The following is a 57671-nucleotide window of genomic DNA, read 5'->3' as shown; positions in this document are numbered from 1 at the left end:
AAATTTTGTAGCACTTTTTCAACACTATCTTTAGCATCACCAAATAACATGTAGCTATTTTCTTTAAAGAATAGTGGGTTTTGCACGCCAGCATAGCCGGTATTCATAGAACGTTTTGAAATAATGACAGTTTTTGCTTTCCAAACTTCTAGAACAGGCATTCCTGCGATAGGGCTATTTGGATCTTCTTCTGCTGCAGGGTTAACTGTATCGTTAGCACCAATTACCCAAACAACATCAGTATCAGGGAAGTCATCATTAATTTCATCCATTTCCAATACAATATCATAAGGAACTTTTGCTTCAGCTAATAATACGTTCATATGGCCAGGTAAACGTCCTGCAACTGGATGAATACCAAAGCGAACTTCTATACCCATACCACGAAGTTTTTCAGTAATATTGCTTACTGCACCTTGTGCTTGAGCTACAGCCATACCATAACCTGGTACAATAATCACTGAACGAGCTTCTTTTAAGGTTTGAGCAACTTCGGCTGGTTGCATTTCACGGTATTCACCTTGTTCTTCTTCTGATGAGCTTGATGAACTGCCATCACTACCAAAACCACCGGCAATTACGCTGATAAATGAACGATTCATTGCTTTACACATAATGTAAGAAAGAATTGCCCCTGAAGAACCAACCAAAGCACCAGTAACAATAAGTAAGTCATTACCTAACATAAATCCTGCTGCTGCTGCGGCCCAACCAGAATATGAGTTAAGCATTGAAATAACCACTGGCATATCGGCGCCACCAATTGAAGCAACAAGATGGAAGCCAAACACTAATGCAATGATTGTCATAACTAGTAAACTAACAAGTGCGCCTGCGCCAGTTTTTACACCAATAAAAGTAAACATTAAAATTACTGATACAACAATGGCTGCTAAGTTCCAGTAGTGTTTATATGGAATAGATAGTGGTTTAGAACTAATACGACCATTTAGTTTACCAAATGCAACTACTGAACCAGAGAATGTAACCGCACCAATGAAGATACCAACAAAGATTTCAACTAAATGCACAGTTAATTCATTGCTGGTAATTATTGTATGTGCATCTAAGAAACTATTAAAACCAACAAGAACCGCCGCCATACCAACAAAACTATGGAGAAGCGCAACCAGTTCTGGCATTTGGGTCATTTCTACTTTCTTAGCAAGATATAGACCGATAGCTGCACCAATAACCATAGCAATAATGATCCAGTGCAGTCCACCTTTGATACTAGCAACAGCAGCAATAAGAGCAATTGCCATACCAATCATGCCATAAATGTTTCCAGATTTAGCTGATTCTTGATTTGATAGGCCTCGTAAACTAAAGATAAACAGTAATGCAGCAATAACATAAGCTGCTTGAATGATTCCATGACTTAACATTATCAATAATCTCCTTTACTTGCCACGTTGGAACATTTTTAGCATTCTTTGGGTAACAAAGAATCCACCAAAAATATTGATACTAGCAATCAAAATAGCAACGAAGGCAATCGCCGTAGTTAAGCCATTATCATCACCGACTTGCAATATTGCACCGACTAATATAATACCGGATATAGCATTAGTAACTGACATTAGTGGTGTATGTAATGAATGGGTTACATTCCATACTACGTAATAACCAACTACACATGATAAAGCAAATACAGTAAAGTGGCCTAAAAAGCTCTCAGGCACAGAGTTTGCTAACCAGAAATAGGCAATAATTAATAAAGCAAAAATACCATATTTTTTGGCTGGTGACATTGGTTTAGGTTCAGGTTTAGCCACAGGCTCAACCGCTTTTTTCTGTGGTTGTGCTGAAACTTGAATCGGTGGTGCAGGCCAAGTGATTTCTTTATCTTTAACTACAGTTACACCACGAATCACTACATCATCAAAGTTGATATCAATATTACCATCTTTTTCTTTGGCAAGTAATTTTAATAAATTAACAATGTTGGTGCCGTATAATTGTGATGCTTGTGCTGGCATACGGTTAGCTAAATCAGTATAACCAACAATTTTAACGTTATTATCAGTTTCGAATACTTGACCTGGTTTAGTTAATTCGCAGTTACCGCCAGTTAATGCTGCTAAATCAACAATAACACTGCCTGGTTTCATTGATTCAACCATCTCTTTTGAGATAAGTTTTGGCGCAGGTTTACCTGGAATTAATGCTGTAGTAATGATGATATCAACATCTTTAGCTTGTTCAGCAAATAATGCCATTTCGGCTTCGATAAATGCGGCAGACATTTGTTTAGCATAGCCGTCACCAGAGCCCGATTCTTCTTCGAAATCTAATTCTAAGAAGTCAGCTCCCATACTATTAATTTGTTCTGCAACTTCAGGTCGTGTATCGAATGCACGAACAATCGCACCTAAGCTAACCGCCGCACCAATTGCAGCAAGACCCGCTACACCCGCACCAATAACTAAAACTTTTGCTGGTGGCACTTTACCTGCAGCAGTAACTTGCCCTGTAAAGAAACGGCCGAACTGGTTTGCAGCTTCAATAACTGAACGGTAACCGGCAATATTAGACATTGAACTTAATGCATCAAGAGATTGAGCTCGTGAAATACGAGGTACACAATCCATTGCCATTACAGTAATATTTTTAGTTGCAAGTTTTTCTAAAAGATCTTTATGTTGAGCAGGATAAATATAACTGATAAGTGTTAATCCCTCTTTCATTAGAGCGATTTCTTCATCAGTTGGCGCATGAAATTTTAAAATAAGATCATTTTGCCAAATATCCTTTGTACTTTGAATAGTGGCTCCAGCATCAATAAAAGCTTGGTCTTCGAAATGAGCAGCATGTCCAGCACCTTGTTCTACTGAAACTGTAAATCCTAGTTTTAACAGTTGTCCAACGGTTTGAGGTGTTGCTGCAACTCTAGCTTCATTGGCTAACCGTTCTTTTGGTATACCGATATGCATTGCGTTACATCCTTATGTTAAGAAAGATTATTCATGTTTTGCGATTTTAGCATAAATTAGCGACAGTGCGAGTAAGGAATTAATTTTTTATTATCGAAATTAGATTATTATTTTTTATGATAACTTGATATAGGGTTATGAGTTATAGCAAAAGTATAATTGTTTTGCTGATAGTTATTACTAATAGACGTGACAATAATAAGATGGATAGTTTTCATTAAATTTTACTATTTTTAAAGCAGTCGAGTTTAACCTATGTTTGTTCCGTTTGCTTCTGTTTTATCTCATAAGTTATGATTATTATCACTCTTTTAATGATTTAATCCAGCTATACTTTGAATTAATCATCAAGAGGTTTACTTTATGTTCTTAGAAGAAAGACAAAAAGCTATCTTAGATTACTTAGATAAACATGAAAAAGGTAGTGTTCAATATTTTTCGGAAATATTTAAAGTATCTAAAGAGACTATTAGAAAAGATCTCTCTACGCTGGCGAAACAATTATTAGTTATTCGTTGTTATGGTGGAGCCATGATTAAAAGGCATAGATTAGTAAGCAATATTACTGATAAAGAGTGTATTACCTCATTAATGACAAGATATGATAAACAGAAATTTAAAAAACGAGGAGACAGAATGAACGGTAATGTTTGTATTTTAGGTTCATTTAATGTTGATATTGTTGCACAAGTGGCAAGATTTCCCAAAGGCGGTGAGTCAATTCTAGCGCAAAAAAGTATGATTGGTCCAGGTGGAAAAGGTGCTAATCAAGCACTTGCTGCAAGTCATGCCGATGCAAAAGTTCATTTTGTCGCAAAAGTTGGAACCGATCAATTTAGTCAATTTGCTCATGATCATCTATCTTCATCAAAAATTAACTCATTTACTTTGTATCAATCAGATAAAGAACCTACCGGCAATGCTGTCATTTATGTTTCTGAAGAGAATGGCGAGAATATGATTGCCATCTATCCTGGTGCAAATTTAACAATTACTGATAAAGAAATTGTAATGTTAGAAAGTTATCTCAAACAATCTGATATTCTATTAGTTCAACTTGAAAATAATATTGATGCCGTTTTAAATGCAATGAAATTAGCTAAAGCAATGGGGGTTAAAGTGGTGTTAAATCCCGCGCCTTATTCTAAAGATATTCAACAGTTATTATCTTATATCGATATTATTACTCCGAATGAAACTGAAGCAAGTTTAATGTCAGGAGTTGAAGTTAATGATTTCGATAGTGCCAAGCTTGCAGCAGAAAAAATTTATTCATTAGGTATTCAAACAGTCATTATTACTTTAGGTAGTAAAGGTTCTCTTATTTATGATGGTAAACATCATCAACATATTAAGCCTTTCTTAGCTGTTCCTGTTGATACAACTGGTGCTGGCGATGCTTTTAATGGAGCTTTTTGTGCTTCATTGGCTAAAGGAGAAACTCTTTATCAAGCAGCAGTTTATGCTTCAGCTTTTGCATCTTTAGCCGTTGAGCGTGAAGGTGCATCAAATATGCCATCGCATCAAAATGTGCTTAAACGAATGGCAAATATATAAATTTACTTGAGGAACCGATTTATGATGAATCAGCCAAAAAAAATTATCCTTGATTGCGATCCCGGTCATGATGATGCTATCGCACTTTTATTAGCTCATGGTAATCCAAATATTGAATTGCTAGCGGTAACTACGGTTGTTGGTAACCAAACATTAGAAAAAGTAACTCGTAATGCATTATCTGTTGCACGTATCGCTAATATTACTAATGTTCCCTTTGCTGCAGGAGCGGTAAGACCTCTAATTAGAAATGTAGAAGTGGCACCGGATATTCATGGTGACTCTGGACTTGATGGCCCCGTTTTACCTGAACCGGCAATTCAATTAGATAAAAGGCATGCTATTGATTTAATTATTGATACCATCATGTCACATCCCCCTAAAACAGTCACATTAGTTCCAACAGGCGGTTTAACTAATATTGCAATGGCGGTACGTAAAGAGCCGAAAATTGTTGAACGAGTAAAAGAAGTTGTTTTGATGGGCGGTGGGTATCATGTTGGCAACTGGAGTGCTGTTGCTGAGTTTAATATCAAGATAGATCCAGAAGCAGCTCACATAGTATTTAATGAAAAATGGCCAGTTACTATGGTTGGATTAGATCTAACCCATCAAGCATTAGCTACACCAGAAGTAATTGAAAAAATATCTGCAATAAAAACAAAACCAGCTAAATTTGTTTTGGAAATGTTGGAATTCTTCGGAAAAATGTATAAACAAGCTCAAGGTTTTACTTATCCGCCAGTTCATGACCCTTGCGCTGTTGCTTATGTTATTAATCCTGAGTTAATAAAAACTAAACGAGTACCAGTTGATATTGAATTGACAGGTACATTAACTTTAGGAATGACCGTGGCTGATTTTCGTTTCCCTCCTGATGATAGTTGTCATACTCAGGTTGCAACTGAACTTGATCATACTGGTTTTTGGGATTTAATTGTTGACTCCCTAGAACGAATAGGTGAGGTTAATCTATGATTGAAAAAAGTAAAGATAAATCCAGTGTATTTACACTGATGATGGCTTTGCTTGCTGCATGTGTTGCTTTCCAACTTAATGCTAGTATGTTAAGCCCTGTATTAGTAACCATAGCAAAAGAGTTAGGAACTAATGATGCTGCTGTTGGGCTATCGCAAACCTCGTTTTTCACAGCAGCAGCTTTATTTTCATTATTTTTACCACGATTAAGTGATATAAAAGGGCGAAAAAAAGTCTTAACTGCTATGTTATTAATCATGACATTAGGTACAGTTTTAGCTGCTGTTGCACCAAATATTGAAGTGTTATATGCCGCGAGGATTATTCAAGGTGTCTCAGGGCCAGTCGTACCTCTATGCTTGTTAATGTTAAGTTTTGAAGTAAAAGATGTTAAACAGTATGGTATGTTAATGGGAATAATAACAGCAGTAAATGGTGGTATTGCTGGTGTTGATGCGATAGCTGGCGGTCTACTTGCTACTCATTTCGGGTTTCGTTCTGTATTTTGGGTTATAGCTATAGTTGCCGCAATTTCCACTTTCTTTGTTCATCGTTTTGCCTCCGAATCTAAACCATCGGCAGGCACTAAAATGGATTGGTTAGGTGTTTTACTAATTGTTCTAACCATAGCTGCGCTATTACTCGCACTTAATGAAGCGGGTAAACTAGGTAACGCAAATTGGTTGATTGTCTTAGGATTAACTCTGTTTGCTATCTTATGTTTTATTCTGTTTTGGCATGTAGAAAAAAGAAATAAACAACCGCTTGTTACCACTAATCATTTGAAAAAACGTGCTACATGGGCTTTGTTATTAACAACAACTTTAACCATGACAGGTATTTTCGCTATTGTTAATGGTTTAGTTATGTCAATTGCTCAAAATCATGAGATTGGCTTTGGATTAGAAGCTGATTGGGCTTCACTCATTTTTCTAACTCCTTATGCTTTAATTGGTTGGTTTGTGGGACCATTTTCTGGAAGATTGGCACCAACAATGGGGTATAACAATGTGCTAAAATTAGGTCTTGTTGGCTGTGTTATTGGCATCTTAGTTATTATGTTTTATGGCATTCATTCTCTACCTATTTTATCAGTAGGGGTTATTGTGCTAGGTATTTTCTACGCAGGCATGGCCAATATTATTTTGAATGGCCTAGGTGTTGTTTTATCACCTAGCGAAAACCCAGGTTTTCTACCAGGTATGAATGCTGGGGCATTTAATTTAGGCGCTGGCTTAAGTTTTGCATTATTACCAGCAATTCAAATGATGAATGGTAACTCAATTGATGGTTATTTCAATGGCATGTTACTTGGATTAGTGATCACGGTATTAGCTCTACTTTGTAGTTTTCTTATACCTCGTCCAATCAATGCTGAAGTTTAATAATCGAATTAATAAAAACGGGATAATAATCCCGTTTTTATATGTAAATTAATCTTCTTCAGGAATTAGTGTAAAAACTAGAGTGGTAAAAAACTTATCTTGTGTCGCTAATTGATTATCTTTAAGCGGAAAACCAATTTCAACGCCAATAACGTTTAAACCTTGGTTTGGCACAATAATAGTAGTTTGACCTTTATCATCTGTTTTCACTGTTTTATCTAAGTTATTCACCACATCAACAATAACTGCTGTGTTAGCTAGTGGTTTTCCATCTTTATACACAGTAATTGGTAAACTATCACCACGTTTCAATTTTGTCGGATCAACAGAAGGAACGATTTGTAAAGGAATATCTTCAACCATTTTAGGGTTATTAACGGATGATAAATAATTAACGCTATATTTTATGGCGTGAGTGCCATTACTGGCTCCTTTAACTTTATTCATGGGTAAATTAACATACTTACCTTCTGAATTTTTGGTCCAATAGCCATAATCAAAATCAACCGTTACTACCGCTGTTTGATCTGACGGTTCAATAGTCACAAAATTATCATGTGACTTTTTAGATATCGGTAGCAGTGACCAATTACTATTATAAGCTTTAACATCTTTTACACTTTCAGTCTTATAACCATTGTCTAAAGGCCCTTCACCTAAAACAATTTGTTTTTGATCGACTCGATTAGTAATCCATATACCATGAGCAATTACTGATTGTGAAACCAAACCAATAAAAGTCCCCAATAAAATTGATAATAATACTTTTCGCATAAATACCTCTACATTTTAAATGAAAACGATAATCATTATCATTTTTATATTTACATAAGTCAATTCAAATCTAATGTTAATTAGATAATAAATTTGCGTTTTTTGTAATGGCAATTAGCGTATTTAAAAAAATTAATTATTGATTATTACTTCTAATAATAAATCCTAAACTTAGCTATTTTTAACTACTACAATTTGTTATATAATCGATAAAATTTTGTCCATAACACAATATATTGTGTTTCTCATATTATTTTAAGATGTCAGGCTTGCTGAACATCCTTAATTAAGGAATCACTATGATGGATTTTTCCCAATCAGTGCCAGAACTGGTCTCTTGGGCAAAAAAAAATGATTTTTCGATTGCTTTGCCTGTTGAGCGATTAGCCTTTTTGTTGGCAATAGCTGTATTAAACAGTGAACGCTTTGATGGTGAAATGACTGAATCTGAATTAATTGATGGTTTTCGACATGTTTCACACATTTTTGAGCAAAGTGAAGATACTATTACTGTCCGTGCTAATAATGCGATTAATGATTTAGTACGCCAGCGTTTAATCACACGTTTTGCTAGCGAAATGACCGATGGTTATTCTATTTATCGATTGACACCTTTGGGAATTGGTATATCTGATTACTATATTCGTCAACGAGAATTCTCGACTTTACGTTTATCAATTCAACTTTCAATTGTGGCACAAGAATTAAAACGTGCCGCAGATGCTGCTCTTGAAGGTGGTGATGATTTACATTGGCATCGTAATGTTTTCGCACCTTTAAAATATTCAGTAGCTGAGATCTTTGATAGCATTGATATCACTCAACGAGTGATGGATGAACAACAAGCTGATGTAAAACAAAATATTTCTGCATTATTAAGTCAAGATTGGCAGGCGGCAATTAGTAGCTGTGAGGGCTTACTGACAGAAACATCGCAAACCTTACGTGAATTACAAGATACATTAGCAGCGGCTGGAGATAAATTACAAGCTAGTTTGCTTTTAATACAAGATGCGACTTTGGATAATCCTGAGTTAGATAAAATTAATAATGTAGTTATTGATTTACAAGGTAAATTAGACCGAATCATCGGTTGGGGACAAAAAGCAATAGACCTATGGATAGGTTATGATAGGCACGTTCATAAATTTATTCGTACTGCAATTGATTTAGATAAGAATCGAGTTTTTTCTCAACGATTACGCAAATCGATCCAAAGCTATTTTGATTCACCATGGTCACTTACTTTTGCGAATGCTGAACGTTTACTGGATATGCGTGACGAAGAGTTGGCATTACATGAAGCTGAAGTGACTGGTGAGTTACCTTCTGAACTCGAATTTGAAATGATTGAAGAAATTCAAGAGCATATAGTTGCACATATTGAACAAAATCTATTGATCTTTAAACAAGAAAATAAACCACTTGATATGAGTATTGCTATTCATAGTTATTTAGCTCAGTTCCCACGAGAACAGCATTTTGATATTGCAAGATTGTTTATTGATCAGGCTATTCGATTAGGTATTGCCGAAAGTGATTTACTTGGTATTCCTGCCGAATGGAAACCTATTAACGATTATGGAGCTAAGGTACAAGCACATGTCATCAACAGATACTAAAGATATAGAAATGGAACAAACTGCTCATCATCTCGATGAAGTCATGGGACGTATTGCTGCAAGTTCTCAAGCGTCTATAGATAAATATATGCCAGTGAAATTGGCTCAAGCTATTGCCAATCCAATTTTTCCTGAACTAGATAGTTTATTACGCTCAGGCCGCCATATTGGTATTGATGAACTGGATAATCATGCATTTTTGATGGATTTTCAATTTGAACTTGAACAGTTTTATCAACGTTATAATGTTGAGCTTATTCGTGCACCAGAAGGCTTTTTTTATCTTCGTCCTCGTTCAACCACTTTAATTCCCCGTTCAGTTCTTTCTGAATTAGACATGTTAGTAGGTAAAGTATTGTGTTATCTCTATTTAAGCCCAGAACGATTAGCGCATGAAGGGATTTTCACTTTGCAAGAACTTTTTGATGAACTGGTTTCCTTAGCGGATGAAAGTAAATTGTTGAAATTAGTTAATCAACGTTCAACGGGATCTGACTTAGATCGGCAAAAACTATTTGATAAAGTAAAAACCGCATTAAATCGCTTACGTCGACTAGGCATGATCTTCTTTATTGTAGGTAATGATAGTAGTCGATTTCGTATAAATGAATCTATTTTCCGCTTTGGTGCTGATGTTCGCAGTAGTGATGATGCGCAAGAAGCGCAATTACGCTTAATTCGAGATGGTGAAGCGATTAAAATAGAATCATCACTTATTTTGGATGATGATAATAGTGAAGAACAAGATGAAGATGTTAATGAGGAGATTGAATAATGATGATGGGACACGGTAAATTTCACTCATTAACCTTAATTAACTGGAATGGTTTTTTTGCTCGAACCTTTGAGCTTGATCAGCTGGTTACCACGCTTTCAGGTGGTAATGGCGCGGGTAAATCAACGACTATGGCTGCATTTGTCACAGCGCTAATTCCTGATTTGACTTTATTACATTTTAGAAATACCACTGAAGCGGGTGCCACATCTGGTTCTAGAGATAAAGGTTTACATGGTAAGTTAAAGCCAGGTGTTTGTTACTCTATGCTAGACGTTATCAACTCTCGTAATCAACGAATTATCTGTGGTGTACGTTTACAGCAAGTAGCAGGGCGTGACAAAAAAGTAGATATTAAACCTTTTTTAATACAAGGTTTGCCAGTCAATATTAGTCCAACTGAATTGGTAACAGAACGTTTAAATGATAAACAGGCTCGAATTTTATCATTACCTGAATTAAAAGATAAAATTGAGTCAATGGAAGGAGTTATTTTTAAACAATTTAACTCTATTACTGATTATCATTCAGTCATGTTTGATTTTGGTGTATTACCTAAACGATTACGCTCTTCATCCGATCGCAGTAAATATTATCGTTTAATTGAAGCTTCACTTTATGGTGGGATTTCAAGTGCTATTACTCGTTCACTACGTGATTATTTATTACCAGAAAATAGTGGTGTTAGAAAAGCATTCCAAGATATGGAAGCCGCACTCCGTGAAAATCGAATGACACTCGAAGCCATCCGTGTTACACAATCCGATCGTGATTTATTCAAACACCTTATTACTGAGTCTACCAACTACGTTGCTGCTGACTATATGCGTCATGCTAATGAACGTAGAGTCCATATCGAATCGGTTTTAGGATTGCGTCGTGACATGTTTAAAACGCAAGATCTGCTGATTAGTAATCAATTCCGCCAAGTTGAAATGGCAAAAGAATTAAAAGAATATCAAGATGCTCAAAGTGATTTAGAAACGGATCTTCAGGCGGCCAATGATCATCTTAACCTTGCGCAAACAGCTTTACGTCAACAAGAAAAAATAGACCGTTATCAAGCGGACTTAGATGATCTGAATTTAAAACTTGAAGAGCAAAATGAAGTTGTCCTCGAAGCTAATGAACAGTATCAAACTTACCGTGATCAGGCCGAGCATACTGAGCAAGAAGTTGATGAAATAAAAACCCAATTAGCTGATTATCAACAAGCTTTAGATGTGCAGCAGACTCGGGCAATCCAATACCAACAAGCTATTCAAGCTTTAAAAAATGCTCAACAACTATGCCAATTACCAAAATTAGGTATAAGTAATGTTGAAAATCATTTTGAAATCTTTGAAGAAAAACAAAAAGAAGTTACTGAACAACTGTTAGAATTAGAGCAAAGACTAAGTGTTTCTGATGCCGCAATTAATCAATTTGATAGAGCTTATCAACTAGTTGTTAAATTAGTTGGGGACGTAGTGCGCAGTGATGCTTGGAGTGCCGCTAGAGAAGCATTAAAGCAGTGGCCTTCACAATGTTACCAAGCCGATCAAGCAGAACATTTACAACTGCAATTAGATGAATTAGAGCAACGCTTTTTTGAGCAAAAAGAAGCTGAATCATTATTAACTCAATTTTGTAAGCGTTTTGGTCATCAACTTAATTATGATGAGCTTGATGAATTTAAACAAGAGCTAGAAGTTCAATTAGACCAAAATGCTGAGCTTGCCAATGAATCAAGTGAAAAACGTATTGAATTTAATCAAGAGCTTGAGCAAATTCAAACGCAAATTGGTGCTTATCGACAAAAAGCACCAGTATGGTTAAAAGCCCAAGATGCACTTATCGCATTGCAAGAACAAACAGAGCAAACGTTTACTAACAGTCATGCTGTCACGCAACATATGCAACAATTGCTTGAACAGGAACGCACTTTAGTTACACAACGTGATCAAATAAACTTCAAACGCAATCAACTTGATGCACAAATTGAACAACTCAATCAACCAAGTGGTGTTGATGATGGTCGTTTATCGACATTAGCGGAAAGGTTTAATGGTGTATTACTTTCTGAAATTTATGAAGATGTAACCATTGATGATGCACCTTACTTTTCAGCATTATATGGTCCATCAAGACAAGCTATTGTGGTACCTGATTTATCACTGGTAAAAGCTCAACTAGAAAGCCTGACAAATAGTGAAGAAGATTATCCAGAAGATATCTATTTTATCGAAGGTGATCCATCTTCATTTGACGATAGTGTTTTTGATTGTGAAGAGATGACGAAATCCGTATTGGTTAAAACTGGTGATCGGCAATGGCGCTTTTCCAGCTTTCCTAAGGTACCTTTATTTGGCCGAGCAGCACGTGAAATTCATCTTGAAAAATTATCGGCAGAACGCGATGAACTACATGAACGTTATGCAACAATTTCATTTGATCTGCAAAAATTACAACGTATTGAGCAAAATGTTGGGCAGTTTATTGGTGAATATCTATCTGTAGCATTTGATATCGATCCAGAAGCCGAAGTGCAAAAGTTATCGACAAGACGTAATGAAATCGAACGTCAGCTCTTGGCACAAGAAAGTATTGATAAACAAAATCAACAACAAGTTGCAAATTGTAAAGAGCAGTTAATCACAGTAAATCGATTGGTAGCTCAAATGCATTTATTGGCTGATGATGATTTAGCAGATCGGGTTGATGATCTCCGTGAGCAAGTTGCTGAAGCGCAAGAGGCCGCGCAATATGTTAGTCGTCATCGCCATACTATTGCCGAACTTGAACCCATTGTTGCAGTATTGCAAAGTGATCCTGAGCAGAATGAATCATTACGTGAGCAGTACAATACTGTTAAAGCTCAGCAGCAAACCATTCGCCAACAAGTTTTTGCTTTAACGGAAGTGATGCAACGTCGTGCTCATTTTAGCTATGAAGATTCAGCTGGTATGTTGAATGAAAATAGTGATCTCAATGAAAAATTACGTACTCGATTAGAAGTTGTTGAAGGACAACGAGGTGAAGCTCGTCGTCAAATGCAACAGTATCAAGATAAATATAATCAATACAATCAAACATTAGCATCACTTAAAAGTGCATTTGAAACTAAGCGAGACATGCTTAATGAATTGCATAAAGAGATCGAACAAATTGGTGTTAAAGCGGATGCAATCACTGAAGAGCGAGCACGTATCCGTCGTGATGAAATTCATCAAAAACTCAATAGTAATCGCCAACAATGCACGTCTTTGGAAAAACAACTTATTATGTGTGAAAGCGAAATGACGCAAATGCAAAAACGCTTAACACAAACACTGCGTGATTATAAACAGTTACGTGAACAAGTTGTTGAAGCAAAAGCTGGTTGGTGTTTAGTGTTACGACTCGTTAAAGAAAACAGTGTAGAACGACGATTACATCGACGAGAATTGGCTTATCTCAGCGCTGATGAACTACGTTCTATGTCGGATAAAGCACTTGGTTCATTGCGTTTAGCGGTAAATGATAATGAACACTTACGTGATGTATTAAGATTATCCGAAGATCCGAAACGACCAGAACGTAAAATCCAGTTTTATATCGCAGTTTATAAACATCTACGTGAACGAATTCGCCAAGATATCGTCAAAACTGATGACCCAATTGAAGCCATTGAACAAATGGAAATTGAGTTGTCACGATTAACTGAAGAACTTACTTCACGAGAACAGCAATTGGCTATTAGTTCAAAAAGTGTGGCTAATATTATTCGTAAAACTATACAACGAGAACAAAACCGTATTCGTATGCTTAATCAAGGATTACAAGCAGTGGCATTTGGTCAGGTTAATGGTGTTCGTTTGAATGTTAGTATTCGTGAGGCACACTCTTCATTATTAGCTGCATTAGCTGATGATCAAAATGAACATCAGGATTTATTTAGTAATAATCGTATTACCTTCTCAGAAGCGTTAGCGAAACTTTATCAACGTTTGAATCCACATATAGATATGGGGCAACGAACTGCACAAAATATTGGTGAAGAGTTGCTAGATTATCGAAACTATTTAGAGATGGATGTGGAAGTTAATCGTGGTGCTGATGGTTGGTTACGTGCTGAAAGTGGTGCTTTATCAACGGGTGAAGCGATTGGTACAGGTATGTCTATTCTACTAATGGTTATTCAAAGTTGGGAAGAAGAGTCTAAACGTCTGCGCAATAAGGATATTTCACCATGTCGCTTATTATTCTTAGATGAAGCGGCACGTCTGGATGCTAAATCGATTGCAACGCTCTTTGAGCTTTGTGAACGATTAGAAATGCAACTTATTATCGCTGCTCCAGAAAATATCAGTCCGGAAAAAGGTACCACCTATAAATTAGTGCGTAAAGTGATCAACAACCAAGAACACGTACATGTTGTTGGATTGAAAGGCTTTGCTTAGTTATTACTGACTAAAAACAGTTTCGCCGGCAATTACCGGCGAAACTGTTATTTAATGTTGATTAATTATGTAAGCAATGGTTAATTTCAACTAGCCTACATCATTAATGAATATCCAACACAGCATGAAAGGCCTCTTGTGGAATATCAACACCACCAAATTTACGTTGTCTAATCTTATTCTCTTTAATATTTTTAGCGATTTTTTTCTTTTTCGATGCCGAACCCGAATAGCCACGACCGGTGACACTTTTACGTAAAGGTGGAATGTCTTCCCGAGCAATGACTTTATTTTCGACTACTGATTGAACCGGCATTGGGTAGAGTTTGCGAGGAATAACATGTTTCATCTTTTGAACAATTTGTTTACCTCTTTCAAAACTTTTATCTCGAGGTAAAATAAATGAAAATGCATCAACAATTTCATCATTCAACCAAATATCCATTTTTACCAAATCCGATGCAATATAGCTTCTATCACGATAATCTATAGATGCATAGCCATGAGTAATCGATTTAAGTGAATCATAAAAGTTGTAGGCAATTTCCGAAATAGGCAATTTAAAGGTTAACTCTGCCATTTTATTATTTAGATAAACCATATCCACATAAATGCCCCGTTTTTCCTGACAAAGTTCCATTATTTCGCCAATATTTTCCATTGGAATGATAATGGCAGCATCAATAAAAGGCTCTTCAATGTAGGCAATCTTTTCAAAACTTGGCAGTAACATAGGATTATTAACGCTAAGCATCTCACCATTTTTTAACGTTACCCGATACTCAACACTCGGGAAGGTTGAGAGAATTTCGATACCATATTCTCGTTCAAGCCTTTCTTGAATAATTTCCATATGTAAAATACCGAGAAAACCACACCTAAATCCAGCACCTAATGCCATGGAATTTTCTTGTTTATAAATGAAAGCCGAATCATTAAGCGATAATTTTTCCACCGCATCTTTCAATTTTTCTTGGTCTTCATTTTTTATTGGAAATAATCCAGCATAAACCATAGCTTTGACTTCTTTATAACCAGGTACTGCTTCGGTATTTGGGTGATTAGGATCAATTAGGGTATCACCGACTTTAACATTTGCGACGATTTTAATATTAGTCGAAATATATCCAACTTCACCTGCATCAAGTACATCAACAGTTTTCATTGCTGGTAAAAATACGCCCGTTTGTAATGCTTCGAACTCAATATCACTTTTGAGCATTTTAATTTTCATTCCGGTATGAATGGCACCATTAAAAACGCGTACGTGTAGCACTACACCGCGATACACATCATAATGAGAATCAAAGATTAACGCTTGCAGTGGCTTATCTTTATTACCTTCTGGCGCAGGAATGTTTTCAACGATCGATTCTAAAATATTATCAACTCCTACGCCGGTTTTAGCTGAAGCTAAAATAACTTTATCTAAGTTTATGCCATCTAACTCTTCGATTTCTTTAATCACGCTGTCAACATCCGCATTCGGCATATCGACTTTATTGATAACTGGAATAATAGTTAAATTCTGCTCTTGAGCCAGTTTTAAATTAGCGATTGTTTGTGCTTGTACGCCTTGGGTTGCATCAACAAGCAACAAAGCTCCTTCACAAGCAGCTAAACTGCGCGAAACTTCATAATTAAAATCAGTATGTCCTGGGGTATCGATGAGATTAAGCTCATATTCAATATTATTTGAAGCTTTATAGTACATGCGCACAGTTTGTAACTTAATTGTAATACCACGTTCTCTTTCAAGATCCATGTTATCTAATAATTGCTCTTTCATATCACGTTCAGAGACAGTATTGGTCATTTCTATTAATCTATCTGCTAGCGTTGATTTACCGTGATCGATATGGGCAATAATACAAAAATTTCTAATATTATTTGGGTTCATGTTAATTTCTCCCATACTTTTCTTAAATGTTGGCGTGAACTATAATGGTTAGAGTAACTCTAAGTCAAGTTTGGCCAAATTATCATACTTGCTAATCTATTTAATTGATTTTTATGAAAACATGGGTATAAATATGGTAAATATAAATGATTGTATTGCATCAATTGCACAAAATGGTGAATTAAACCAAACACCTAAATACTCGGTGACTAAAGCAGCAAAACTATTAGGCTTGTCAGCCCACACGCTTAGGTATTATGACTCACTTAATCTATTTCCATTTTTACAACGCGATCAAAATGAAAAACGGTTATTTTCTGATGCAGATTTACAGTGGGCAAAATTGATTGAATGTTTACGTAACGCCAATATGTCAATTAAAGATGTTCAACACTATGTCAAGCTGTGTCTTAGAGGTGATGAAACATTGGATGAGCGTCTAACTATCATTAATCAACAAGAAAATATATTAATCGATACTATAACTCAACTAAATGAGCAATTGGCCTTATTGAAATTTAAAAAACAATACTATAAAGCCACTCATCAAACAATAAATAACTAAGCTTTTTCCAATGAAAACCTTTCCAATGAAAAAATTTTGAGGAAAGGGGTTTTTTAACTAAAAATTAATTAAATAATTTTAATAGTCATATACCTAAAAACTCCATTTATAAAGTATGTCAGCCTTTATATATTAATGCGCTAATAATGAATTTCAACATTTTCTTTTTCTAATGCATTTTTTAAACTGTTAGGAAATGGTTGATCTGAAATAGCGATATTAATATCTTCTAATGTAAATGTTTGGTTGAAAAATTTTTTGTTAAATTTACTACTATCAACTAATAGAATTGTTTTTTCTGCATTACGACAAAATTGTTTTTTTACCATGGAATCCGCTTCGCTAACATCTGTCGCTCCCATATCAGGATCAAGTCCTCGACATGAAGCAAAAAATAAATCAGCATGATAATGTGAAATAAAGTCACAGGATTGTAAACCGCAGATGCTCAAATGTTTAGGTAGAAGTCGACCTCCAGTACAATACACCTCAGCATTGGTCTCTTCAACTAAGATGTTAGCTGTTGTAATACCATTTGTTAGTATAGTTAAGCCTTTTTTTTCATTTAATCTTTTTGCCAAATAGAGGCAAGAACTACTAGCTTCAATAAACAGTGTTTGACCGTCTTCAATAAATGCTAAAGCTAAATCAGCAATATACCTTTTTTGTTCAATATTTTCTTTATTTTTCAGTGTAATAGGTGTTTCAATCGAGCTTTTTTGAACATAAATCGCTCCCCCATGTGTTCTTCTTATTAAACCTTGTTGTTCGAGCTTAGTAAGGTCTCGTCGAATAGTTGCTTGACTGATAAATAATAACTTACAAAGTTTATTAACTGTCACAAAATTCTTTTCTTTTATGATATTTAGTAATTTATCTTCTCTGGTCATCTTTCCTCCAACATGACTGTGATCAAGATCACTAAGATTTGCTCGATATCAATCATATTTTAAAGTTTAACATGACCGAATTTGATTGTTAATCAATATATTCGCCAGCAATTTGCAATGAAATATTTGTCTTTATAATTACTTTAACTATCTAGTTTAAATATCGTTTTATTGGAGGTAAGGATGTTAGTCACATTACGTGAAGTTTTGTCAGATGCTCAAAAAAATCAGTATGGAGTAGGATTATTTAATACTATAAATTTAGAAATGGCCAAAGCAGTACTTGAAGCCGCTGAACAATCTAAATCGCCAGTGATAATAGGTACTGCAGAATGTTTTTTAGATATATCCACATTACAAGAATTAGCTTATTTTTTAATCCCTATGGCGAAAAAATCTAAAGTTCCTGTTGTTGTTCATTTAGATCATGGATTAACAGAAGACGCAATTAAAGAAGCGTTGAGATTAGGCTTTTCTTCAGTTATGTATGACTGTTCCACTGATAGTTATCAAAATAATATAAAACGCGTAGCCAATATTACTAAATTGGTTCATCAATATGGTGCTTCTATTGAAGCGGAATTAGGACATGTAGGAGCTAATGAGCATGCTTCAGAAGGTCATGGTGAGCAAGATAATAGTATCTATACCGATCCTTTAGAAGCTAAGCATTATATTGAACAAACTGGAGTAGATGCCTTAGCTGTAGCTATTGGTACTGCTCATGGTGCTTATAAATCAACACCTAAATTAGACATAAATCGTTTAGATCAAATTGCTCAAGTTGTTAAAGCTCCTTTAGTTTTGCATGGCGGTTCAGGATTAAGTGATACCGATTTTCAAAATTGTATAAAGCATGGTGTCAGTAAAATTAATATTTTTACTGATATTAACTGCGCTGGATTAGAAGCTATTCATCAACTTTATGTTAAAGGTAAAGGTATCTCGGATGTTGCTGTCGCAATGAAAGAAGCGATACGTGAAGCTACGTTAAAAAAGATGTTGATATTTGGTTCTAATAATCATGCATAGTTTTAGTTTGAATAACTTTATTTATAATTAAAAGGATCTAATTAATGATAAAAGTTCTCATTGTAACCCATGGCAAATTAGCAGAAGGTATTGTTAATACAATAAATATGTTAATTGGTGATAAACAAGATATTACCTATATTAATGCTTATATTGATTCGAGTGATTTTACGATTCAAGCGGAAGATTTTTTAAAAAAATACCAACATAATTCTCAAATCATCGTTTTTACTGACCTAAATGGCGGTAGTGTCAATCAAAAATTTGCACAATTAAAAAGTTGTTATTCTTTTCATTTAATAACAGGATTTAATTTACCACTTGTATTAGAAGTTATCCTCACTGATATGCAACTTTCTGACGAAAATCTAACAGAAATAATCGAACAATCGAGGCAAGAGATGCAACTGGTTAATATACAACCACAGAAACTTCTAGAAGATAACCAATTTTTTGATGATTAAATAAAAAAGAAGTTTTAGGAATAATTATAAAAATACGGAGCAATAATTATGATAGTAGAAATAAGAGTTGATGACAGATTGATTCATGGTCAGGTAGCCTTAGTATGGACCAAAAAACTCAATGCTAAAGCTATTGTTGTGGCAAATGATCATGCAAGTAAAGATCACATTCAACAAATGACATTGAAAATGGCAACCCCGGAAAATGTCAAACTCGCTATAAAATCCATGCAAGATGCTGTGCAATTGATAAATAATCCAAAAGCAAAAGATATGCGCATTTTTGTATTAGTTAATTCAATTTGTGATGCACTGTTTTTGTCTGAAAATATAGGTGACATAGAAAGAATCAACATTGCCAATGTTGGTCGTTTTGACGGTGTCGATGAAGCTGAAAAAAGTAAATTGAGTTCTACGATCTTACTTAGCAAATCAGAACAAGTTGCCTTAGAACAATTGCTTGCTAGTAATCGAAAAGTTGTTCATCAGATAGTCCCTGATAATGCAGAAAAGCTTTTTCATGATCTAATGAGTAATTAATTTGGAAAATTTTATTACATAAAAAGGGATAGTATTATGATAATGTCAGCTTTTTTACTTGCAGTTGTTATGTTTATAACTTTTGGTGGTAATTGGCTTATTGGTCAAAATATGGCTGATAGGCCTATTGTTGTTGGCTCATTAGTTGGATTAGTTCTCGGTGATCTGCAATCTGGAGTGTTAATGGGAGCGGCACTAGAAGCTGTTTTTATGGGGGCGGTTAATGTTGGCGGTGCTACACCATTAAATCCTTCCTTTGGTACAGTACTCGGTGCTGGTTTTGCTATGCTCTCAGGTGGTGGTGTAGAAATTGCTATCACATTAGCAATTCCTTTAGCATTGTTAGGTGGTTTATTGGAAACTACTATGAGTGTCGTTTTAAGTTTTTTTGCCGGTCACTTTGATAAATTAGCACTTGAAGGAAATGATAAAGCTATTGTTGCAATGCACTATGGATTATGGTTTTTACGCTATATTGTCTTTGCGATAGTTGTTTTTATCGCAATTATGTCAGGTGCGACTCCAGTTAAACTTTTTGTCGAAAATATTCCAGAAGTTATTATGCGAGGTCTGGCTGCTTGTGGTGGATTAATACCCGCAGTCGGCTTTGCGATGTTGCTAAAAATGTTATGGAATAATAAGCTCTCTATTTATTACATTTTGGGTTTTGTCATTGTTGCTTATATCAAAATTCCACTTATCGCATTAGCAATTATTGGTACAGTTATTGCTGTTGCAATCGCTTATCGAGATTATGAAATTCTTAATCTCAAGTCGGATAAATTTCACACTAATAATAATTCGAATTCTATAATGGATGATGATGAGGAGTTCTTCTCATGAGTAATTTAAAATCAATAATTAAACAAATCTCAACTACCGATAGAAAGTTATTAAGAAAAATGTTTTTTCGTTCTTTCACGATATTCGCTCCATTTAGTTTTGCTAAACATGGCGCTTCCGGTTTTTGTTATTCACTAATGCCGTTTATTAATCATTATTACACTAAATTACAAGATAAAAAAGATGCGTTAACGCGACACATAGTTTGGTTTAATACTACGCAAAATGTGTCAACATTTGTAATGGGATTGGCAGCTTCCATGGAAAAAGAAAATAGTGTTAAAGCGGATTTTGATGCTCAATCTATCAATGCGGTCAAGTCAAGTCTAATGGGGCCACTTGCAGGGATCGGTGATTCTCTATTTTGGGGTGTTTTAAGAGTTGTTGCCGCTGGAGTTGCGCTGAGTTTAGCGCAAGAAGGTAGCTTTCTTGCCCCGATTGTTTTTTTACTCGTTTATAATATTCCCTCTATCGCTTGCCGTTATTTTTTGGGATTAATTGGATTTTCATTAGGCTCTAAATATATTGAAGAATTATATGCTTCAGGCCTAATCAATATTTTGACCAAGGCTGCAAGTGTCCTTGGATTAATTATGGTAGGCGGAATGACAAGTAATATTGTTACTTTTAATTCTGTATTAACAATTAGTTCAGGTGAAAATTCTTCATTATCACTACAAAGCATACTTGATCAGATATTTGTTGGTATTATCCCATTAACTACAACATTACTTTGTTTTTATTTAATGAATAGTAAAAAGGTAAGTTTTAATTTCATCATCATTGGCATCGTTGGGATGAGTATCATATTAGCCACGTTAGGTATTGTTTGATTATCGTCGAATAAATTGTGATTAAGGACATAAAATGAATATTGAAAATCTACCAAAGCAAGCTAACGTAGCTATATTAACTGGTAACAAAAAAATTGAATTAAAATCATTAACATTACCAAATATTAATGATGATGAGATACTCGTTAAAGTTGAAGCTTGCGGTATATGTGGAACGGATGTGCATGAATATAAGGGTGATCCATTTGGTTATATACCAATTCAATTAGGGCATGAGGGAACAGGTACAATAGTAAAACTTGGTAAAAACATTACTCATGACTTTACTGGTAAGCCACTAGCTGTCGGCGATAAAATCGTTACAGGTTTACGTCCTTGCGGAAAGTGTGATATTTGTTTAAACCATCCAGAACAAATTCACTTATGTAATGGAGGTGAAATTTTTGGTTTAATGCCTGGTGAGAACCATTTTTTTAATGGTTGGTTTGGAGATTATATCAAAATAAATAAGGGAGGAATTGTTTTTAATGTTAGTGATATGAGCCTTGATTTACGTGTCTTAATTGAACCAGCGGCTGTTGTAATACATGCAATTGAAAAAGCGAAAGAAATCTTTAATTTCAAACATGATTCAACAGTTTTAATTCAAGGCTGTGGACCAATTGGATTGTTGTTATTGACCATTATTCGAACTATGGGCGTTCGCCATATAATTGCTGTTGATGGTGAGGATAGTCGTTTGCAACTTGCTCAAGAATTGGGTGCGCAACACACCATTAATTTTATTAAAAGTTATGACAGTATCAAGGATGTTATGAAATTGTCAAAACAAGGTGTTGATATGGCGTTTCAATGTACTGGTTCCACAAAAGCTGCTTCCACTATTTGGAAATATATTCGTCGAGGTGGAAGTTTATGTGAACTTGGTTTTTTTGTTAATAATGGTGAGGCGAATTATAACCCGCATTTTGATATTTGTAACAAAGAGATAAAAGTTGTTGGCTCCTGGACTTACAAAGCGGAAGATTGGGTACACGCCTGTGAATTCTTAAAAGAAGCACAAGCAAGAAAATTGCCTATTGAGAAGCTCATTTCTCATCGCTATCCATTAAAAGAAATCAATCAAGCTATGGAAATGAATATGAGCATGCAAGGTTACAAAATTATCATTCAAAACTAATGATTAATCAATGGGCTCGAGCATTAAAAAAGTTAGAGCCTATTATCAAAATTACTGCAAACTATTTTTTATTGCAAATGAATTGGAAAAAGAGGTTATTATTAATTAGATAGTTAAAATACTTTTGCCTATTAGTCATTTGTATAAAAACTCTGCGAAGAGTTTTTTAAGAAGAGATTAATTTCTGTCAATTAATCATAAAAAGAGCCTCTTTTTTTAAAAGAAAGATACCCATCGTTGTTAAATTAATTACTGCTAATTATCTGGTGAATCTTCTTCTGTATTATCATTGATTTTGTTTTTTATTCTTTTTACATTTTCGCTAGCCGCTGACGCCATTCTACCCATGGTTTCTCTTAAAATTTTTCCATCATCGGTTTTAAATGAGTCAACTTTTCATGATCACCATAGCTAGAAGCTATATCTGAAATTCGTCGAGCGATATCATGTCCTTTTTTGACGGTGTCATATATATTTTATTGATTTTTTTTAATATTTTCAGCTAAACGTCTAAGTTTATTATATTCCAAAAATAACAACACTAAAATTGCTATAAGAATTAAAAATAAAGTAGTTAATATAAATATATAGTCCTATTCATAATTAAATGATCTAATAATCAGATAGGTAGCATTTTTTATAATTACAATGTAGCGTTTAAGTGAGGTTAAATTATTGTTACCTTTTATTAATTTATATCACAGGTTAAATCAAAACAATAATTTATCTTACCCTAAAATATACCCCCATTCTTTTTGGTTGTAAATATATCTTACTGGTGCTTAATGAATAACAAAATAGGCTTTAAGCCTTGTATTTGTTGGTTTTGATGTGTTTTAAAGGATTTAAAAGAATGTTAATGAATATTGAATTGGTGCGTGGGCGGGACTTGAAAAGCAAGTGTTAAACCTTTTTAGTAAAAGTGTTTTATCTATTTAAAATTTACTTCGTATACCTAAACGTATACCTAAAACGAAAAGTGCCCCTTAAAATTGGGTGTTTTTCGTACTCATTTAATTTTGATTTAAAGTTTATTTTCGCGGATGTAAAAATCTGTCCAAAGAGGCAGTACCCAAATTTGAGTGTTAAAGAAATTACTACCCCATTAACATAAAATTTTATAAAAAACTGTACATACTATACATGATTTCTTATAACCCTTATTGTATAAGGGTTTGTGCTATGTATAGTCGGCATTTTAACTATACATAACTCTACATTCGAACTGTACATAATTCAGTGGTGTAAAAATTTTTTATTAGATTAGCTAAATAATGGACTATTTATTTTTTATGATTTTGATTAGTGCAAGACAACTATAATGTTATACTTAAGGAGATAAACTTCAATGCAGTTAAGTTGTATTTTCTATATCCAACATCTTTAGGAGATTATAATGAATAGAGAAACATTATTTAACTATGCCAAAAAACATTTTCATTCAGAACCTAACTATCTTTGGGAAAATTTACCTAACTATGCAGTATTGCGCCATCATCAGGATGGTGATAAATGGTATGCTATTGTTATGAATGTATCTGGCTCAAAACTTGGGCTAAAAGATGATAAAGAGATTGATGTTCTAGATATTAAAGCAAGACCTGAACATATAGGCTCTTTAAGGAAAAAAGAAGGTATTTTGCCAGCATATCATATGAATAAAGAACATTGGATCAGCATTATTCTTTCTGGACATTTATCAGATAAAGAAATATTCGATTTACTTAACGAAAGTTATCACTTAACTTCAAAGTAATTTTAGCCTTAGCTTTAGTATATTTGTTTATTTCATTAAGTATCTATTTTGTATAATACAAAAAAACGCCAATCAAGGTGGTTAGAATACTCATAAACAAAAAAGTATGCTCATCTGCTTTAGGTAACCGATTTATACTGCCTATTATGATTTCTAACTTTGTTCATCTTCACCAAATTTTTGGATACAAAAATCAATAAAACATCTTAGTTTAGGTAGAACATGTCGATTAGATGCATAAAGAATATGCATGGGTCGGGTTGGCACGTGATAGTCAGGTAAAAGATGAACTAACAATCCTTTTTCTATTGCTGGTGTCACCATTTCGGCTGATTGTAACATAATACCTAATCCAGCAATGGCAGCTGGTAATAGTGCATCACCACTGTCGGTCATGAATCGCCCTGATACAGGTACAGAAAAATGACCTTCAGCTCCCTCAAATTGCCAATGAGTTTGTAATGTTGTATGAGAAAAACCTAAACATTCGTGATATTTAAGATCTTTTGGTGAATTAATCGGTGGTGAGGATTTTAAATATAAAGGAGCTGCACACAAAATCAATTTATAAGGTTTTAATTTTCTTGCAATTAATCCACTATCAGGTAATTCGCCAACTCTGAAAACTAAATCAAATCCTTCATCAATTAAATCAACAATACGATTAGTAAGTGATAAATCAATGGAAATTTCTGGATAATTGCTTAAAAACTCAGGTAATTGTGGTGCTAATGCATGAGTGCCAAATGTTGTTGGTGCACTAATCTTAATTCGCCCTCGAGGTATGGCATTAATTTGTGCTGCAATCGCTTCTGACTCTTCAACTTCGGCAAGAATATTTTTGGCACGTTCATAAAATGCACGTCCTACTTCGGTTAAACTCTGGTGACGAGTTGTTCTATTTAACAAACGAACATTTAGGTGTTCTTCAAGCATGCGGATATGTTTACCAACTAATTGTGGTGACATATTAAATGCGTTTGCTGTAGCCGAAAATGAGCCTAATTCAACGGCTTTCACAAAAACAGACATAGAAGTTAATCTATCCATTAGAAACAATTTGTTTTTAAACATGAAATATAACTGAAATTTATCACTTTTTATTTCTATTGTATAGTTTTATCAATTCATTCATAAACAGGAGATAAAAATGAAAATTGCTATTATTGGAACAGGAAATATGGGGACAGGACTTGCAAACGTACTTGCCACAACAAATCATGATATTGTAATTGCAAGCAGAAACTCAGCAAAAGCTCAGACTCTCGCAAAAAATATCGGTGCTGAAAGTGGTTGTATTGAAACCGCGGTAAAATCAGCCGAAATGGTGATTTTAGCACTACCTTATCAAGCCGTAAAAGAGGTATTACTCTCTTGTGGTGATTTAACTGATAAAATATTAATTGATATAACTAACCCAGTTACGGAAGACTTTAAAGACTTACTGATTGGGCATGTCACATCAGGCGCAGAAGAAATTCAAGCATTGGCACCAAAGGCGAAAATCGTAAAAGCATTTAATACTATCTTTGCCCAATTATTACCTACATCAGCACGAACAAAACAAACTTTACAAGTTTTTATTGCTTCTGACGATGATAACGCGAAAACCGTTGTATCAAACATTGCTAATTCAATTGGATTTGAACCGATTGACGCTGGTTCTTTGTGTAATAGTCGTTTTATTGAACCTATTGGTGCAATGAATATTCATTTTGCCTTTTTCCTAGGGCAAGGACCAACTGTAGCCCCGATTTGGGTCAAAGCATAAATACGAAAATAACAGTCAATTTTGTTATTTAATTTATAATAAACAAAATGATATTAAAATTTATATTTCTAAATAGTCGCCATATACGGTTTATATTTTAACTCTACATTCGTACTATACAAAAAAACCGCCAACCAAGGCGGTTTAAACATTAATAAATAATTAGCTTTAGATAGACTCTTCTGCTTTAGGTAACCAGTCTTTACTAGCGTTTAAATTAAGTTCTAAATTAGTTTTAACCCCCTACTGTAAAGCACTTCTTTATGTATTGCTTGCCGTTCTCGTTCATTGCATAACTTAAAAACTGGGTAAGGGATAGGGGATTGCTTAACCCTGTGTTGCAGATGTATTCGACATAAGCATGGTAAAGATACTTTTTCTTGGATTGAGATGAACAACAAAATAGGCTTAAAGCCTTGTATTTGTTAGTTTTGATGTGTTTTAAAGGATTTAAAAGAATGTTACTGATTATTGAATTGGTGCCGTGGGCGGGACTTGAACCCGCACGCCCTAGAGCACTACCCCCTCAAGATAGCGTGTCTACCAATTTCACCACCACGGCGCCGTTTTTATTCTGGAATATCGGATGTAGGATTAATCTTTTGTGGTTGAATAACAGGATCAGTAGTTGGAATTACGTCTCCATTACCGCTAGTGCTTTCGGTATTTTGTTGCGTAGTCGCAGGAGCACTATCTCCAATATTTTTAAACTCATCACTTGAAGTTGTGGTTTTTGCGCTGCCAAGATTTGATAAAATAATGCTTAACACAAAAAATAACACACCAAGTATTGTTGTTGTGCGAGTTAGAAAATTGCCGCTTCCTGATGAACCAAATAAAGTTGCAGAAGCGCCTGCACCAAAAGATGAGCCCATGTCAGCACCTTTACCGCGCTGAATTAGCACTAAAACGATTATCGCAAGTGCGATAAATAAATAACCTATAATTAAAAGTTCGTACATTTCAACCTGTCAATTTTTATGTTATAGAACAGAATTTATTGATGCGAAATATTAGCGAAAGAGTGAGCAACAAGCAAGTATATTTTATTATTTTCTGTATTTATCATAATCAATTGTACGTTTTTAGGGGAAAAATCAGTATAATGTCGCCATTTTTATTCTTGGCTAATGCAGTTGTATGAAATTTATAGTTAAACTTTTCCCTGAAATTACCATCAAAAGCGAGTCTGTTCGTTTACGTTTTATTAAAATTCTTACTAGCAATATTCGTAATATTTTAAAAAATGCTATTAATGATGTTGCAGTTATTCGTCATTGGGATTTTATTGAAGTTCGCCCTAAAATTGAAAATAGCGAAAATCAAATTTTAGAACTATTAACAAGAATTCCTGGTATCCATCATATTTTAGTGGTTGAAGAACTTACTTTTACCGATTTACATGATATTTATGAAAAAGCGTTTAATCACTATGCGCCTTTAATTGAGAATAAAACATTTTGTGTAAGAGTTAAACGACGAGGTAAGCACGAATTTACCTCAATTGAGGTAGAGCGTTATGTCGGTGGTGGTCTTAATCAGCATGTTGCGACCGCTAAAGTCAAATTAACTCGTCCAGATATTACGGTTAATCTTGAGATTGATAAAGATAAACTTCTACTAGTTAAAGAACGGCATGCCGGAATAGGTGGTTTCCCAACCGGAACACAAGAAGATGTCATTTCTCTTATTTCTGGTGGATTTGATTCTGGTGTTTCTAGCTATATGCTGATCAGACGAGGCTGTCGAGTCCATTATTGCTTTTTCAATTTAGGTGGCAAAACCCATGAAATTGGCGTGAAACAGATGGCTCATTATTTGTGGGATAGATTTGGAAGCTCTCATAAAGTTCGTTTTATTGCCATTGACTTTTCAGATGTTGTTGGCGAGATTTTGGAAAAAATTGATGATGGCCAGATGGGGGTTATCTTAAAACGGATGATGATTCGCGCAGCCTCTAAAGTTGCACAGCGTTATAATGTTGAAGCTCTGGTTACAGGCGAAGCGTTAGGTCAAGTATCAAGTCAAACCTTAACTAATTTGCGTTTAATCGATAATGTCAGTGATACATTAATTTTACGCCCACTTATCACCCATGACAAAGAAACGATAATTAATCTAGCTCGTCAGATAGGTACTGAAGATATTGCTAAGACTATGCCTGAATTTTGTGGTGTCATATCAAAAAGTCCAACGGTAAAAGCAGTTAAAGAAAAAATAGAAGCTGAAGAGGAAAATTTTGATTTTGCTATTTTAGATAAGGCTGTTGAAGAAGCTGAAAATATTGATATTCGTGAAATAGCTAAACAAACTAATAATACTATTACTCAGGTTGATACTGTTACCACATTAGAAGATAATCACGTTATCATTGATATTCGAGCGCCTGAAGAGCAAGAGGAGTATCCACTTGCAATCGAAAATGTTGAAGTTAAGCTTATACCATTTTATAAATTGGCAACTCAATTTGGTGATTTAGAACAATCAAAGCAATATTTACTGTATTGTGCTAAAGGCGTGATGAGTAAACTACAAGCACTTTATTTAATGGAGCAAGGTTTTAACAATGTTAAAGTATTTAAACTGTAATTCTTAACAATTATTTACGATATTTTTTTCATATATCTATATAATATTTTTTAAAATACAAAGCCTAGTTGTCGTCTATTTAATAGATATAAAATTAAGGATTTCATTACTTATTGAGGATTATAATGAGCAAATTACTTGTAGTTGATGATGATCTAGAAATTGCGTCGTTATTATGTGAATTATTAGAATTGGAAGGGTTCACAGTCGAAGTTGCAAATAATGGTATTGAAGCGTTAGAAAAGTTTGATGATTCCATCGATCTGGTTTTACTTGATATTATGATGCCAGAAATGAATGGATTAAGTGTCTTGTCTTCACTAAGAAGTGAATTCACCGTTCCTGTTATTTTCTTAACAGCTAAAGATAGCGAACTCGATAAAATCAATGGTCTTGAACTTGGCGCTGATGATTATATTCTTAAACCTTTCAATGATCGGGAATTAATTGCTCGAATTAACGCTTTATTGCGTAGGGCTAAATGGGATACTGCCGGTAATGAAAGTAGTGAAAAACCATTACAATATATTATTGATAAACTTGTGGTAAATACCAAACAACAATCTGTTTATTTTGATGATAAATACATCGAATTAACTGGCACAGAATTTCAAGTATTACTTAAATTACTTGAAAATAAAGGGATGACTATTTCAAGGGATACTCTTAGTGAGACAGTGTTAGGGAAAGAATTTATCCCATTAGCACGTTCAATTGACGTTCATGTCTCTAATTTACGGAAAAAACTTCCACCTCGAAGTGATGGCTTACCATGGATTAAAACATTGCGTTCAAAAGGATATCTATTTGTTGTAGATCAAAATGATGATTTGTTGCAAAATTAGCTTTTTTAAATATGGTAAGAATCTATGTGGATTTTTGATCGTCTAACAATTAGAATTTTCACAATATTCTTACTTACTATCGCTTTTTTCCTTGCGCTTGTAATGGTATTGCCCGAACTCGACTCACGTAATTTAACTTATTTAGCCAATAAAGATAAAGAAAGTGGTGAAGTTCTTGCAAGTCAGATAGAAAAAGATCTCACTAAAATACCGAAAGATAGTTTTCGCTGGTGGATGAGATTTATTGTGGTAATGGATAATTATCAAAAAACTGGTCAAGTCCTATTTATTGTTACACCTAATCAGCAAATTATTACTGCAGATACTAAAAATATAGATTTAGTAAAAAGTTTTAGTGAAAAATCGCATGATGTTGATGATCCGGCGAAAAAAATTTATGATAATCAAGAGATTATTGGTCCTTTCCTTATTCATTATGCTAATGATGAATATCAACTATTTTTATTACAGCCCGCATCAGATATTCAATCTCAATTTGTTAATTTGATTTTTGATCATCCTTTCTTACTTTTAACATTAACCATGTTAGCCAGTTCTCCTTTTTTGTTGTGGTTGTCTTGGAGTATAGCTAAACCAGCACGAGGACTTCGATTGGCAGCAGAACAGGTCGCAAATGGTAATTTACAACAGTGGCCTGAGCTTGAAAAAGTTGGTTCTTATGAATATAAAGCCACAGGTGCAAGTTTTAACCATATGCTTAGAGAATTGAAACGGATGCAAGATCTACAGCAACGGCTGTTTTCTGATATTTCCCATGAATTACGTACTCCATTAACTCGATTGCAATTAGCAACTTCGTTATTGCGCCGTAAGCAAGGTGAAAGCAATGAAGTTTTGCGGATAAATAATGAAGCTTTAAAGCTTGATTCGATGATAGGTGACTTATTATCCTTAGCAAGGAATCAGCATGATAATAATGAAGTTCGTGAATTTAAATCATTAGATGTATTATTTAAAAATGTATTGGATAATGCGACTTTTGAAGCCAATCAGATAGCAAAACAATTTTCTATTCAAAATTCTCCTTCTAATCATACAATTTTGTGCTATCCAGAAGCGTTATGTAGTGCGCTTGAAAATGTGATAAGAAATGCATTTCGTTATTCAAATCAAAGAATTGATGTGAATTTTATTATCCAACAACAAGCTGTGACTATTACTATTGATGATGATGGTCCAGGTGTTGCCGATAATGAGCTTGAGCAAATTTTTAGACCATTTTATCGTACTAATGAAGCTCGAGACCGAGAGTCGGGTGGTACAGGATTAGGCTTAGCTATTGTGGCGAATGCTATTACTCGAGATAACGGCACCGTTAAAGCTGAGAAAAGTCAGTTAGGTGGGCTGAAAATTGTGATAGTATTACCACTTCAAAAATATTAATTGTTAAGAGAAATTATTGTGTTGAATGCGCCTTTAAATATTGTGTTGTTTGAACCTGAAATTCCGGCTAATACGGGTAATATTATTCGTTTATGTGCTAATACTGGTTTTAATCTACATATTATTGAACCAATGGGATTTTTTTGGGACGATAAAAAACTAAGGCGAGCAGGACTTGATTATCAGGAATTTGTCGATGTAAAACGTTATAAAAATCTTGAACATTTTTTGGCTGATAACCACCTTGATTTAGCTTCTCAAGTTTATGCCTTAACCACAAAAGGTCAAAAACCACATAGTGAAGTAAATTATCATCAAAATGATTTCTTGATGTTTGGTCCAGAAACGCGAGGCCTACCTGCCAAAGTCCTTGATGCATTACCGCAAGATAGGAAAATTCGTATTCCAATGACTGCCAATAGTCGCAGTATGAATTTATCTAATTCTGTTGCTGTAGTAGTTTATGAATCATGGCGACAATTAGATTATATTGGTGCTAAATAAACTAAAATTCTTAATTTAGATATTGTTAGTTTATTAGTATTCGCTGGTTTGATTGAGTGCTGGATTGGTAATTGTCGAAAAGCTGAGCCTAATTATTGAAATAAAAACCCCTTTCCTCAAAATAAATATTAACTTTTTTATTTAGTAAATAAAAAAGAGGTCAATATGACCTCTTTTTTAAAAATAGCATTTATATCTCGTTGATATTATTTAACCCGTGAAACATATTCACCAGAACGAGTATCAACTTTAAGTACTTCACCAATTTGTACAAATAATGGAACACGTACTACAGCACCAGTTGATAGTGTCGCTGGTTTACCACCAGTCCCTGCTGTATCACCTTTTAGACCTGGGTCGGTTTCAATAACCTCTAGTTCAACAAAGTTTGGTGGCGTTACCGCAATTGGTTGACCATTCCATAAAGTTAAAATACATTCAGCTTGATCAACTAACCATTTAGCATTATCACCTACAGCTTTAGCATCAGCAGAAAGTTGCTCAAATGTATCGTTATTCATGAAATGCCAGAATTCACCATCAGTATATAAATAGGTTAAATTCATATCAACAACATCAGCGGCTTCAACGGATTCACCTGATTTGAATGTTTTATCAACAGTCTTACCTGAAAGTAATTTTTTTATTTTTACGCGGTTAATTGCTTGTCCTTTTCCAGGTTTATAAAATTCATTTTCAACAATTACACACGGTTCGCCATCTTGCATTATTTTAAGACCGGCTTTAAACTCATTAGTACTAAAAGATGCCATAAAAGCTCCAACTATCATTCTGAATTACAAAAATGAGCCACATTATACAGCAAAATATTGAACAACCAAATAAAGATGAGTGGATTTTTGAACTTGCTAATGTCGTTACCGATATCAAAGAGCTTTATCGTTGTTTGAATTTAGATCCTGAGGCGATTTCTCTGCCTATGTTGCAAGCGAGAAAGCAATTCCCGCTTCGGGTTCCTATGGCTTTTATAAATCGGATGAAAAAAGGTGATAGCCAAGATCCATTATTGTTACAAGTTCTTTGTGATGAAAAAGAATTAATTAATGTAGCGGGTTTTAGTGAAGATCCTTTAGAAGAGCAGAATAATACCATTCCAGGGTTACTACATAAATATCATAATCGTGCATTATTAATGACTAAAACTGCATGTGCGATTAATTGTCGATATTGTTTTAGACGACATTTTCCTTATCACGATAATCAAGGCACTAAAAAAAATCTTGGTGCTGCATTGGCATATATTGCAAGCCATCCAGAACTGGATGAAATTATCCTTTCTGGTGGTGATCCGTTAATGGCTAAGGATCACGAGATGGCTTTTTTAATAACCGAATTAGAGAAAATATCTCATATCAAGCGGTTACGTATTCATAGCCGTTTAGCTGTGGTGATACCTAATCGTATTACTAGCGAACTGTGTCGGTTATTTGCTAAAACCAGGTTACAAATTGTATTAGTTACTCATATTAATCATCCAAATGAAATTGATGATAATGTTACTAATGCTATCAAGCGTTTAAAGGAACATCAGGTAACGGTTTTGAATCAAAGTGTGTTATTGAAAAAAGTTAATGATGATGCTGATGTATTAGCTTGTTTAAGTAATAAATTATTTTCAATAGGCATTTTGCCTTATTACATCCATTTATTGGATAAAGTGCAAGGGGCTGCTCATTTTTTAGTGGATGATGATAATGCTAAGCAAATTATGAGACAACTTGCGAAAAATGTATCAGGTTATCTTGTGCCAAAATTAGCTCGTGAAATCGGCGGTGAAAAAAGTAAGCGAGTCATAGCGATTAATGATTAATAAAGGCGATATATTTATTTAATACAGTCCTTACAATTTATGTATTAAAATCTCATTGACGAAAAATAAAATAGCCTCTATAATTCGGGCCTCTTTAATTAATGCTGTGGAGTTTATACTCTACAACTTGTTGATAAATTAGATTTGGATATAAATCGTCATGAAACGCACATTTCAACCATCAGTATTAAAACGTAATAGAACTCACGGTTTCCGTGCACGTATGGCTACTAAAAACGGTCGTCAAGTTCTTGCTCGTCGTCGCGCTAAAGGCCGTGTTCGTTTAACCGTTGCTAGCTAATTTAAAGTTGAGTGACTAAACTCACTTTTCCTCGGGAGTTACGTTTGTTAACTCCCTTCGATTTTAATCGCGTCTTTCAAGAATCTATTCGTGCAGGTTCGCCTTTTCTTACTTTAGTTACACGGAAAAATGATCTAGCTCATTCTAGATTAGGTTTTGCTATAGCTAAAAAACAGGTTAAACGAGCACACGAGCGTAATCGAATTAAACGATTAGCTAAAGAATATTTTCGTCACCATCAACATCAGTTTCCTAATATCGATTTTATTTTGATGGCTAAACAGCCTGTTATACAATTGAATAATCAACAATTAGTTGAGACATTAGACAAACTATGTCAACAAATCATCAAAAAACAAAGAAACTGAATAAATTAATATTGATATTTAAACAGCATGTTTATGCGTTTAAATATTTGATTATTAATATTTTTGTTTTTACCATTAAAATATACCAGCGTATTATTAGTCCTTTATTAGGACCTAAATGTCGCTTTACTCCTTCTTGTTCTCAATATGCTGTAATTGCATTAAGACGCTTTGGATTAATAAAAGGTAGTTGGCTAACTGTCAAACGTGTATTAAAATGTCACCCTTTACATGAAGGAGGTGAAGATTTTGTACCTCCTAAAACTAAAACCGATAGAGAAAAACACTAATGGGATCTCAACGTAATATTTTAGTCATTGCTTTACTTTTCGTCTCTTTCCTGCTTTGGAAAGCATGGGTAGAAGATCATGCACCAAAACCGCCAGTTGCTAATCAATTGACGCAACAAATAGGTGAAGATTCACCAGCGGATTTTACACAAGGTAAAACAATCACGATAAAATCTGATGTATTGTCATTAACGGTTAATACCTATGGTGGCGATGTACAAGCTGCACAATTGTTAAAATATGAGCAGTCTCTTCATTCTGGTACGCCTTTCCAATTATTAACATCTAAACCTGACTTTATTTATATTGCTGAAAGTGGCTTAACAGGTAAAGATGGTCCAGATAATGCAATTCAAGGAAGTAAACGTCCAGTATATCAAACTGCTCAATCTGAATATGTTTTAGCTGATGGTGTAGATGAGTTGAAAGTTCCATTAACATATCAAGTTAATGGAGTGACTTATACTAAATATTATATTTTACATCGTGGCAATTATGCTATTGATGTTCAATATGATATTGATAACCAAAGCCAAAATCCTATAGAAGTATCGATGTATGGTCAGTTAAAACAAACTATTGATTTACCAGATGATGCTGTTACCGAAGGTGGTGGTGGATTAGGATTAAGTGCGTTCCGTGGTACCGCTTATTCCAGTTCTGATACTAATTATAGTAAATATAGCTTTGGTGATATCAAAGATAAGGCTTTATCTGTGGAAACTAATGTTGGTTGGGTTGCTATGTTGCAACACTATTTCGCTTCAGCGTGGATCCCTGCGCAGGATCAAAACAACCTATTTTATTCACGTGCTACGGCTAAAAATTCCCAAGCTACGATTGGTTTTAAAGGTGAAACCGCCGTTATTCAACCAGGTAAAACTCAATCAGTTAGTGCAAAATTATGGTTAGGTCCTGAAATCCAAAGTCAGTTAAAAGAAACCGCTAATCATCTTGATTTAATTGTTGATTATGGTTGGTTATGGTTCTTATCTCAACCACTGTTTTATTTATTAAAATTTATCCATAGTTTTATTGGAAACTGGGGCTTCTCAATAATAGTTATCACCTTTATCGTGCGGGGTATTTTATTTCCACTCACGCGGGCACAGTACCGTTCAATGGCTAAAATGAAGTTATTACAACCTCGTATACAAGCACTAAAAGAACGTTATGGTGATGATAGACAAAAACTGAGTATGGAAACAATGGCACTTTATCGACAAGAGAAAGTTAATCCTCTTCGCGGTTGTTTACCTTTGTTGATTCAAATGCCGATCTTCTTATCACTGTTTTATATGTTAGGTAATACAGTAGAATTGCGTCATGCTCCATTTGCTCTTTGGATTTATGACTTATCAGCGCAAGACCCATATTATATTTTACCGTTATTAATGGGTGGTACCATGTTCTTAATTCAGAAGATGTCACCATCACCGGTTACTGATCCATTACAGCAAAAATTAATGACTTATATGCCATTAATCTTTACGGTGTTCTTCTTATGGTTCCCATCAGGTTTAGTTTTATACTATACTGTAAGTAACTTGTTTACGATTGCTCAGCAACGTATAATTTACTGGGAACTTGAGAAAAAAGGTCTTCATGAGAAGAAAAAGAAATAGCTTGATAAAAAGGAGGAGTAATATCCTCCTTTTTAATATTTATTTTTTGGTGTTGGTGTTATGGATATACAAAAACAATATAATTTGATCGGTAACGAAAAAGGCTACTGGTTTGTGAGTAAAAATAGTCGTCTATGGTTACCTAATGGCGAAGTTCCCAACGGTATCGCCAGCGAATTAGGATTTACCAATAAACTCGCTCAGTCTATTGGTGAATGGAATGGACAAACAGCGTGGTTAATTTGTCAAGAAATGAGTAGTTCCATGGGCTCGATTAGACCTTTACTTAATAGTGCTGATCAGTCTTTGTTTAATATGGCTGGTAGAGCGGTACAATTGTCTGAGTTTTATCGGTCTCATAAATATTGTGGTTACTGCGGTCATGAGATGTATATCAGTCAAACCGAATGGTGTTGTCTATGTGATAATTGTCATCAACGTTATTATCCACAAATTTCACCTTCCATTATTGTCGCTATTCGCAATAAAAATAAAATTTTATTGGCAAAACATGTAAGGCATAATCAAGATAATTTATATACTGTATTAGCGGGTTTTACTGAAATTGGTGAAACCATGGAAACGACAGTAGCTAGAGAAGTTTATGAAGAGTCAAAAATAAAAATTAAAAATATTCGTTATGTCGGTTCGCAACCTTGGCCATTTCCTAATTCTATGATGATGGCTTATTTAGCAGATTATGATAGCGGTGAGATTACTATCGATAAAAATGAGTTAGTAGAAGCTGATTGGTACCATTATTCTCAATTACCAAAAATACCTGAATATGGCACGATAGCAAGGCGTTTAATTGAGGATACAATTATACTTTGTCGTGAATATGATGAGTTTGGTGAAAACTGATCATATTCACTTTATTTAATAGTTATAGATACTCGATGGTTCTGGTTAAATTAATTTTGCTGGAACCATTTCCGGTTGTTTCACAAACAGCTTTGGTCCAGTCATTATTTTGGTTATATTCAGAATAACTACAAGTTTCAGTTGATTCCAATTCTTGTTCATTTTTATCATTAATGATGACTTCACCTTTGGCAGATAATTTGAAGGTTCGAGTAATCGTTTTTTCTAATTGCTTGTTTGCATTATAAATAACATCTTTTTCTCTTACTAAAACGGGCAATTGTTTTTTATCATCCATTTTTACATAAGCGTTATATAATACTTGTTCAACCAGATCATTTTCATAAATAATCTTACTGGTAAAATTAATATTATTATCAGCGAAGTTAGATAAAGTGGTTTCAACTAAACGGCCTTGTTCATCAAATTCACTAATAGCAACAATTTCATCATTACTATTTTTCATTCCAATGATATTTTTAGATTCATCGAATGTAATGTCATAACTGTTTCTGGTATCTTTCATACCGTAAATGTATTTAGCTGTATCATAATTTATTTCGCCATATAATCCTTCCAAGTCGTAATCTTTAACATAACCTTTATCGTTATAATTAATAGATTTTTTATCCGAACTTTGAATAGTTTGCTGTTTAATGAGTTTCTTATTAGGTAATAACTCAGGTTCGGTATGAAATAGATAGCTATTGGTTACTTGGGTTGATAACTGTGATTTATCGTAATTACTAGAATTTATTGTAGAGTCTTCATTTTTATTTGTTGTACTGGTAGTTTTATCAGTTTGGGTATCAGTATTAACTTCGTTATTCTGATTAGTCGTTGGAGTTGCATCAGATGATGGTTGGCTGTCTTTTTTATCATCACACCCAGTTAATAAGAAAATACTTAATAAGAAAAGATAGATATAATTTTTCATAATATTGGCTTCTTAATGTTATTGGTTAAAATTTTATTTATATCTAATAGCGATATTAATATTTCGATTCATCAGTTTATTCTAGCTATGGGCAATAATATTTATATTATTGAATAGTTACTTGATCATCATATCAGACTAATCTTCACACTCATCACCTAATTTGTGATTTTTAGTGTCAGAACAAGTAACTTAATATATTTTATCCATAAATTAAGATTTTGTAATTGATTTAATTTAATGTTTATTAAAAAAATTAAAATATTAATGATGTTATTTATTATTGATATGTTTGATTGGGTTAATTTTGGTTATTTGTTTCTCAATATAGATTAGAATTTGCTGTGAAGATTTGTGTTAGTTTTTAAATTATTAATCATATCAATTCACTTTAATTAGTAAATTGATATGATAAATATAATACAGCTATTACTGGTTATTAAGCCAGTGAGCTACTTGCTTAGCAAAATAAGTTAACACACCATCGGCGCCTGCTCTTTTGAAACAGAGTAGAGATTCCATGATAGTAGACCTTTCATCTAACCAACCGTTTTCGATTGCAGCCATCAACATTGCATATTCTCCTGATACTTGATAGGCAAATGTAGGCACTGCAAAAGTTTCTTTTACTCGGCGAACCATATCTAGATAGGGCATGCCAGGTTTAACCATGACCATATCTGCACCTTCACTTAAATCTTGATAAATTTCTTGTAAGGCTTCATTGCTATTGGCTGGATCAAGTTGATAGGTCTTTTTGTTACCACCTTTGATATTATTGGCTGAACCAACTGCATCACGGAAAGGTCCATAAAAGCTAGATGCATATTTTGCCGAGTAAGCCATTATTTGGCTATTAACAAAATTATGTGATTCTAGCTCTTTACGTATTGCGCCAATTCGTCCATCCATCATATCACTTGGTGCAATAATATCTGCCCCAGCATCAGCTTGTATTAATGCTTGTTTTTTTAAAGCTTCGACAGATATATCATTGAGAACATAACCGTTGTCATCAATAATACCATCTTGACCGTGTGTTGTATAAGGATCGAGAGCGACATCGGTTAAAATTCCAAGTTCTGGTATTTCTTTTTTTAATGCTCGAATTGATCTAGGAACTAAACCTTTATCGTTATAAGCTTCTTCGGCCAATAGTGATTTAAGTGAAGAATCAATAGCCGGAAACAATGAGAGTACTGGTATACCTAGTTTAGCAACTTGTTCAGCTTCTTTCACTAATATATCAATACTCATTCGTTTTACATTTGGCATTGATGGTACGGATTGACTGATATTGTTGCCTTCAACAATAAATACTGGATAAATTAGATCATTAACCGTCAAATGATTTTCTGCTACCAGACGACGACTAAAATCTTGTGCACGGTTTCGACGTAAACGTTTTTGTGGATATTGACCAGTAAAGAAAGACGACATAAAACACCTATATATCCTTAATTAAACTATTTTATTATCTGATTGAAAAAGTAGATTAGCAAATTAATTTATCATATAGTAATTATACGATATTTTACTTTACAACCCATACCAAATAGGAGTAAAATTGCGCACTAATTTTAGTCCTTTGTGATATTAAACAAATTTGAGGTGAGAGGCACATGCCAGTAATTAAAGTACGTGAAAATGAACCTTTCGATGTAGCATTACGTCGTTTTAAACGTTCTTGCGAAAAAGCAGGAGTATTAGCTGAAGTTCGTAATCGTGAATTTTACGAAAAACCAACAACTATTCGTAAACGCGCAAAAGCAGCTGCTGTTAAACGCCATGCTAAGAAATTAGAAAGAGAAAACGCTCGTCGCACTCGTCTATATTAATTTTTATACTGAAAATTTAAATTGTTTTTAAAAAACAATTCATTTATATTCTAGATATAAACAATTTTAACAAGCCGTATTATTATTACGGCTTGTTGTCTTTTTATAATGCCATAATTGGTTGAATTTTATCATGAAAGGTCTTATTCCTCGCGATTTTATTTTAGATTTGCTTGCCCGCACAAGTATTCTTGATGTGATAGGTAAGCGCGTTAAAATGAAAAAAAAGGGAAATAATTATTTTGGTTGTTGTCCTTTTCATGATGAAAAAACCGCCTCTTTTTCATTAAATGAAAAAAAACAAATTTACTACTGTTTTGGATGTGGTGCATCAGGTTCTGCTGTAAATTTTTTAATGCAGTATGAACGACTAACATTTCCTGAAGCCATTGAAGAAATTGCTAGTATGCAAGGTATTCGTGTTCCTTACACAGAAAGTAATACTAATCAAGCTGATCAATCAAAGCAAATTGAATCGCGTAATTTGCGTCGTGATCTCTACTCCCTGATGGCAAAAATCACCGATTTCTACCAACAGCAATTAGCATTATCGACTTCAAAAGATGCCCATATGTATCTTGAACAACGTGGTTTAAATCAAGAGATTATAACTAGATATAAAATAGGTTATGCGCCTAATGAATGGCGTTTAACTTCACAAAATGTGGTAAAAACTAAAGCTGAAACAAAATTATATAATCAAGCTGGCATGTTAGTTACCAATGATAGTGGTAATCAATATGATCGTTTCCGTGGTCGTATAATGTTTCCAATTCGCGATAGGCAAGGTAATGTCATTGCTTTTGGAGGTAGAACGATTGTTAATGATTCAGCCAAATATATTAATTCACCAGAAACGCCAATTTTTCATAAAGGTTTCCAATTATATGGTCTTTATGAAGCGCAAGAGGTTAATCGAAATCCAGAACAACTGATTGTGGTTGAAGGATATATGGATGTCGTATCACTTGCTCAATACGGAGTTGATTATGCGGTTGCTGCATTAGGTACATCAACCTCTGAAGAACATATCAAATTATTATTTAGAGCAACTGATTCTGTCATATTTTGTTATGATGGTGATAATGCAGGGCGAAGCGCAGCTTGGCGAGCACTTAATGTATTACTACCTTGTTTGATTGATGGTAAAGAAATTACTTTCGCTTTTTTACCACAAGATGAAGATCCTGACAGTTTTGTGCGTAAAGTTGGTAAAGACGGTTTTGAAGATTATGTAAAAAATTCTCCTAATTTATCGGAATTTTTATTTGATGAATTATTAAAACAAGTTGACCTAAAAACTGCAGAAGGTAAAGCTAAATTGAGTTCGCTTGCCATACCTTTACTTGAGCAAGTTAAAGCAAAAGCATTCAGACTTAATTTACTTCAGAAATTAGGTCGTTACTTAGGTCTACTTGATATATCACAAATAGAACAACTCATTGCCGCTAATCAAAATAAAAGTGAAAATAAACCTATTGAAGCCGTGTCTGCACCGCAGATGAAATTAACGACCATGCGGATTTTGATTGGTTTATTACTGCAATATCCGAATATGGCTAAAATGGTTGCAGATATTAATGTTATGCGACAAGTTAATTTAGCTGGTATAGATATATTTATTGAGCTACTTGAATTATGCCAACAATACCCAAATATAACTACAGCACAGATATTAACAGAGTGTACTAGTCGACCATTTTATAAACAGTTAAGTCGTTTAGCTACATGGGAGTACCATTACCAAGATGATGAAATAGAGTCAATTTTTTCTCATACTTTAAAAGAGTTATATGATAATATACTCGCCCAAAGGCAAGATGAACTGATCGCAAAAGAGAGAGTCTCCGGATTAAGTACCGCAGAGAAAAAAGAATTAGCGACATTAATACTTGTTTTATCAAAAAAAGACTAAATATACAGGGTATATGTAGAAAATTATTTCTTATTCTGCATATATAATATACATGACCGAATAACTAAATGTGGATACCTTTATGGAGCAAAATTCTCAATCACAGTTAAAACTCCTGATCATCCGAGGAAAGGAGCTAGGATACCTGACCTATGCTGATGTCAATGATCACTTGCCTGAAGAAATCATTGACTCAGATCAGATTGAAGATATTATCCAAATGATCAATGATATGGGCATTCAAGTACTTGAAGAAGCCCCAGATTCAGATGAATTATTACTTTCAGATAATGTTCCGGATGAAGAGGCCGTTGAAGCAGCTACAGCACTAGTTTTATCTAATGTAGAATCAGAAATAGGCAGAACGACAGATCCTGTCCGTATGTATATGCGTGAAATGGGTGCAGTTGAACTATTAACTCGTGAAGGTGAAATTGATATCGCTAAACGTATTGAAGATGGTATTAATCAAGTTCAAACCTCAGTATCTGAATACCCAGAAGCGATTACTTATCTTTTAGAACAATACAATTTAGTGGAAAGTGGTGAGGTTCGTTTATCTGATCTTATCACTGGTTTTGTTGATCCTAATGCTGAAGAAGCATCTGAAGATCTTCCAGAAGAGTTGGACGAGAGTGAAGCTGAAATCGATATTGATGATAACGATGACGAAAGTGAAGAAGATGGCGATTCCTCAGCTGATGATGATGTTTCAATTGATCCTGAAGTGGCAAGAGCGAAATTTTCTGAACTTAAAGAACAGCATGATAAAACCTCTGCAGCAATAAAAAAATATGGTCGTGCTCATAAAAAAGCACAACAAGAAATTGAAAATTTATCTGAAGTTTTCAAACAATTCAGATTAGTAGGTAAACAATTTGATATTCTTGTTAATAATATGAGAAGCATGATGGATCGCGTAAGAGCACATGAACGTGTAATTATGAAGATCTGTGTTGAACAGTGTAAAATGCCGAAAAAACAATTTATGACGTATTTTAGTGGCAATGAAAATAACATGAATTGGTATAAAAAAGCCGTCACAGGTAAAGGCGCTTTTGCTGCTAATTTAATGGAATTTGAAGCGCCAATTGAGGCTGAAATTATCTGTTTACAACAGATAGAAACAGAAACGAATCTTTCTATTGAGCAAATTAAAGACATTAATAGACGAATGTCTATCGGTGAAGCAAAAGCCCGACGAGCTAAGAAAGAGATGGTAGAAGCCAATTTACGTTTGGTAATTTCAATAGCGAAAAAATATACTAACCGAGGTTTACAGTTCTTAGATCTTATTCAAGAAGGTAACATTGGCTTGATGAAGGCTGTTGACAAGTTTGAATATCGCCGAGGATATAAATTCTCTACATATGCGACTTGGTGGATTCGACAAGCGATTACACGTTCAATTGCTGACCAAGCAAGAACAATACGTATACCTGTACATATGATTGAAACAATCAATAAGCTAAATCGAATTTCACGTCAGATGTTACAAGAAATTGGTCGTGAACCAACGCCAGAAGAGTTATCTGAACGCATGCAAATGCCTGAAGAGAAAATTCGTAAAGTATTGAAAATTGCTAAAGAGCCTATTTCAATGGAAACACCAGTTGGTGATGATGAAGATTCACATTTAGGTGATTTTATTGAAGATACAGCACTTGAACAACCATTAGAAGCCGCTACATCTGAAAGTCTGCGTAGTGCAACACGTGATATTTTATCTGGCTTAACACCACGTGAAGCTAAAGTGTTACGCATGCGATTCGGTATTGATATGAATACCGACCACACTCTTGAAGAGGTTGGTAAACAATTTGATGTAACACGTGAACGTATTCGTCAGATTGAGGCGAAAGCATTACGTAAATTACGTCACCCAAGCCGATCTGATGTACTACGAAGCTTCCTAGAGTAAAAGTATAACTTTAGATATATCGCCACTTTTGTGGCGATTTTTTTAACTAATCAAACTAATATCATGAATATAATTCAACGTTTTAAAATTGATTCATTCTTGCTGATTTTGATTTGTGTTGTGATGACGGCAAGTATTTTTCCATGTGAAGGACAAGCTAAGGTTGTTTTTGAGGATCTCACCACTTTTGCTATTGGTCTATTATTTTTTATGCATGGAGCAAAATTGTCATTTGATGCGATAGTTATTGGTATAAAAAATTGGCGATTACATTTATTGATATTTGTTATTACCTTCGTGGTGTTCCCTATTTTAGGGATGATGATGCAATTGCTTGTACCAACTTTTTTATCTGAAGATCTTTATCTAGGCTTTGTTTACCTTTGTGTCCTACCGGCTACAGTTCAGTCGGCAATTGCTTTTACCTCAATTGCAAAAGGTAATGTGGCTGCAGCAATTTGTAGTGCATCGGCATCGACATTATTAGGTGTATTTATTACTCCCGTCTTAGTCGGTTTATTAATGCATACTCAAGCTGCTGCTTCGATGAATATTTTAGATGCCATTGAATCTATTATGCTTAAACTGATGTTACCTTTTGTGGTTGGTCATTTATCTAGACGTTTTATTGGCAAATGGGTGGATAAATATAAAAGTGTTATTTCAAAAACTGACCGTATATCAATATTATTAGTTGTTTATGTTGCTTTTAGTGATGCGGTAGTTAATGGTATTTGGTCTAAAGTCAGCTGGTTATCTCTTGTAGAGATCATTGTTTATTCAATAATTTTGTTAACCATCGTGTTATTAATTACTACTTATAGCTCGCGATTGTTGGGTTTTAGCAAAGAAGATGAAATCACAATTGTATTTTGCGGTTCTAAAAAAAGCCTTGCAAGTGGTATTCCTATGGCTAGTGTGATTTTCCCTATGTCTATAACTGGAATAATGATTTTGCCGTTAATGATTTTTCATCAAGTTCAATTAATGATCTGTGCTGTTCTAGCCTCCCATTATGCGAAACGAAAAATGTAAAAATTGTTTTGCTCATTGCGGTATTCTCAAGGATAATAGAGCCGCTATTAACAACAGAAAGATATATTATGTTTCATCTATTTGCTGATTTAGACTTTTCAACCATTATATTACTAGTTTTAGCACTATTTTTTGTTCTTTTTTACGAGGCAATTAATGGCTTTCATGATACCGCAAACGCAGTTGCGACAGTAATATATACTAGAGCATTAAAAGAACAGCTTGCTGTTTTTATGGCTGGTATGTTTAACTTTTTTGGAGTATTGCTTGGTGGACTTAGTGTTGCTTATGCAATTGTTCATCTTTTACCTACTGATTTATTATTAAATGTAAGTTCTGCACATGGCCTGGCAATGGTATTTTCGATTTTATTTGCCGCTATTATATGGAATTTAGGTACATGGTATGTAGGTATACCAGCGTCAAGCTCTCATACTTTAATTGGTGCAATTATTGGTGTTGCATTGGCTAATGCATTTATTATGGATACTTCTATTATTGATGCACTTAATATTCCTAAAATGATTCAAATCTTTTTATCATTAATAATTTCGCCTGTTGTTGGTCTTGTTATAGCCGGATTAATGATTTTTTTACTGCGGAAATATTGGACTCGTAAAGGTCAAAGTAAAAAACGTAGTAAAAAAAGAGAGCGTATTTTTATGACGCCCGAACAACGCGAAAAACTCTATGGTAAGAAAAAACCACCATTTTGGATTCGCATAATGTTGATCATTTCTGCTGCTGGAGTAAGTTTTTCTCATGGCGCTAATGATGGACAAAAAGGTATTGGTTTATTAATGCTAGTATTAATGGGAATTGCGCCTGCTGGATTTATTGTAAATATGGGAGCATCAACCTATGAAATTACTAATACCAGGAATGCCATTCATAATATTGAAGAATATTTTATTACCCATAATGATGAACTTAATACTGTAATAGGAAAACAGTCTGCTGTAGATACTTCAATTCCTGTAAATGATTTAAATCAATATCATTGTGATTACTCTCGTTCGTTTACTACATTAGGGATTGCTAATAATTTGTTTAATAAAATGAATGATTATGGTTCACTTAATGTAGATCAACGCTCTCAGGCTAGACGTATTTTATTATGTTTATCCGATACGGTGTCTCATGTTGCTAAACAACCAAATGTATCAGCAGAAGATAAGCAATACTTAAAATCGCTAAATAATGATTTATTAAAAACTGTAGAGTACGCACCAGTTTGGATTATTATCGGCGTAGCTTCAGCGCTTGCTGTAGGTACTATGATAGGTTGGCGACGGGTTGCAGTAACCATTGGTGAAAAAATCGGTAAAAAAGGGATGACTTATGCTCAAGGTGTCTCTGCACAAATTACAACCGCGTTATCAATCGGTATAGCAAGCTATACTGGAATGCCTGTATCAACAACTCAAGTTCTTTCCTCATCGGTTGCTGGTACGATGATTGTTGATGGTGGTGGAGTACAAAGTAAAACAATTAAAAATATTGCATTAACTTGGATTCTTACATTGCCAATTTCAATTTTGTTATCTGGGTCACTATTTTGGCTTGCTCAAAAATTAATTTAGTAGTAAAAAGGAAATATAAATTCTAATTTAATTAGAGCATCAAAAATAGGAAGGAGTGAATATTATGGCTTATAAACATATTTTAGTCGCAGTGGATTTATCACCTGAAAGTGAAGTTCTTGTTGAAAAAGCAGTTTCTATGGCTAGACCATATAATGCTCAAATATCACTAATTCATGTCGGTATTAATTATTCTGATCTTTATACTGGTTTAGTTGATATTAATATGAATGATATGAAAGATCGTATCACTGAAGATGCTCATATTGCATTGAATAAACTTGCTGATGATGCTGGTTATCCAATTGCACACACTCTTTCTGGCAATGGTGAATTTGGCCAAGTATTAATTGAAGCTATCCATGAATATGGTGCAGATCTGGTTGTTTGTGGTCATCACCAAGATTTCTGGAGCAAATTAATGTCTTCTGCTCGTCAACTAATTAATAATACCCATATTGATACGTTGATTGTTCCTTTGAAAGATGAAGAGCCTTCCGAAGAACCAGCTAAATGAAATATTCGATGTCAACCCGCTACATAGCGGGTTTTTTTATATTTAATGCAGAATAATCTATTATTTATTTCAATGTTATAAAGGTAAAATCAGACAATTATCATGAGTAAAGGGGATTGAATATGAATATCGCTTTAGTTACTGGAGCTTCTTCTGGTTTTGGTCAAGCTATTTGTCGAAAACTTATTGCTGACGGTTATAAAGTCATTGGTGCTGCTAGAAGAGGTGATAAATTACAAAAACTTGCTGATCAGTTAGGGGATAATTTTTTACCTTTAACGTTTGATGTTACCAAAAAAGATGCCGTCGAAACCATCTTATTGCAACTACCGAAAGAATTTCAACCGATTGATATATTAATCAATAATGCTGGATTGGCACTGGGGTTAGAACCTGCATATGAGGCGAATTATAATGATTGGGAGACCATGATTCAAACTAACATTATCGGCTTAGTTCACCTAACTCATCAAATTTTACCGAGTATGGTTGAACGCAATTATGGTTACATAATAAATCTTGGATCAGTGGCGGGAACTTATGCTTATAAAGGTGGTAATGTTTATGGTGCCTCAAAAGCATTTGTTAAGCAATTTAGTGCTAATTTACGGACAGATTTATTAGGTAAAAGAATCAGAGTAACAAATATTGAACCAGGATTATGTGGTGGTACAGAATTTTCAAATGTACGATTCCATGGTAATGACGAACAAGCCGCGACAGTTTATAAAGATGTTGATTATGTTACTCCTGAGGATATTGCTAATACGGTGTCATGGTTAGTGAATACACCTAATCATTTTAATGTTAATTCAATTGAAATTATGCCAGTTGCCCAAGCTTCGGCAGGGTTATCTGTTTGTAAACAAGTTTAACATTAAACCAAATTGGCATTGATATATATCAATGTGTTAAATAAAAAATAATAAAAAAATAGAATTGAAAATCAAAATAGACTTGCACTTATGTTAATGGATTGCTATCCTTTTCGCTTGTGATTTTGATTGAGGTTTTAGCAATGACATTTTCTGACGTAACAAAAACATTTGCGACAAGCTTACCTGGTACCGACTCGTATGTAAAACTACGTAAGGCTATGAGGACTTTAATCCAAGATGATCCAAAAAATGCATCAGTTTATTTTTTGATCTTTGGATTTGCGCGTACTTATGTCATGTTATATGAAGATCAGGAAGTTTCGCCACAATTTGCTGAAGACAATCAGAAATTAATGTTATCGTATCTCAATATACTTGATGAAGCATTAAAAAAACAGGATGCAGAAAGTATCTACCAAGCCTTAAATAAGGTAGTGAACGAATACGAAAACAGCAAAAAAGTTTTTTAATTTTTACAGCCTGACATGAAAATGTCAGGCTGTTTTGTTTAGGGATTTTTTTAGGAAAAATAATGAAAACTATGATGATGATGATTTCAGGTATTATTGGCACCACCGGCACTATTATTAATTATAGGGCGGGTTGATTTTTCCTTAAAAATATCGAAAACCCGCCAAAAAAGGCGGGTTTTTTGTTTTATAAAATAAAAAATATTTAAAAACATTAATAACAGAAAAAAAGAATTCAAAATATTGATTTTATAAGTGATTTTAAAAAATTGCATTTTGAATTGTCATTGGCATAAATTAGAAAAATAAGTAAGGTGTGATATGAAAGTTTTAAAATTTGGAGGAACATCTGTTGCCAACGCAGAACGCTTTTTGCGTGTAGCAGAGATTATTGAGAATAATGCTAAACAAGAACAAACAGCAACAGTTTTATCTGCACCAGCTAAAATTACCAATCATTTAGTCGCAATGGTTGAAAAAACTGTAGCACGGCAAGATATACAAACAAATATTTATGATGCAGAAAAAATCTTTGCGGATCTCTTAGCAGGAATATCACAAGCACTGCCTAATTTTGCCTATGAAGAGATGAAAAAATTTGCACTCAATGAGTTAAATAATGTCAAACAATTGTTAGAAGGTATTCGGTTATTAGGTCAATGTCCTGACAGTATTAATGCTACTATCATTTGCAGAGGTGAAAAACTTTCAATTGCAATCATGCAAGAGGTGCTAAAAGCAAAAGGTCATGCAGTGACCGTAATTAATCCGGTAGCAATGTTAATTGCCGAAGGTGATTATTTAGAATCAACGGTTGATATTGTTGAATCTTCCCATCGCATCAGCGAGATGCATATTCCACCAGAAAATATTATTTTGATGCCAGGTTTTACCGCCGGAAATGAAAAAGGTGAATTAGTTGTTCTTGGCCGTAATGGATCTGATTATTCGGCATCAGTTTTAGCTGCATGTTTACGTGCAAATAGCTGTGAAATTTGGACCGATGTGGATGGGGTTTATACCTGTGATCCTCGAATTGTTCCAGATGCCAAATTATTAAAAACCATGTCTTATCAAGAGGCAATGGAGTTATCTTACTTTGGTGCTAAAGTGCTTCATCCAAGAACAATTTTGCCAATCGCCCAATTCCAAATTCCATGCTTAATTAAAAATACCAATAATCCAGATGCTCCAGGCACTTTAATTGGCGCTAATGTGATTGACAGTTCAACCCCCGTCAAAGGTATTACTAACTTAAATAATATGGCGATGATTAATGTATCAGGGCCAGGGCTAAAAGGTATGGTAGGTATGTCTGCTCGAGTATTTTCTGCTATGACTTATGCAGGGATTTCGGTGGTACTGATTACCCAATCATCATCTGAATATAGTATTAGTTTTTGTGTTCCTCAAACCGAACTATATCGTGCTGAAGAGGCATTAAGTGATGAATTTTATTTAGAATTAAAAGATGGTTTACTTGAACCTATAGAAGTGATTGACAAATTGGCAATTATTTCTGTTGTTGGTGATGGTATGCGAACGTTACGTGGTTTATCAGCTAACTTCTTTACTGCATTAGCTCGAGCCAATATTAACATCGTAGCAATTGCACAAGGTTCATCAGAGCGTTCAATTTCGGTTGTGGTTGATAATGATGTTGCTGTAATGGGAGTACGTGTAACGCACCAAATGCTTTTTGGTACAGACAAAATGTTAGATGTGTTTGTTATTGGTGTTGGTGGTGTTGGTGGTGCATTGGTCGATCAAATTGGTCGTCAACAAAAATGGCTTAAAAATAAACAGATCGATTTACGGGTTTGTGGTTTATTCAATTCCAAACATTCTGTACTTAATCGTGATGGTATTGATTTAGCTAATTGGCGTGATCAAATAAAACAAAGTGATACAGATTATACTCTAAATAGTATTATTGATTTTGCTAAAAACAATCGATTACTTAATCCAATTTTAGTTGATTGTACTTCAAGTAGTGATGTATCAGATAAATATGTTGATTTCCTTGCCAATGGCTTCCATGTGGTCACACCAAATAAGAAAGCCAATACAAGTTCAATGGCTTATTATCTTCGTCTACGTCAAGAAGCGGCCAATAGTAAACGTAAGTTTCAATATGATACCAATGTTGGTGCTGGTTTACCTGTAATAGAAAATTTACAAAATCTGCTCAATGCTGGTGATGAACTGATCAAGTTTTCCGGCATATTATCTGGATCGTTATCTTTTATTTTTGGCAAATTAGATGAAGGTATGTCTTTATCAGAAGCGACTAAATTGGCGAAAGAAAAGGGCTTTACCGAACCAGATCCTCGTGATGACTTATCAGGGACAGATGTAGCCAGAAAATTGTTGATTTTAGCAAGAGAATCAGGATTACAACTGGAATTAGATCAAATTAAAGTTGAATCAGTTCTGCCTGCGGAATATTCTCAAGGTAATATCGATGAGTTTATGTCAAAGTTACCACAACTAGATGCTGAATTTAAAGAAAAATCAGAAAAAGCAGCCAAAGAAGGAAAAGTATTACGGTATGTAGGTAGTATTGATGGTGGTCAATGTTGCGTCAAAATTGAAGCTGTAGATACAGATGATCCACTTTATAAAGTTAAAAATGGTGAAAATGCTTTAGCATTTTATACTAGGTATTATCAACCAATTCCATTAGTATTACGTGGTTATGGCGCTGGTAATGACGTGACAGCGGCAGGTGTTTTTGCTGATATTCTACGAACCACATCGGGAAAAATTGGAGGCTAAATGAGTCATAAATCATTAACTGTTTATGCTCCTGCATCAATGGCAAACATTAGTGTTGGTTTTGATATTTTGGGGGCGGCAATCAATCCAATTAGTGGTGCAATGTTAGGTGACTGTATTACTATTGAGTCTGCAACTGAGTTTAACCTTACTTGCAAAGGTCAGTTTGTCAAAAAACTGCCAAAAGACCCAAAATTCAATATTGTTTATCAATGTTGGCAGCGTTTCTGTAAGGCTATGGATAAAACATTGCCTGTTAGTATAACTCTTGAAAAAAATATGCCAATTGGTTCTGGTTTAGGATCAAGTGCTTGCTCAGTAGTTGGTGCTTTTGTTGCATTAAATAAGTTTTTTAATGAACCATTTAATGAGTTTGAAATGCTTTCGATGATGGGAGAGCTAGAAGGGCGTATATCTGGTAGTGTCCATTATGATAATGTCGCTCCTTGTTATTTAGGTGGTATGCAACTTATTCTTGATGAAATGGGTGTTATCAGTGAGTCGATACCTCACTTTGAAAATTGGTATTGGGTAATGGCCTATCCTGGTATTAAAGTCTCTACAGCAGAAGCCAGAGCTATTCTGCCTGCTCAATACCAAAAAGCTGATTGTGTCGCTCATGGTCGCTATGTCGGTGGTTTTTTGCATGCTTGTTATACTAAACAACCTAAACTTGCTGCGGCAATGTTAATTGATAATATTGCTGAACCTTATCGTAAACAATTACTACCTAATTTTGATGAAACTCAAAAGAAAGTAAAACAACTTGGTGCATTAGCTTCAGGGATATCAGGATCTGGACCGACGATGTTTGTTGTGGCGGATAATCTTGAAACGGCACAGCAGATAGAGTCATTATTAAAAAGCTCTTATCTACAAAATGAAGATGGTTTTACCCATATTTGTAAAATAGATCCACAAGGTGCAAGAGTGATTTAAGTTAATTGTTATTAAATTGAACAATAAGATTAAATCAAAAAGAAAACAATTAAAGTATAAAATAGTTGGAACAAATTATGAAATTGTATAACTTAAAAGATCATTCTGAACAAGTTAGTTTTGCTCAGGCCGTACAACAAGGATTAGGTAAAGGGCAAGGATTATTTTTCCCAGAGCAATTACCAAAATTTTCAGATGCAGAAATAGAGTCATTGCTAAATATGGATTTTGTTACTAGAAGTGCCAAAATATTATCGGCTTTTATTGGTAATGAAATTAGTGATAACGATATGCATCGATTAGTACAAAATGCCTTCCAATTTCCAGCTCCAGTCAAATCAGTAGAAGATGATATCGGTTCACTTGAACTGTATCATGGTCCAACATTAGCATTTAAAGATTTTGGTGGCCGCTTTATGGCACAAGCATTAGTTCAAGTCGCTGCGGATAAAAAAATCACAATCTTGACGGCAACCTCTGGGGACACTGGTGCAGCTGTTGCCCATGCATTTTATCACTTACCGAATATTCGCGTAGTGATTTTATATCCAGAAGGTAAAATTAGCCCGTTACAAGAAAAACTATTTTGTACTTTAGGTGATAATATTCACACCATTGCTATTCAAAGTGATTTTGATGCCTGCCAAGCATTAGTTAAAAAGGCGTTTGATGATGAAGAGTTAAAAACTGCTATTGGTTTAAACTCAGCAAACTCTATTAATATAAGTCGGCTTCTAGCGCAAATTTGTTATTATTTTGAAGCTTATGCTCAATTGACAGCAAAACAACGAGAACAATTAGTTATTTCTGTGCCAAGCGGTAACTTTGGTGATTTAACTGCCGGATTGCTGGCTAAAACTATGGGATTGCCAATTAAACGTTTTATTGCTGCAACTAATGCCAACGACACTGTTCCTCGTTATTTAGAAACAGGTAAGTGGGAACCTCATAAAACTGTAGCTACATTATCTAATGCTATGGATGTAAGTCAGCCTAATAATTGGCCAAGAATTGAGGAAATTTATCAACGAGAAGGTTGGGTATTAAAATCATTAGGTCATGCAGCTGTTTCTGATAAGGTTTCTGTACAAACCGTTCAACAATTGGATAAAAAGGGTTATTTATCTGAGCCTCATGGAGCTATTGCTTATCGAGCTTTACGCGATCAATTGCAAGAAGGGGAGTATGGTTTATTTTTAGGAACAGCTCATCCAGCCAAGTTTAAAGAAGTGGTAGAGGATATTCTTGGTCGATCCATTCCATTACCACCTGCATTAGCTGAAAGGGCTGAAATGCCGTTGCTGTCTCATTATATGCCAGATGATTTTGCAAAATTACGCGATTTTTTAATCTCATTAACATGGTAAATCAATTTTCCGTCACTAAATAAGTGGCGGAAATCTAACATTCATTTGAGTATACTGCAGTTAGAAATAGTATGCAGTAACTTATATTACTTAGCTTAAATCTTGTTTAAAATAATAATTTCAGCTATTGTAATGTAGGTTAAACGTTTTCAGGATATATTTATGCACTGTCCGTTTTGTAATGCTGATGATACAAAGGTTATTGATTCTCGATTAGTTGGTGAAGGTTTTCAAGTTCGTCGTCGTCGACAATGTGTGGAATGTAATGAACGTTTCACAACCTTTGAAGTGGCTGAATTAATTATGCCTAATGTTATTAAAAGTAATAAGGTTCGAGAACCTTTTAATGAAGAAAAACTTCGTAATGGTATAAAACGAGCTCTTGAAAAACGTCCGGTTAGTTTTGATGCAATTGAAGATGCTATTACGCGTATTAAATCAAAACTTAGAGCTACTGGCGAACGTGAAGTGCAGGCAAAATTAATTGGTGATTTTGTAATTGAAGAGCTTAGAAATCTTGATAAAGTTGCTTACATACGCTTTGCTTCTGTTTATTTCAGTTTTGATGATATTGAACAATTCAGTAATGAAATTGCCAAATTGCAACAAAAATAATCTTAATTTAAAAGATAGCTATGGATAAAGATCTATATTATATGCAGCAAGCTATTGAACTTGCTAAACTTGGTCGATTTACCACTACACCTAATCCTAATGTTGGTTGTGTTATTGTTAAAAATAATCAGATCATTGGCAAAGGTTATCATCAAAAAGCCGGGCAACCTCATGCCGAAGTTTATGCATTAAGAATGGCTGGTGACCAAGCAAAAGGGGCAACGGCTTATGTAACATTAGAACCTTGCAGTCATTTTGGCCGAACTCCACCTTGTGCTGACGCTCTTATTCAAGCTGGCATAAAGCGGGTAATTATTGCTATGCAAGATCCTAATCCTAACGTTGCTGGTAATGGCATTAAACGATTAAAAGATGCTGGAATTGAAGTTCAAGTTGGCGTTTTAACCGAACAAGCCGAAGCGATTAATAAAGGTTTTTTAAAACGTATGCGAACAGGTCTGCCATACGTTCAACTTAAAATGGCGGCTTCATTGGATGGTAAAATTGCTATGGCCTCCGGTGAAAGTAAATGGATTACATCTGCATTAGCAAGACAAGATGTTCAACAATATAGAGCACAAGCTAGTTGTATATTAAGCACAAGGAAAACAGTTCAGGCTGATAATGCCAGTTTAACTGTTAGATTTAGTGAATTGCCTGATTCAATTAAAAAAATTTATCCTTTCGATGAAGTTCGTCAACCAGTACGAGTGATAATCGATAGTCAAAATCAAATGATGGGTAATGAAAATATTTTCGATCAATCTGGTGAAATTTGGATTGTTCGCAAGCAAAATCTGCCAATATTATCTTCAAATAGTAAACTTATCATTGAATCATCAAATAATCATCAAGTTGATTTATCAAAGTTATTATCCATATTAGCTAAGCAACAAATGAATTCTGTATGGGTTGAAGCTGGATCTCATTTAGCCGGTGCACTAATTGAACAAGATCTGGTTGATGAATTAATCATATATTATGCTCCTAAATTGCTAGGGCATAATGCCAAAGACATGTGCGTATTACCTAATCTACAAAGACTCTCATTAGCGCCGCAATTTCGTTTTGAATCAGTTGAAATGATCGGTGATGATTTAAGGATTATTTTAAAAAGAAAATAAACCCCAATCTTGGCGATAGTTGAATAATCTAGTTTGAATAAAATCAAACGGAAAATATAAAAGCGATTTAATTGATATGTATGATAAAACAAAATTTAGTATGCTCAATATTGATGATTTTTTTAGTTCAGATCAATATCAGACTATTGAAGATTTCAGTTATGCTGATGTCCAAGGAATACTAAAAGGTGGTTATCAAATTGAATTTTTTTATATTTTAGATCATGTTGAAGTATTATCAATTCAAGAAGTTATGGATAACACTTTTTTAATTGATAAAGCTAATCAAATTTTAAGTTACCTTGGTTTTGATTTTAAGATTGGTCACCCGTTTGAATTAACTGATGAATTTAATCATAATTATAAATTTAAAGACTGTCTCTATAAAGATCATATACTTTATTATTATGATTTTGAAGGCATGTTAATTGTTTTAGGTATTACTTGGGAAGGCGTTTTAATCTCATTTGAAATGGTTAATAATAAAACAATTATCAATAATCGTTTGGAAAGTTTTAATACCTAATATTCTGTGTAGTTTAAAAACTAACTCTGTTTACTGATTTAATAGTTCCATCGTTTATAAGATGAAGATAAAAATCCCATGAGTTCACAATATCATTTCTTCTCATGGGATGATAATATTAATTTCCTTGAAGGATTGTTAATAGTTCTTCTGGTTTTTTAACGGATTGAATTCGCGCTAAAGTATCTTCAGCAATAACTGCTCTTGTTAATTGACGCAAAATATCTAAGTGTTCATTACTTTTTGCCGCTATACCAATAACAACATAGGCAATATTATTATCTTCATCCCAATTTATACCATCAGGGTAATAGATAACTTTTAATCCTGTTTGTATAACACTATCACGTTTATCGGTAGTTCCATGAGGAATTGCTATACCATTACCTAGAAAAGTTGATATTTGCAGATCACGATCGAACATCGATTGAGTATAATCGGGCTTTACTAATCCCGCTTTTATCATATTTTCTGATACCGCTTTTATTGCATCTTGTTTAGTATAAAAGCCATTTATAATAGATATATCTTCAATTTTTAATTGTATATTGCTCATTTATTTACCTTAAAAATTCATATATATTCAAAAGATCAATTTATTAGCCATATTTAATAATTGACTTTTTATTTTTCAACAGTCGATTTTCGTTTTTCACGTATACGACATAAACCTAATAAAATTGCTCCGACTAATGCACCTATAAAAATACAACCAACCCACATGAAAGGTTTATTGACTAAAGGTAGGACTAAAAATCCTCCATGAGGTGCAGGAACTTGGATTTGACTAATAAAAGTTAATACTGAGGCAATAGCTGATGAAAACATCATAATTGGAATAACGTGTAATGGATCTTTGGCAGCAAATGGAATAGCGCCTTCGGTTATATGAGTTGAACCAAGTATATAATTTACAATGCCAGCAGCACGCTCTTCTTCAGTAAATGCTTTACTTCGGAAAATAGTAGTTGCAAAGGCAATAACAAAAGGAGGTACAATACAGGCCGCGGAAACACCAGCCATAAAATAGTAATTACCTTCTCCTAACAGCATTGTACCTGTTACATAAGCAGCTTTATTGATAGGGCCACCGAAGTCGAAAGAGCACATTCCACCAATAACAATTCCTAATAAAATAGGATTAGCAGATTGCAATGAGGCTAACCATTCTTTCATGCCATTATTAACAACAGCAATCGGTCCACCAAGTAAAAACATGCCTGCACCAATCACAAATACCCCTATTAATGGCATTATGAAAATTGATTTAAGTCCTTCAAATGCACGAGGAAGGCCATCTAAAAGTCTTTTAACAATCAGCATTAAATAACCAGCAGCGAATCCAGCAATAATACCACCTAAAAAACCTGCACCAGTTATATTAGCAATTAAACCACCGACAAAACCAGCTACCATACCTGGTCGCCCACTTATTGAATAAGCTAAAAAACCTGTAAAAATAGGGACCATAATACCGAAAGCTTGGCCACCAATTTTCATTAGTAATGCAGCAAACTCATTATATTCAGGATTGCTTTGATCTGCGGAATAAATACCCCATAGAAATGACAATGCAATTAATACTCCTCCAGCAACAACGAATGGTAACATATTTGAAACACCACTCATAAGATGCTTATATATTTGTCGACCAACAGATTCTTTTAATTCATTTTGATTTGGTAGTTCTGATGAGTGACTGTTGTTTTTTAATTTTTTGCGAATAGGTACTGTTCCTGAGTTTATTTTTTCAATAAGCATAGTCGCTTTATGAATACCATCTTTTACAGGTACTTCAATAACCGGTAATCCATTAAAACGATCAGGATTAACATCTTTATCAGCCGCAATAATCACACCAATTGCATCAGCAATATCTGCATCAGTTATTAGGTTTTCTACACCACTTGCGCCATTGGTTTCTACTTTAATTTCAACCCCAGCTTTTTGAGCTGCTGATTTCAATGCTTCTTCTGCCATATAGGTATGTGCTATACCAGTAGGACAACCTGTTACTGCTAGTATTTTTTTCATAACAATTTTCCATTTAATTTTATTTTATTTGAGTCACTTCAAGTTGTTTGATATAGGTACTAACTTTGTTTAATAATCCTAAACCATTTGATTCGGCAACATTGGCACCAGTTGCTGATGCCTTTTTCATGGCTAGTTCATAATTGTTTTGAGCAGGAAGCCATTCGCTAAGAAATGCAGCTAGCGATGCATCTCCTGCACAAGCAGAACTTAATTGTTTTATGGATACTGAATTACAGAACCAAATATTTTTCCCGTTTGAAAAGTAAAGTCCTTTTGAACCCATAGTTAGTAAAATATTTTGTGCTCCTTGCTGATGAACATTTTCTAATGCTGCAATTATTTGCTCTGTTGTATCAGTTGTAAAACCAAAAATATCTTTTAACTCTT

52 protein-coding genes and 1 tRNA gene (2 of these 53 only partly in view) are annotated in these 57671 nt (G+C 34.3%); 39 read left to right on the top strand and 14 right to left on the bottom strand.

The window, feature by feature from the left end; all coding sequences use genetic code 11:
- Together pntB and pntA are read right to left on the bottom strand one after the other, a co-directional pair.
- A protein-coding gene (gene pntB / locus H3T56_RS02365; protein WP_198191908.1) for a Re/Si-specific NAD(P)(+) transhydrogenase subunit beta crosses the window boundary here: on the bottom strand, positions 1-1388 show its 5' portion. The gene continues 4 nt to the left of window position 1, outside the view; 1388 of the gene's 1392 nt are visible here — the first part of the coding sequence; its start codon is at positions 1386-1388; its stop codon lies beyond the left edge, outside the window.
- A 15-nt stretch (positions 1389-1403) separates the two neighbouring features.
- Entirely contained in the window at positions 1404-2936 is a 1533-nt protein-coding gene (gene pntA, locus H3T56_RS02360) for a Re/Si-specific NAD(P)(+) transhydrogenase subunit alpha (RefSeq protein ID WP_198191907.1), read from the bottom strand.
- A 363-nt stretch (positions 2937-3299) separates the two neighbouring features.
- On the opposite strand from pntA, the gene rbsK reads away from it, so the two are divergent.
- The 3 genes from rbsK to H3T56_RS02345 are packed head-to-tail and all read left to right on the top strand — an operon-like array spanning position 3300 to position 6856.
- Positions 3300-4493 carry a ribokinase gene (gene rbsK / locus H3T56_RS02355; RefSeq protein ID WP_065577698.1) on the top strand — a complete coding sequence of 398 codons (1194 nt, stop codon included), beginning with the start codon at positions 3300-3302 and terminating at the stop codon, positions 4491-4493.
- A 24-nt stretch (positions 4494-4517) separates the two neighbouring features.
- Complete coding sequence (locus tag H3T56_RS02350) at positions 4518-5471, top strand: nucleoside hydrolase (RefSeq protein WP_370527995.1); 954 nt, start codon at positions 4518-4520, stop codon at positions 5469-5471.
- Entirely contained in the window at positions 5468-6856 is a 1389-nt protein-coding gene (locus H3T56_RS02345; RefSeq protein WP_198191906.1) for an MFS transporter, read from the top strand. Before H3T56_RS02350 ends, H3T56_RS02345 begins: the two co-directional genes overlap by 4 nt.
- Before the next feature lie 48 nt (positions 6857-6904).
- Here H3T56_RS02345 and H3T56_RS02340 read toward each other — a convergent pair whose 3' ends face one another.
- Positions 6905-7630, bottom strand: coding sequence for a DUF4198 domain-containing protein (locus H3T56_RS02340; RefSeq protein WP_034902283.1), 726 nt, complete (start codon positions 7628-7630; stop codon positions 6905-6907).
- A gap of 299 nt (positions 7631-7929) precedes the next feature.
- Between H3T56_RS02340 and mukF the strand changes: the two genes are divergently transcribed.
- The 3 genes from mukF to mukB are packed head-to-tail and all read left to right on the top strand — an operon-like array spanning position 7930 to position 14448.
- On the top strand, positions 7930-9252 hold the full coding sequence (gene mukF / locus H3T56_RS02335; RefSeq protein WP_086353907.1) for a chromosome partition protein MukF: 1323 nt from the start codon (positions 7930-7932) through the stop codon (positions 9250-9252).
- Between the two features lie 43 nt (positions 9253-9295).
- Entirely contained in the window at positions 9296-10027 is a 732-nt protein-coding gene (mukE, locus tag H3T56_RS02330) for a chromosome partition protein MukE (RefSeq protein WP_081298793.1), read from the top strand.
- Positions 10028-10029: 2 nt separating this feature from the next.
- Complete coding sequence (mukB, locus tag H3T56_RS02325; protein WP_198191961.1) at positions 10030-14448, top strand: chromosome partition protein MukB; 4419 nt, start codon at positions 10030-10032, stop codon at positions 14446-14448.
- 103 nt (positions 14449-14551) lie between these two features.
- Here the strand turns inward: mukB and lepA are convergent, their stop codons facing one another.
- Positions 14552-16348 carry a translation elongation factor 4 gene (lepA, locus tag H3T56_RS02320; RefSeq protein ID WP_232351382.1) on the bottom strand — a complete coding sequence of 599 codons (1797 nt, stop codon included), beginning with the start codon at positions 16346-16348 and terminating at the stop codon, positions 14552-14554.
- A 133-nt stretch (positions 16349-16481) separates the two neighbouring features.
- Between lepA and H3T56_RS02315 the strand changes: the two genes are divergently transcribed.
- Positions 16482-16913, top strand: a complete 432-nt coding sequence (locus tag H3T56_RS02315) for a MerR family transcriptional regulator (RefSeq protein WP_198191904.1) — start codon at positions 16482-16484, stop codon at positions 16911-16913.
- Between the two features lie 140 nt (positions 16914-17053).
- Here H3T56_RS02315 and H3T56_RS02310 read toward each other — a convergent pair whose 3' ends face one another.
- The gene (locus H3T56_RS02310) at positions 17054-17803 is read right to left on the bottom strand and encodes a DeoR/GlpR family DNA-binding transcription regulator (RefSeq protein ID WP_065577692.1); all 750 of its coding nucleotides are present in this window, start codon (positions 17801-17803) and stop codon (positions 17054-17056) included.
- Positions 17804-17986: 183 nt separating this feature from the next.
- On the opposite strand from H3T56_RS02310, the gene H3T56_RS02305 reads away from it, so the two are divergent.
- The 7 genes from H3T56_RS02305 (at position 17987) to H3T56_RS02275 (ending at position 24412) form a co-directional block, all read left to right on the top strand.
- Positions 17987-18835 (top strand): class II fructose-bisphosphate aldolase, encoded by an 849-nt coding sequence (locus H3T56_RS02305; RefSeq protein ID WP_065577691.1) that lies wholly within the window; start codon positions 17987-17989, stop codon positions 18833-18835.
- Positions 18836-18879: 44 nt separating this feature from the next.
- Positions 18880-19299, top strand: a complete 420-nt coding sequence (locus H3T56_RS02300; protein WP_086320391.1) for a PTS sugar transporter subunit IIA — start codon at positions 18880-18882, stop codon at positions 19297-19299.
- 48 nt (positions 19300-19347) lie between these two features.
- The gene (locus tag H3T56_RS02295) at positions 19348-19839 is read left to right on the top strand and encodes a PTS sugar transporter subunit IIB (RefSeq protein ID WP_198191903.1); all 492 of its coding nucleotides are present in this window, start codon (positions 19348-19350) and stop codon (positions 19837-19839) included.
- Positions 19840-19875: 36 nt separating this feature from the next.
- On the top strand, positions 19876-20682 hold the full coding sequence (locus H3T56_RS02290) for a PTS sugar transporter subunit IIC (protein WP_065577688.1): 807 nt from the start codon (positions 19876-19878) through the stop codon (positions 20680-20682).
- Positions 20679-21515, top strand: a complete 837-nt coding sequence (locus H3T56_RS02285; protein ID WP_034902271.1) for a PTS system mannose/fructose/sorbose family transporter subunit IID — start codon at positions 20679-20681, stop codon at positions 21513-21515. Before H3T56_RS02290 ends, H3T56_RS02285 begins: the two co-directional genes overlap by 4 nt.
- Positions 21516-21549: 34 nt before the next feature.
- Positions 21550-22656, top strand: coding sequence for a zinc-binding dehydrogenase (locus tag H3T56_RS02280; RefSeq protein ID WP_086320390.1), 1107 nt, complete (start codon positions 21550-21552; stop codon positions 22654-22656).
- Between the two features lie 1396 nt (positions 22657-24052).
- The gene (locus tag H3T56_RS02275) at positions 24053-24412 is read left to right on the top strand and encodes an MmcQ/YjbR family DNA-binding protein (RefSeq protein ID WP_039105503.1); all 360 of its coding nucleotides are present in this window, start codon (positions 24053-24055) and stop codon (positions 24410-24412) included.
- 153 nt (positions 24413-24565) lie between these two features.
- On the opposite strand, the gene H3T56_RS02270 is transcribed toward H3T56_RS02275, so the two are convergent.
- Positions 24566-25462, bottom strand: coding sequence for a LysR family transcriptional regulator (locus H3T56_RS02270; RefSeq protein WP_198191902.1), 897 nt, complete (start codon positions 25460-25462; stop codon positions 24566-24568).
- Positions 25463-25541: 79 nt separating this feature from the next.
- Between H3T56_RS02270 and H3T56_RS02265 the strand changes: the two genes are divergently transcribed.
- A complete protein-coding gene (locus H3T56_RS02265; RefSeq protein ID WP_370545477.1) occupies positions 25542-26183 on the top strand; it encodes an NADPH-dependent F420 reductase in 642 nt (213 codons plus the stop codon).
- Between the two features lie 477 nt (positions 26184-26660).
- Here the strand turns inward: H3T56_RS02265 and H3T56_RS02260 are convergent.
- Positions 26661-26745: transfer RNA gene (locus H3T56_RS02260), tRNA-Leu, on the bottom strand.
- 7 nt (positions 26746-26752) lie between these two features.
- Complete coding sequence (gene secG, locus H3T56_RS02255; protein WP_034901097.1) at positions 26753-27145, bottom strand: preprotein translocase subunit SecG; 393 nt, start codon at positions 27143-27145, stop codon at positions 26753-26755.
- A 178-nt stretch (positions 27146-27323) separates the two neighbouring features.
- Here secG and thiI point away from each other — a divergent pair, with 178 nt between their 5' ends.
- The 4 genes from thiI to trmL all read left to right on the top strand — a co-directional run bounded on the left by thiI (position 27324) and on the right by trmL (position 31525).
- On the top strand, positions 27324-28772 hold the full coding sequence (thiI, locus tag H3T56_RS02250) for a tRNA uracil 4-sulfurtransferase ThiI (RefSeq protein ID WP_198191901.1): 1449 nt from the start codon (positions 27324-27326) through the stop codon (positions 28770-28772).
- A 125-nt stretch (positions 28773-28897) separates the two neighbouring features.
- The gene (locus H3T56_RS02245; RefSeq protein ID WP_034901102.1) at positions 28898-29617 is read left to right on the top strand and encodes a response regulator; all 720 of its coding nucleotides are present in this window, start codon (positions 28898-28900) and stop codon (positions 29615-29617) included.
- A 30-nt stretch (positions 29618-29647) separates the two neighbouring features.
- A complete protein-coding gene (gene cpxA / locus H3T56_RS02240) occupies positions 29648-31021 on the top strand; it encodes an envelope stress sensor histidine kinase CpxA (protein ID WP_198191960.1) in 1374 nt (457 codons plus the stop codon).
- A 21-nt stretch (positions 31022-31042) separates the two neighbouring features.
- Positions 31043-31525 (top strand): tRNA (uridine(34)/cytosine(34)/5-carboxymethylaminomethyluridine(34)-2'-O)-methyltransferase TrmL, encoded by a 483-nt coding sequence (trmL, locus tag H3T56_RS02235; protein WP_086320975.1) that lies wholly within the window; start codon positions 31043-31045, stop codon positions 31523-31525.
- Between the two features lie 206 nt (positions 31526-31731).
- Here trmL and efp read toward each other — a convergent pair whose 3' ends face one another.
- Complete coding sequence (gene efp / locus H3T56_RS02230) at positions 31732-32298, bottom strand: elongation factor P (RefSeq protein ID WP_034901106.1); 567 nt, start codon at positions 32296-32298, stop codon at positions 31732-31734.
- A gap of 32 nt (positions 32299-32330) precedes the next feature.
- On the opposite strand from efp, the gene epmB reads away from it, so the two are divergent.
- The 6 genes from epmB to nudC all read left to right on the top strand — a co-directional run bounded on the left by epmB (position 32331) and on the right by nudC (position 36804).
- Positions 32331-33356 (top strand): EF-P beta-lysylation protein EpmB, encoded by a 1026-nt coding sequence (gene epmB, locus H3T56_RS02225; RefSeq protein ID WP_198191900.1) that lies wholly within the window; start codon positions 32331-32333, stop codon positions 33354-33356.
- A 160-nt stretch (positions 33357-33516) separates the two neighbouring features.
- On the top strand, positions 33517-33657 hold the full coding sequence (gene rpmH / locus H3T56_RS02220; RefSeq protein WP_025314679.1) for a 50S ribosomal protein L34: 141 nt from the start codon (positions 33517-33519) through the stop codon (positions 33655-33657).
- Between the two features lie 11 nt (positions 33658-33668).
- Complete coding sequence (gene rnpA / locus H3T56_RS02215; protein WP_034901111.1) at positions 33669-34025, top strand: ribonuclease P protein component; 357 nt, start codon at positions 33669-33671, stop codon at positions 34023-34025.
- Complete coding sequence (yidD, locus tag H3T56_RS02210; protein ID WP_081298823.1) at positions 33992-34315, top strand: membrane protein insertion efficiency factor YidD; 324 nt, start codon at positions 33992-33994, stop codon at positions 34313-34315. Before rnpA ends, yidD begins: the two co-directional genes overlap by 34 nt.
- Positions 34315-35940, top strand: coding sequence for a membrane protein insertase YidC (gene yidC / locus H3T56_RS02205; protein WP_198191899.1), 1626 nt, complete (start codon positions 34315-34317; stop codon positions 35938-35940). Before yidD ends, yidC begins: the two co-directional genes overlap by 1 nt.
- Before the next feature lie 60 nt (positions 35941-36000).
- Entirely contained in the window at positions 36001-36804 is an 804-nt protein-coding gene (gene nudC, locus H3T56_RS02200) for an NAD(+) diphosphatase (protein WP_198191898.1), read from the top strand.
- Positions 36805-36826: 22 nt separating this feature from the next.
- Here nudC and H3T56_RS02195 read toward each other — a convergent pair whose 3' ends face one another.
- Both H3T56_RS02195 and hemB read right to left on the bottom strand, forming a co-directional pair.
- Positions 36827-37741, bottom strand: coding sequence for a hypothetical protein (locus H3T56_RS02195; RefSeq protein ID WP_198191897.1), 915 nt, complete (start codon positions 37739-37741; stop codon positions 36827-36829).
- Between the two features lie 429 nt (positions 37742-38170).
- Positions 38171-39181, bottom strand: coding sequence for a porphobilinogen synthase (gene hemB, locus H3T56_RS02190; protein WP_198191896.1), 1011 nt, complete (start codon positions 39179-39181; stop codon positions 38171-38173).
- Positions 39182-39363: 182 nt separating this feature from the next.
- Between hemB and rpsU the strand changes: the two genes are divergently transcribed.
- From rpsU to H3T56_RS02120, 14 genes are all read left to right on the top strand, one after another.
- Positions 39364-39579 (top strand): 30S ribosomal protein S21, encoded by a 216-nt coding sequence (gene rpsU, locus H3T56_RS02185; protein WP_034882800.1) that lies wholly within the window; start codon positions 39364-39366, stop codon positions 39577-39579.
- 133 nt (positions 39580-39712) lie between these two features.
- Positions 39713-41494 (top strand): DNA primase, encoded by a 1782-nt coding sequence (dnaG, locus tag H3T56_RS02180; protein ID WP_034901120.1) that lies wholly within the window; start codon positions 39713-39715, stop codon positions 41492-41494.
- A gap of 82 nt (positions 41495-41576) precedes the next feature.
- Positions 41577-43415, top strand: coding sequence for an RNA polymerase sigma factor RpoD (gene rpoD, locus H3T56_RS02175; RefSeq protein ID WP_198191895.1), 1839 nt, complete (start codon positions 41577-41579; stop codon positions 43413-43415).
- Positions 43416-43478: 63 nt separating this feature from the next.
- Positions 43479-44450, top strand: coding sequence for a bile acid:sodium symporter family protein (locus H3T56_RS02170; RefSeq protein ID WP_198191894.1), 972 nt, complete (start codon positions 43479-43481; stop codon positions 44448-44450).
- A 68-nt stretch (positions 44451-44518) separates the two neighbouring features.
- Entirely contained in the window at positions 44519-46033 is a 1515-nt protein-coding gene (pitA, locus tag H3T56_RS02165; protein ID WP_034901126.1) for an inorganic phosphate transporter PitA, read from the top strand.
- 64 nt (positions 46034-46097) lie between these two features.
- Entirely contained in the window at positions 46098-46550 is a 453-nt protein-coding gene (uspA, locus tag H3T56_RS02160; protein WP_034901127.1) for a universal stress protein UspA, read from the top strand.
- Positions 46551-46672: 122 nt separating this feature from the next.
- Positions 46673-47425 (top strand): SDR family oxidoreductase, encoded by a 753-nt coding sequence (locus tag H3T56_RS02155; protein WP_086360227.1) that lies wholly within the window; start codon positions 46673-46675, stop codon positions 47423-47425.
- A 143-nt stretch (positions 47426-47568) separates the two neighbouring features.
- Complete coding sequence (locus H3T56_RS02150; protein WP_034901131.1) at positions 47569-47898, top strand: hypothetical protein; 330 nt, start codon at positions 47569-47571, stop codon at positions 47896-47898.
- Between the two features lie 321 nt (positions 47899-48219).
- Positions 48220-50676, top strand: a complete 2457-nt coding sequence (gene thrA / locus H3T56_RS02145; protein ID WP_086360226.1) for a bifunctional aspartate kinase/homoserine dehydrogenase I — start codon at positions 48220-48222, stop codon at positions 50674-50676.
- Entirely contained in the window at positions 50677-51615 is a 939-nt protein-coding gene (gene thrB, locus H3T56_RS02140; protein ID WP_065578144.1) for a homoserine kinase, read from the top strand.
- 77 nt (positions 51616-51692) lie between these two features.
- Positions 51693-52982: a threonine synthase gene (thrC, locus tag H3T56_RS02135; RefSeq protein ID WP_198191893.1), complete on the top strand. Its 1290-nt coding sequence runs from the start codon at positions 51693-51695 to the stop codon at positions 52980-52982.
- 162 nt (positions 52983-53144) lie between these two features.
- Positions 53145-53597: a transcriptional regulator NrdR gene (gene nrdR, locus H3T56_RS02130; RefSeq protein WP_034901142.1), complete on the top strand. Its 453-nt coding sequence runs from the start codon at positions 53145-53147 to the stop codon at positions 53595-53597.
- Positions 53598-53617: 20 nt separating this feature from the next.
- A complete protein-coding gene (gene ribD / locus H3T56_RS02125) occupies positions 53618-54721 on the top strand; it encodes a bifunctional diaminohydroxyphosphoribosylaminopyrimidine deaminase/5-amino-6-(5-phosphoribosylamino)uracil reductase RibD (RefSeq protein ID WP_110453070.1) in 1104 nt (367 codons plus the stop codon).
- Between the two features lie 76 nt (positions 54722-54797).
- On the top strand, positions 54798-55247 hold the full coding sequence (locus H3T56_RS02120; RefSeq protein ID WP_065578141.1) for a hypothetical protein: 450 nt from the start codon (positions 54798-54800) through the stop codon (positions 55245-55247).
- 118 nt (positions 55248-55365) lie between these two features.
- On the opposite strand, the gene H3T56_RS02115 is transcribed toward H3T56_RS02120, so the two are convergent.
- The 3 genes from H3T56_RS02115 to H3T56_RS02105 all read right to left on the bottom strand — a co-directional run.
- Positions 55366-55803 (bottom strand): PTS sugar transporter subunit IIA, encoded by a 438-nt coding sequence (locus tag H3T56_RS02115; protein WP_065578140.1) that lies wholly within the window; start codon positions 55801-55803, stop codon positions 55366-55368.
- Positions 55804-55871: 68 nt separating this feature from the next.
- A complete protein-coding gene (locus H3T56_RS02110) occupies positions 55872-57281 on the bottom strand; it encodes a PTS fructose transporter subunit IIC (RefSeq protein WP_065578139.1) in 1410 nt (469 codons plus the stop codon).
- A 19-nt stretch (positions 57282-57300) separates the two neighbouring features.
- Positions 57301-57671 carry the final stretch of a 1-phosphofructokinase family hexose kinase gene (locus tag H3T56_RS02105; protein WP_034901149.1) on the bottom strand. 550 nt of this gene lie beyond the right edge of the window, so 371 of the gene's 921 nt are visible here — the last part of the coding sequence; its start codon lies off the right edge, out of view; it ends in the stop codon at positions 57301-57303.

Origin of the sequence: Gilliamella sp. W8123 (assembly GCF_016101085.1) — a bacterium.
Classification (GTDB): domain Bacteria; phylum Pseudomonadota; class Gammaproteobacteria; order Enterobacterales; family Orbaceae; genus Gilliamella; species Gilliamella apis.
Note: the sequence above shows the minus strand (reverse complement) of the source record. Positions and strands in the feature narration are given on the sequence as shown.

Coding starts and splice junctions, on each gene's coding strand:
- pntA (WP_198191907.1), bottom strand. CDS start 2,936: ATGCATATCGGTATACCAAAAGAACGGTTAGCCAATGAAGCTAGAGTT.
- rbsK (WP_065577698.1), top strand. CDS start 3,300: ATGTTCTTAGAAGAAAGACAAAAAGCTATCTTAGATTACTTAGATAAA.
- H3T56_RS02350 (WP_370527995.1), top strand. CDS start 4,518: ATGAATCAGCCAAAAAAAATTATCCTTGATTGCGATCCCGGTCATGAT.
- H3T56_RS02345 (WP_198191906.1), top strand. CDS start 5,468: ATGATTGAAAAAAGTAAAGATAAATCCAGTGTATTTACACTGATGATG.
- H3T56_RS02340 (WP_034902283.1), bottom strand. CDS start 7,630: ATGCGAAAAGTATTATTATCAATTTTATTGGGGACTTTTATTGGTTTG.
- mukF (WP_086353907.1), top strand. CDS start 7,930: ATGATGGATTTTTCCCAATCAGTGCCAGAACTGGTCTCTTGGGCAAAA.
- mukE (WP_081298793.1), top strand. CDS start 9,296: ATGGGACGTATTGCTGCAAGTTCTCAAGCGTCTATAGATAAATATATG.
- mukB (WP_198191961.1), top strand. CDS start 10,030: ATGATGGGACACGGTAAATTTCACTCATTAACCTTAATTAACTGGAAT.
- lepA (WP_232351382.1), bottom strand. CDS start 16,348: ATGAACCCAAATAATATTAGAAATTTTTGTATTATTGCCCATATCGAT.
- H3T56_RS02315 (WP_198191904.1), top strand. CDS start 16,482: ATGGTAAATATAAATGATTGTATTGCATCAATTGCACAAAATGGTGAA.
- H3T56_RS02310 (WP_065577692.1), bottom strand. CDS start 17,803: ATGACCAGAGAAGATAAATTACTAAATATCATAAAAGAAAAGAATTTT.
- H3T56_RS02305 (WP_065577691.1), top strand. CDS start 17,987: ATGTTAGTCACATTACGTGAAGTTTTGTCAGATGCTCAAAAAAATCAG.
- H3T56_RS02300 (WP_086320391.1), top strand. CDS start 18,880: ATGATAAAAGTTCTCATTGTAACCCATGGCAAATTAGCAGAAGGTATT.
- H3T56_RS02295 (WP_198191903.1), top strand. CDS start 19,348: ATGATAGTAGAAATAAGAGTTGATGACAGATTGATTCATGGTCAGGTA.
- H3T56_RS02290 (WP_065577688.1), top strand. CDS start 19,876: ATGATAATGTCAGCTTTTTTACTTGCAGTTGTTATGTTTATAACTTTT.
- H3T56_RS02285 (WP_034902271.1), top strand. CDS start 20,679: ATGAGTAATTTAAAATCAATAATTAAACAAATCTCAACTACCGATAGA.
- H3T56_RS02280 (WP_086320390.1), top strand. CDS start 21,550: ATGAATATTGAAAATCTACCAAAGCAAGCTAACGTAGCTATATTAACT.
- H3T56_RS02275 (WP_039105503.1), top strand. CDS start 24,053: ATGAATAGAGAAACATTATTTAACTATGCCAAAAAACATTTTCATTCA.
- H3T56_RS02270 (WP_198191902.1), bottom strand. CDS start 25,462: ATGGATAGATTAACTTCTATGTCTGTTTTTGTGAAAGCCGTTGAATTA.
- secG (WP_034901097.1), bottom strand. CDS start 27,145: ATGTACGAACTTTTAATTATAGGTTATTTATTTATCGCACTTGCGATA.
- thiI (WP_198191901.1), top strand. CDS start 27,324: ATGAAATTTATAGTTAAACTTTTCCCTGAAATTACCATCAAAAGCGAG.
- H3T56_RS02245 (WP_034901102.1), top strand. CDS start 28,898: ATGAGCAAATTACTTGTAGTTGATGATGATCTAGAAATTGCGTCGTTA.
- efp (WP_034901106.1), bottom strand. CDS start 32,298: ATGGCATCTTTTAGTACTAATGAGTTTAAAGCCGGTCTTAAAATAATG.
- epmB (WP_198191900.1), top strand. CDS start 32,331: ATGAGCCACATTATACAGCAAAATATTGAACAACCAAATAAAGATGAG.
- rpmH (WP_025314679.1), top strand. CDS start 33,517: ATGAAACGCACATTTCAACCATCAGTATTAAAACGTAATAGAACTCAC.
- yidD (WP_081298823.1), top strand. CDS start 33,992: ATGTCAACAAATCATCAAAAAACAAAGAAACTGAATAAATTAATATTG.
- yidC (WP_198191899.1), top strand. CDS start 34,315: ATGGGATCTCAACGTAATATTTTAGTCATTGCTTTACTTTTCGTCTCT.
- nudC (WP_198191898.1), top strand. CDS start 36,001: ATGGATATACAAAAACAATATAATTTGATCGGTAACGAAAAAGGCTAC.
- H3T56_RS02195 (WP_198191897.1), bottom strand. CDS start 37,741: ATGAAAAATTATATCTATCTTTTCTTATTAAGTATTTTCTTATTAACT.
- hemB (WP_198191896.1), bottom strand. CDS start 39,181: ATGTCGTCTTTCTTTACTGGTCAATATCCACAAAAACGTTTACGTCGA.
- rpsU (WP_034882800.1), top strand. CDS start 39,364: ATGCCAGTAATTAAAGTACGTGAAAATGAACCTTTCGATGTAGCATTA.
- dnaG (WP_034901120.1), top strand. CDS start 39,713: ATGAAAGGTCTTATTCCTCGCGATTTTATTTTAGATTTGCTTGCCCGC.
- rpoD (WP_198191895.1), top strand. CDS start 41,577: ATGGAGCAAAATTCTCAATCACAGTTAAAACTCCTGATCATCCGAGGA.
- H3T56_RS02170 (WP_198191894.1), top strand. CDS start 43,479: ATGAATATAATTCAACGTTTTAAAATTGATTCATTCTTGCTGATTTTG.
- pitA (WP_034901126.1), top strand. CDS start 44,519: ATGTTTCATCTATTTGCTGATTTAGACTTTTCAACCATTATATTACTA.
- uspA (WP_034901127.1), top strand. CDS start 46,098: ATGGCTTATAAACATATTTTAGTCGCAGTGGATTTATCACCTGAAAGT.
- H3T56_RS02155 (WP_086360227.1), top strand. CDS start 46,673: ATGAATATCGCTTTAGTTACTGGAGCTTCTTCTGGTTTTGGTCAAGCT.
- H3T56_RS02150 (WP_034901131.1), top strand. CDS start 47,569: ATGACATTTTCTGACGTAACAAAAACATTTGCGACAAGCTTACCTGGT.
- thrA (WP_086360226.1), top strand. CDS start 48,220: ATGAAAGTTTTAAAATTTGGAGGAACATCTGTTGCCAACGCAGAACGC.
- thrB (WP_065578144.1), top strand. CDS start 50,677: ATGAGTCATAAATCATTAACTGTTTATGCTCCTGCATCAATGGCAAAC.
- thrC (WP_198191893.1), top strand. CDS start 51,693: ATGAAATTGTATAACTTAAAAGATCATTCTGAACAAGTTAGTTTTGCT.
- nrdR (WP_034901142.1), top strand. CDS start 53,145: ATGCACTGTCCGTTTTGTAATGCTGATGATACAAAGGTTATTGATTCT.
- ribD (WP_110453070.1), top strand. CDS start 53,618: ATGGATAAAGATCTATATTATATGCAGCAAGCTATTGAACTTGCTAAA.
- H3T56_RS02120 (WP_065578141.1), top strand. CDS start 54,798: ATGTATGATAAAACAAAATTTAGTATGCTCAATATTGATGATTTTTTT.
- H3T56_RS02115 (WP_065578140.1), bottom strand. CDS start 55,803: ATGAGCAATATACAATTAAAAATTGAAGATATATCTATTATAAATGGC.
- H3T56_RS02110 (WP_065578139.1), bottom strand. CDS start 57,281: ATGAAAAAAATACTAGCAGTAACAGGTTGTCCTACTGGTATAGCACAT.